The following is a 42,087-nucleotide window of genomic DNA, read 5'->3' as shown; positions in this document are numbered from 1 at the left end:
CGCCCCGAAAGCCCCCGGAGCGCCCAAGGCCCCGACCGCCTAAAGCGACCGCAGCAACAGCCCCCGCCTCGAAACGCAACGAACATCGAACAGCCCCGTGCGGGGCTGTTCGCGTTGATGGGCCGACCGGGCGGACGAGAAGCCAGCCAAGCCGCCCCGCGATGTCAGCCGAGCGGAAGAGCCAGCCAAGCGCCCCGCGCGGGCTTCCGAGCGAGAACCGCCCGAACGCCCAGCGCGTAGATCAATCGCACAGGGCGTACAGCCCCGAATCGGTATGGGCGCGATAGAACCCGTCCAAGATGTCCATAAGGCCCTGGAAGCACGCGGATTCCATATCGGATTCCATGCCGACGAACCCGATCTCCACCTCGTAGGAGCGCTCCATGTCGCGCAGGACGAACCCCGTCTCCTCCGCCATGGTAAGCGAGGCGATGGCAGGTAAAAACGACACGGCCGAATCGCACTCGACCATGCTTTTGCGCAACGAGAAATCGGCGCTCGACAGCTCGATGGCGTTGCGGCCGAACCGCTTGGACAGGATGCTGTACAGGTAGGTGTTCGTGGAGGCAATAGGCTTCGAGACGATATCCTCGTCGGAGAGCGTCTCCTTCGCAGCGAGCGGCGATTGCGCGTTCACCATCACCTTGTCGTAGGTTTTCAGATAGGGGCGGTACTGGTAGCCCTTCTCTTCCAAGTCGTCGATGCCGCCGATGTTGGAGCTGCGATCCTGATTGAAGAAGCACACGAGCCCGATGATGGGGCAAGCGCCCGATGGGTCACCCGCGTTGCTCAGTAGCAGATCATGCCTGATCTGGGAGTTTTGCGATTCCCGAAAATGGATCTCGCGCGATTCGAAGATGTAGTCCTTCGCCTCCTGCGTGAGAAACGCCAGCATGGCGACGTTCTGGCATTCAAGCTGGATGGAGTGGCCGCCCGCCTGCTGCACCTGCGATTTCGCAGCGGCGAATTCGAGCATTCTGTCGTAGCCGCCGATGATCTCGGCCGCCTTGGGAGCCAGCTCCTCGCCGATGGGCGATAAGGCGAGTTTGTTGGAATAGCGGATGAGCAGCTGACAGCCCAACTCCTTTTCAAGCTCGTTCATCGCCCGGCTCATGCCTTGGGGCGAGATGAAATTCAGCTTCGCCGCCCGGGTGATGGATTTGGTTTTCGCCACGTCCAAGAAGTAGTGCAAGTATTCGATGTTCATAGCTGACCCCCACATCGATCTGGCCGAATCGCGACCATTATATGGCAAAGAGGCAGCCCGCGCGCCCACAATCGCAAACAACGGTCGGCATGAAGCATGCAAATCGGCACCTCAGCCGCGTTTTCCTACCGCTGAACAGCTTCGATGACCGCCTGGGGCAACGAAACGTTGAGCTGCGTCAACGAAATGCGAAGCCCCGCGCATGCCCCACAAAAACGGGAGGCAGCCCAACGGGACGCTTATTTTCACCACCGCCTCCGATCCATACACTCCCAATAGGGGATCGGATCAACGCTTTTGTGCGCGCGGGAGCCAAGATTCTACGATCGCTCGCCCAAGCAGGCAGGCGCAGGCAAGGCAAGACGAGGCCCCGCCCCTCGCTTGGGACATCAGCAGAAGACGAAGAAAGTAGGAGGAGCATGAAGACGTCTGACAAGACAATCTACAAGAACATGTCGCTATGTTCTTTCGGCAACGGCGCCAACCTCACCGCTGTCGACTCCAAGGACGGAAAGATCGTTCGTATGCGCCCCGTGCATTACGACGAGCACTACACCAAAGAGGATCTGAACTACTGGACCATCAACGCGAAGGGCCATACGTTCGAGCCGGGCATGAAGACGCTGAACTCCCCGTTCACCTTCATCTACAAGACCCGTACGTATTCCCCCAACCGCATCCCCTTCCCGCTCAAGCGCGTCGATTGGGATCCGAACGGCGAGCGCAACCCGCAAAACCGCGGCAAATCGAAATTCGAGCGCATCAGCTGGGATGAGGCGACCGACATCATCGCCTCCGAGATCGTGCGCATCGACGAGACCTACGGACGCAACTCCATCTTCTGCCAGGGCGACGGCCACGGCGAGACGGGCTCCATTCACGGGCCCCACGGTACCATGGCGAACCTCCTCGACATGACGGGCGGCTTGACCATGCAGGCCCGCCAACCCGACAGCTGGGAGGGCTGGTACTGGGGTGCCAAGCACGCCTGGGGAAACGAGCCCCTGGGCCAGAACACCCATCAGCACAACCTGTTCAAAGACATCTCCGAAAACTCCGACGCCGTCCTGTTCTGGGGATGCGACCCCGAGACTACGCCATGGGGCTGGTCGGGGCAGCAGGCGTCGCGCCTGTGCTTCTGGTTCACCGAGATCGGCGTGAAGCAGATCCACATCGCGCCCGACGTGAACTACGCCAACGCTGTCCACTCCGACATGTGGATCCCCGTGCTCCCGAACACCGACGCCGCGCTCCAGCTGGCCATCGCCTACGTCTGGATGACCGAGGGCACCTTCGATAAAGACTACGTCGAAACCCATACCGAAGGGTTCGACTGGTTCGAGTACTACGTGCTCGGCAACGAGGACGGCGTCCCGAAGACGCCCGAATGGGCCGAGGAGAAATGCCACGTGCCCGCCTACCGCATCAAGGCGCTCGCCCGCTACTGGGCCAAGCACAACGTGTCGATCGGGCACTGCAACGGCGGCTCCTACATCCGCTCCTGCTACTCCCACGAACCCGCGCGCCTCGAGGTGTACCTGCTCGCCATGCAGGCCGTCGGCAAACCGGGCCGCAACCAGGTGAAGTTCATCGAATGGGCGCTCATCGGCATGGACTCGTTCAATCCGCTGCCTCCCGGAAACTTCCTGCCCGAGGTTCGCGCATGCTATCACGGCTCCGTGCTCGGCGAGCTTCCCGCTTCGTTCATCCCGAAGACCCTCGTGCCCCAGTGCATCACCGTCGAACCGGGCGAGAAGGTCGAATGGTACGGCCACACCACGAGCCGCCACCACCGCACCGACCAGTTCAAGAAGTTCCAGTTCCCGCAGGACGGCGATCACGGCATCAAGATGATCTGGTCCGACTCCCCCTGCTGGTCCACCTGCTGGAACGGCGGCAACGAGTTCCAGGATGCGCTTTTGAACCCCAACCTCGAGTTCTTCTTGGTCGAGCACCCCTGGATGGAGAACGACACCCTGTTCGCCGATCTGATCCTTCCCATCTCGACGACGCTCGAGCTGGACGACTTCGGCGTCGACACGTATTCCGGCCAGTTCAACTCCATCATCTGGGAGCAGAAGGCGTGCGATCGCCAGCACGAATCGCTCTCCGACTACGAGGCCGTGCTCGAGGTGGCCAAGAAGCTCGAAAAGTACGGCGGCGTCTACGAGGACTGCGCGAGCCACCTTTCGGGCGACATGACCGTCGAGGAGTGGCAGGAAGTCGGCTATCAGGGATCGGGCCTGCCCGAAGAGGAGCAGGATCTCGAACTGATCAAAAAGCAGGGCTATCAGATGCTGCCCACCCGAGAGGGCTGGGAGCAGGAGCCCGCAGGCATGATCGAGTTCTACGAAGACCCCGAGAACAACCCCATGGAGACCCCCACGGGCAAGATCGAGTTCTACTCCACCGGCCTGGCCAACTTCTTCCCCGACGACATGGAGCGCCAACCCGTTGCCAAGTGGATCGAGGAGTCTGAGAGCCACCAGGAGCGCATCAGCTGCGAACGCGCGAAGGACTATCCCTTCCTGCTGGTTTCCAACCATCCGCGCTGGCGCATCCATGCCAACTTCGACGACTGCCCGTGGACGCGCGAGATCGAAACGTGCAAGGTGGTGGGCATTGACGGCTATGCCTACGAGCCCGTCTGGATCCATCCCACCGATGCCGCGAAGCTCGGCATCGAAAACGGCGATATCGTCGAGGTGTTCAACGAGCGCGGCACGGTGCTCGGCGGCGCCTACATCACCGAACGCGTCATTCCCGGCGCGGTTCTGCAGGATCACGGCGCCGAGACCGATCCGATTGTCACCGGCGTGGGAGGCATCGACCGCGGCGGCGCGAACAACCTCATCGCCCCGAGCAAGACCTCGTCCAAGAACGCGGCCGGCGAAGTGACGGGCGGCTTCTTGGTGGGCGTGCGCAAATGCGACATCCACGCTTTGATGGAGCAGTACCCCGAAGCCTTCGAAGCGGAGCACTACACCATCGAGACGGGCACCAATGTCTACGACTACCTGCAGGAGGCTTAAATAATGAAGACGATTCTGTTTGACGCCAGCCTGTGCAACGGCTGCTACGGTTGCCAGATGGCATGCAAAGACGAACACTGCGGCAACGATTGGAGCCCCATCGCCGCCGAACAGCCCACGACCGGCCAGTTCTGGTGCAAGGTCGAGCAGACCACACGCGGCAAGATCCCCGAAGTGAAGGTGCAGTACGCCCCCGTCATGTGCGGGCACTGCGAAAACGCCGCCTGCATGGAGGCTGCAACCGACGGTGCCGTATACCGCCGCGAAGACGGCCTCGTGATCATCGACCCGGTGAAGGCCAAGGGCCAAAAGGCCATTGCGGACGCCTGCCCCGCCGGCGTCGTCTACTACAACGAGGCTTTGGACCTCCCCCAGAAGTGCACGGGTTGCGCGCATCTGCTCGACGACGGCTGGACGGTTCCCCGCTGCGTCGACGTATGCGCCACGGGAGCGCTCAAAGTGGTGGATGAAGAGGACGTGCCCGAGAAAGCCGTTCCCATGCCCGCCGCCGCCGAGCTCCATCCCCACGTGTACTACGTGAACGTTCCCAAGCGCTGGGTGTACGGCGTGCTGGTGGACAGGACCATCAACGAGGTCGTCATCGGCGCGACGGTGAAGCTCGTCGACGCCGAGGGCGTCGAGGTCGCATCCGTCGTCACCGACGAGTTCGGAGAGTTCCGCTTCAAAGAGCTGGAAGAGAAGGCCTACACCGTCACCGCATCGATCGAAGGCTACGAGGACGTGGCCCTTGCCGCCGACACAACCGCAGAAGACGTGGTTCTGGGCGACATCTTCCTGAGCGCCGTCGCGTAAACCGTCCTTGAGGGGTCTTCCCCCGCAGCGCCGTCATCGACGCTGCGGGGGTTCTAACAACAAGTAACAGGAAGGGGTAACAATGGCTGAAACAGCCAAGAGCAACAAGGTAGTCTTCAAATGGATATGGATTGCCGTTGCCATCGTACTGATAATCATCGGTCAGATCGGTCCGCTGTGGTCGCCCGATCTGACCCGCGAAGGCCAAACCGCCATCATGGTTCTGCTCGCCGCGGTCGTCATGTGGGCAACCGAAGCGCTGCCCTTGCCCATCACCTCCCTCGTCATGGTGGCGATGTGCGGGTTTTTGGGGATCGCGGCCTACAACGACATCTGGGCCGCCACGTTCACCAGTTCGCTGTGGATGTTCGTCGGCATCTTCGGCTTCACGACGTTTCTCGGGGTGTCGACCTTCCCGCAACGTCTGATAGCCATGGTCGTGCGTATGGTTAAGGGCAATATCAACCTCGTCATTTTGGGCTTCATGGTCATATCCGCCATTATCTCCATGGTCATGTCGAACATCGCCTTGACGGCCATCATGATGGGTTTCGCCGCATCGCTTTTGCGTGCGGCCGGCGCTAAGCCCGGCGAATCGAACATGGGCCGCTGCCTCGCCCTCGCCATTCCCTTCGCGGTTATGTTCGGCGGCTGCCTGCTGCCCTCCGGCACCCCCATCAACGTCGTCGTGCTCGGCTTGGCCGAATCCGCCTGCGGCGTGACCATCACGTTTGCCGAATGGTTCGGCTACACCATCGTTCCCGTGGCATTGAGCCTCGTGGCCTGCTGGATCATCCTCATCAAGGTATACAAGCCCGAGCCCTTGAGCCAGGAGACCGTCGACACGTTTCTCGGCGAGGTTTCCGCCCTGCCGCCGATGGATTTCAAGGAGAAGTTCAACATCGGCGTATTGCTGGTCGCCCTCGTGTGCTGGATCGCAAGCTCCTGGATTCCCGTGCTCAACACCACCTTCGTGGCGCTCATCGCACTCGGCCTTCTGTTCCTGCCCGGCACGTCCATGATCACCACCAAGCAGTACCGTTCGGAGAGCCCCTGGGACATCCTGCTCATGATGGCCTCCATCAACGGCATCGTCGCCGCCATGTCCGCCGCCGGATCGGTGGCCTGGATCGTCAACATGCTGCTCGGCGTCACCTCCGGGATGAGCTTCGTCATGCTGTTCATGGTAATCAGCGTCGTGCTGGCCATCGTGCACAACTTCTTCCCCTCGGGCCCCGGCCTTGCAGCTCTCGTGACCGCCCCCGTACTGGGCCTGGTTGCCGCTGTGGGCGGCAACTTCACCGCGACCATCCTCATGCTGGCCCTGTGGTGCGCCCTGTGCTTCCTCGTGCCGCTCGACTCGGTACTGCTGGTATCCTATGCCGGCGGCTACTACAAGTTCAACGAGATGTGGAAGGGCGGCTTGCCCGTCACCATCGCGACGATGGTGTTCTTCAGCGCATTCCTCCTCGTTGTTCCGCCTATGGTGGGAGCGTTGTAAAGTTTCGTTCGCATGATTCTCGGGCCCCTGCTGTACGGGGCCCGAGCAAACGCCTCGTCCGAACTCGACCGGTTCCCTGCAAGCGAGTTTGCCGGATGCGGCTTTCGCAAGGGGACATCTACCATATGGGGGTAAACCGTGTCTGAAGCTATCCTGCGCACCACGCTTCGACCGCGCAATGCAGTGTGCATACTTCTCGCCGTCGCCATCATCGCGGCAACGGCGCTCGCTTCACCGACGGCGGGCCTCACCTACGAGGGCCGCATGGTGCTGGGAATTCTCGCATCGGGCATCCTGCTCTGGGTGACCGAATCGCTGCCCTTGCCGGCAACGGCGTTGCTCGTCCTCATCATGATGCCGATCATGGGCGTATGCTCCTTCGAGGATGCGTACGCGAACGCCATGGGGTCGACGGTGTTCTTTCTCATGGGCACCTTCGCATTCACGGTAGCGCTCGACGCTACCACCATTCCCACCCGCATCGCCGCGTTCGTTCTGCGTTGGTCGGGCACCAACACCAACAAGATGCTGCTCGGCTTCATGTGCGCAACGGCGTTTCTCTCGTTCTTCATGTCCGACGTCGCCGCATGCGGCGTGTTTATCTCCGTCGGCAAGCGCCTGCTCGAACTCAACGAAGCCGAAAAGCTCAAATCGCCCATGGGCAAGGCCATGATGATCGCCATTCCATGGGCATCGTATGCCGGTGGCTGCGCGGTGATGACCGGCAACGGATGCAACGTGATCACCGTGGGGCTCTTCTCGTCGCTCTTCGGCGTGAACATGAACTTCATCGAATGGTCGATGCTCGGCTTTCCGTTCTGCCTCATCATGCTGTTCGCCTCGTGGTTCATCATCACCCGGTTCTTCAAGCCCGAACCCATCTCGCAGGCCTCCATCGATGCCACCATGGCCGAAGTGTCGAACATGGGAAGGATATCGCGCCCCGAGGTGATGACCGTCGTCATCATCGCGCTCGCCATGGTGTTCTGGATCCTAAGCTCGTGGATCCCCGCGCTCAACACCGCCATGATCGCCATCTTCGCCGTGGTGCTACTCTCGGTTCCCGGATGCTCGACGCTTGAGTTCAAGGGACTCGTCTCGCGCATGAACTGGGGTGTTCTGATCATGATCATGTGCATCCTCTCGGTGGCGCACTTCGTGGTGGCCACCGGTGCCGGCGACTGGATGGTCACAGCCGTTGTGGGAGCGCTGCCCGAAAGCTGGAGGATACCCGTCGTCGTGCTCGTCGTGCTCTCCGCCATCGGCGCCATCGTGCACAACATAGTTCCCGTGGGCCCCGCCGTGGCGGGCATCCTCGCCTATCCGTTCGGCGTCATAGCGGGCGATTTCGGCATCAGCATGTACTGCATGCTCATGGTGGTGGCCCTGCACGCATCGCTTGCCTTCGTGCTTCCGCTCGACTGCGTGCCCATCCTCACCTACTCGACCGGCTACTACCGCATGTCCGATATGGCGAGAATTGGCTGGATCCCCACCGTGTTGCTGGTGGCTCTGACATCCACGCTCTTGCCCGCACTGTGCATGCTGTTCGGGTTCGTGTAGGAACCCGCTTCGTTTCGCGTTGCGCGCAGACGGTGCTGCAACCCTGCGCGCAACGCAGAAGAAGGCAGGTTCATTCGCCCGTATGCACCTCGCCGCCGAACGCCAGCCGCTCGAAATCGCCTATCGGGACAGGACGCGAGAACAGGTATCCCTGCATCATGTCGCACCCCGCCTCGGCCAGAAACGCGGCTTGCTCCTCGGTTTCGACGCCTTCCGCAACCGTCTTCATGTCGAGGCGCCGCGCGAGATCGATGACCACATCCACCACATCCGAGCACCGCGATCCCGCCGAATCGAACGCTTCGAAGAACACGCGGTCGAGCTTGAGCACATCGACGGCAAGATCCTTGAGAACGTTGAGCGACGAGTACCCGCTGCCGAAATCGTCCATCGAGCAGCTGTATCCCGCTCCGTGGAGACGGTCGATAACGCTGGCGAGCAGCTTCGGGTTCTCGAAGACGAGCGTCTCGGTGAGCTCGAGCTCGATGAACGATGCGGGCACGCCGTAAGACTCCCGGATCGCCTCGAAGCGCTCCAGGAACAAGGGGTCGATCAGGTGGGCCCGCGAGAAATTCACCGAAACGGGCACGGGGGCCACGCCCGCATGCAGCCAATCGCGCAGCAACGCGCAGACTTGCTCGAACACGTACAGGTCGAGCTCGATGACGAAACCGTTCTTCTCGAACAGCGGGATGAACTCGTCCGGCGGCACGACGCCCCTTCCCGGGTCGGCCCATCGGACGAGCGCCTCGGCACCCGCGACGGCTTTGCTGCGAAGATCGACCTTGGGCTGGAGGTATACGACGAACTCGCCCGTCTCGAGCGCTACCGTCATACGGTTTTCCATGTCCTTCTCGGCAGCCAGGCGAACGTTGTCGTCGTTGCGGTAGAACCGGCACGTGCACACCCGCCCGCTCGCTGCGCCGCCTTCGGTCAAGGCGCCCGTCTTCTTGCGCGCCATATTGGCGCGGTCCTGGATCTGCACCATGGGCAGCGAGGGGTTGTCGATGACGTAGATGCCGGCGGTCATCGTAACAAGGTAGGGGCGGGCCATCTCGTTGTCGGCGAGCGTCTGGGCGATGCGGGCGTTCGCGTCTTGCACCATCGCCTCGAGTCGATTTTCGATCGACGTCTTCCCGTTGGTTTTGAGCAGAAGCGAGAACAGGTCCGCCGACATGCGAGCGACGTACTCGCCGTGTTCGAGATGCGATTCGAAGTTTCCGTATAAGAACTTGAGCGTAAGATCACCGTACCGGGTACCGAACAAATCGTTGATCACCTTGAACTTCTGAAGGTCGATCGACACGAACGCATACGTGTTCGGAGGATTCGATCCGATCGTCTCGGCTATGTCGTGCTCGAAGCTCGTGCGGTTACGACCGCCCGTCACCGGATCGACGTACGCAACCATCCGCAGCTTCTCGTTCGCCTCTTCGACGAGCCTTCGCTGCTGGGTGATCTCGGTCGTGTCGAGGTACAGGGCCAAATACACCGGATCGCCCTCGACCCAGTCGATGCAGTCGGCATACAGCCTGAACGACGCATCCTCACCGCGCCTGCTGCGTCCGGCAACCTCGAACGAAACGGACTCGCCCCTGCGCATGGCCGGATAGTTCTCCTTGATCACCTCGTGGTTCATCGCCGCGTTCTCCCTGAACAGCGCTTGCGAGGCCGCCTCGTCGACAGGGCCGAAGAAATCGACGAAGCGATCGTTGCCATACAGGAGCTTCAAGCCGTTCTTTCGCATGCGGATGCGCGCGACAAAGCCGGGAATCGCGTCGAAGGCGATGGAGCGCTCCCGCTCAAGCTGCACAACATCGTCCACGCACGTGAACGTAGCGTAAATCACCGGGAAACCCCCGGCCGTCTCGCTCGTGAATCTGCCCACAACGCGGATCCACATGCGCGAGCCGCCTTTGATCGGCATGGGCATAAGGCATTCGTAGCCGGGCTCGCCCGCCTCGTAAGCGCTCACGACGACCTGGCTGAGCATCCCGTACTCCTCGGGATAGTCCGCGAAGTAATCGCCGCAGTTGCCGTTGAATAGCTTGTCGTACTCCTCGCGGGTATAGCCCGTCATCTCGTAGTAGAAATCGTTCGCCCAGAGCACCTCGAACTTTTCGGTGAACAGATGCTTGCTCACGCTTACGTGCATGGCGCTCATGAGCATGTTGTATTCGTCGAGCAAAACGCTGTCTTCGGAATCAACGCCCAACCCGTCGTAGCGCGCCGACGTCGATTCGGATTTGGCGAGACGGCGGGACTCGCGCACCTCCCCGATGTGGAAGAAGCGCTTCTGCTCGTACATCGCCGCATCGGCCGCCGCGAGCATCGAGGCGACATCCTTCGGATCGTTCGACCACTTAGCTCCCAGCGACACGTAGAGGAGCTCGTCGTCGTCCTGCTCGAACGATTGCTCGAGCCGCAAGCGCATCGCCTCGAACTCGGCGCTCCCGACACCGTTTGCCAACGCAACGAACTCGTCGCCGCCGAGGCGGTACACCTCGGCTCCATCGAGCACCTCGACCATCTTCCGGGCGCATGTGCGCAGCACGGTATCCCCCTTAAGATGGCCGAAACTGTCGTTGATTGTCTTGAGCCCGTTTACGTCGACGTACAAGACACCGAGCGGACCTCCCGCTTCCTCGAGACGACTGCAGTCCTCTGCGAATCGGTTGCGGTTGTACAACCCGGTCAGCCCGTCGTGAAAGCTGAGGTACCTCAGCTCTTCTTCGTCGCCGATGCGACGCACCGTCATGAGGTAGAAGTACGCGAGCGTGCGCAGCAGCGGACCGAGATGGCGTATGCGGTCGACAGGGGGATTGTCGATGCCGATGCAGCCGATTATCTGCCCGTTCTGTTCGAGCGGCGCCACGGCAAGGCTGTTGATGTTCTGCTGGACTAGCAATCCGTATTCTTCGGAGGAGCTTTCGCGGATCGTCTCCAAATCTTCGAGAATCACGCATTCGCCCTGCTCGAAGAGATCGAGCCACCGCGCAACGGTCTGCAAGTCGATCCCCTGCAACAAGTCGATAGCCGGCTCGATGCCTTCCGCACACCATTCGTAGGTGTTGTTCGCGAGTCCTTCGCTGAACTCGATGATGTACGTGCGGTCGGATTCGAGGCATTCGCCGATGATTCGCAGCATGTTCTTCGAAGCCGTATCGAGGTCGGCTTCGCGGTACAGATCGTCGACGCAACGCAGCACCATGCCCTCGGCGTCCAGAGCATAGCGCAAACCGAGATCGTCCTCTTCGCTTGCGGTCATATCAGCCGCGACTTCGATGCGCGCCGCCCGTCCCTCCCAATCGATGAGGCGGTCTTTGAGCAGGTAGCGCTTGCCCGTGAGCGCGTTCGAATGCTCCCACGTATATGTGGCATCCGATTTGAGCTTGCTGTTCGTACAGAACGGACAGGGATCATCGAATCCCTGAAGCGCCTGGTAGCACTTGTGATCGGCAACGTCGTCCAACCCGAACAGCTGCTTGCCGGACTCGTTGAGGTAGAGCAGCTCGTACGTTTCGATATCCACCACGTACACGATCTCGAGGATATCGTCCATGATTCCCAGCACTAAGCAGGCCTCCGTTCTCGCCCGTTGGAAGCATCGATGCCAGCGGACTCGGTTTTTCTATATAGTACCCCTTCGGTCATATAAAAATTATGGGAATGCGAGGATGATACTTGTATTTCATGGATGCGGTGTGTCAACGAAGCCGGCCGCAGCCGCACTGAAGCGGCGCTCGCCATCGCGAACGCCTTGATGGGCGTTTCAGGGAGTCGAGCCGCACGGCAAGCCCACGGCCCAAGACGGGCAGGCAGGTCGCATTGACCCGGTTCGCTACATCCCGAACTCTTCCGCGTACGCTACCGTGCCCGCAACGGGAGCGGCATCTTCCTGCAGCTTGATCGCCATGTAGTTTTCAGGGGGCACTCCCTCGGGAACTTCGATCCCGAACCCGTCGGCAGACGCATACCCGACACGGGGATAGTACGTTTCGCTTCCCAAAACCACCGAGTACGAGTAGCCAAGCTCCCGTGCGATCCGATGCCCTTTCTCCATCAGCGCCGTGCCGACGCCCGTTTTCTGATACGCGGGCAGAACGGAGAGCGGGGCCAATGCAAGCACGGTATCGTCGCCCACCGTCGCCTCGGTGAGCAGAATGTGCCCGACGATTTTCCCATCCGCCTCGGCCACAAGCGAGAGCTCGGGTACGAACGCAGCGCTTTTTCGCAGGGCGGCAACCAGGTCGTGCTCGTTGCCATCGCTGTGCTCGGCCGACGCGAACGCCTCCTTGACCAAGCCGTATACCTCGTCGTAATCCCCGCTCGCTTCCTGTCTGACGATCATCTCTTTCCTTTCGCATAAGCGAGGTTCAAGCCCCCGCCGCCGTTGCTTTCGAGCTTGCCCGCATACTTCGGCCGGAGCGCACCGCGCTCCCATCCAACATGTACGTTTTACGCTTCGCCCATCTTGCTGTCGAGAAAGCCGAACACCGTATCGAAATAGAGGTCCGGATCGGTCTGGGCGGAAAGCGCATGGCCCGCCCCCGCAACGATGAGCAGTCGTTTCTCGGGCGCGGCGCACGCTTCGAACAACTCGCGCGCCATCGAGGCGGGAATGAACCCGTCGCTCAGGCCGTGGATGAACAGCGTGGGCGTCGAGCTCTTCTTCACCTGATCGAGCGCCGAAGCGCGCTTGATGTCGTATCCGCCCCGCGCCTTGAGCATGATGCGCGCGTCGTCGACGACCGGGTGGCGCGGCAGGCCGTAGAGCTTCTTCACCTGCCCGGCGAGCATCGAGGACAGATCGGTGAACGCGCAATCTGACACGACGGCCTTCACCTGGAACGGTAGCGTCTCGCCCGATGCCATGCATACGGCGGCTGCGCCCATCGATATCCCGTGCAGCGCGATCGACACCTCTTCGCCGAACCGCCCGATCAGATGATCGGCCCAATGCACAAGATCGATGCGGTCGGGCCATCCCATGCCGATGAGGTCGCCCCCGCTTTCACCGTGGGCGCGCAGGTCGGGGGCCAGCACGTTGTAGCCCCGATCGGCGTAGTAAGCTGCAAGGTATTCCATGTCAGCGTGCGTGTTCGTGTAGCCATGAACGAGCATCGCCCACCTCAGCGTCGGTTTTTTGGCGGGATACACGAACCCCGCCAAGTCGTAGGACTCGCCCGCCGCCTTGATGCGCACACGCTCTACCTTGACCGACGAGAGCCACGCGTCGCGCTTCGCCAGCATCGCTTCCCGGTTCGCCTCGACAAGGCTTGCCACCGAGGCGTCAACCGATCCGTTCGCAAGGTCTCCCCCGATGCGATCGGGCTTTCGCATCCGCCCGGTCTTGCCGTCCTTGCCGGGCACCAACGCGAAATCGACGCACTTGTTTCCGATGAGCACGACCGAAAGGCCGTACAAGGCTGCAAGCGCCGCACCCGCACCCGCGATAACCGCTCGAGTTTTCGTCCCCATACCAATTCCTATCTGCGAATGAGATCTCTCGCCATACGGTAGACCTGAACCACCAGCGTCGGCGCGAACGCCAATGCGACGATCAAACCGACTTGCCCTATCGTAACATCGGCAAGCTGGATGAGGGGGTGAAGAAACGGAATGAACAGCACGGCGGCGAGAAGCGCCGCGCCGCCGACGAACGCGAACAGCGTATAGGGGTTGCTGGAAACGCCCAGACGCGCGATCGAGGCGTCGCCGCGGCAGTTGAATCCATGGAACAACCGTGCGAGCGAAAGCGTTGCGAACGCCATCGTCATGCCGAGCGGCGCGCCGGCTTCGGCGAGCCCGATGAAGAACGCGGTCATCGTCGGTATCGCGATCAGAACGCCTTCGACGCCTATGCGGATAAGCAGGCTGCGGTCGAGAATCGAGCCTTTCGGATCGCGCGGCTTGTGGTCGAGCACGTCTTCGGCGACGGGTTCCATGCCGATCGAGATGGCGGGAAGGCTGTCGGTCAAGAGGTTGATGAACAGGAGATGCACCGGCGCGAACGGCGCGGCGAGCCCTGCGATCGAGGCGAACAGCACGCAGATGATACCCGCCATGTTGCCCGAAAGCAGGAAGTGCACCGTGTTCTTGATGTTCGCATAGACCCCGCGGCCGTTCTCGACCGCCTTCACGATGGTGGCGAAGTTGTCGTCCGAGAGGATCATCGCCGCAGCGTCCTTGCTCACTTCGGTGCCCGTGATGCCCATGGCAATGCCGATGTCGGCCCGTTTGAGCGCCGGGGCATCGTTCACGCCGTCGCCCGTCATCGCCACGATGGCGCCGCGGCGCTGCCACGCCGACACGATACGTATCTTGTGCTCGGGGGAAACGCGCGCGTACACCGAGATGCGCGGCAACTCACCATCGAGTTCGGCATCGGAAAGCCGGTCGAGCTCGGCGCCGTCGAGCACCTCGTCGCCGGGCTCCATGATGCCGATCTCGCGTGCGATCGCCNGCCTCGGGGCGCGGCGGGTCCATCATGGCGGCGAGGCCGACGAACGTGAAATCCGATTCGTCGGCCAGCGCGAGATCGCGCACCTCGCCGATCTCGCGCATCGCGAATGCGAGCACCCGCAATCCTTGCTCCGACAAGCGGCTGTTCGCCTCCGCAATCTCCGCTTTGCGTTCTTCGGTGAGCACCGCGGGGCCATCCGCCGTGAGCACGAACGTCGACCGCGCAAGCAGCACATCGGGAGCTCCCTTGGTCAGAAGCATGATGCCGCGCGGCAGTTCGTGCAGCGTGCTCATGAGCTTGCGGTCCGAATCGAACGCGAGCTCGCGCAGGCGCGGATGGCTCGCGCGGTAGGAACCCTCGTCGATGCCCAGGCTGTCGCCGATATGCACGAGCGCCACCTCGGTCGGATCGCCGATCTGCGACCCCGTTTCCTCGTCGGTGGTCGCATCGCTCGCGAGCAGTCCGATCTCGACGAGCTGGCGTTGCAGCTCGTCGTCCATACTTATGTCGTCGAAATCCACGAGGGCGTCGCCGACGTAGATCTTCTGCACGCTCATGCGGTTCTGCGTGAGCGTACCGGTCTTATCCGAGCAGATCACCGAGACGCTGCCGAGCGATTCGACCGCCTTGAGCTCCTTGATGATCGCGTGCTGCTTGGCCATCTTCTGCGTACCGATGGCGAGCACGATGGTCACGATAGATCCGAGCGCCTCGGGGATGGCGGCCACAGCGAGCGCCACGGCGAACATGAGCGAGTCGAGGATCCCCATACCGCTGCGCAGCACCGAAAGGGCGAAGACGAGCACGCTGATGGCGATAACCCCGATGGCCAGCTTTGCGGAGAACGCGTCGAGACTCACCTGCAAGGGCGTTTTGCGCTGCTTCGTCTCGTTCATCAGCGAGGCTATCCTGCCGAGCTCGGTCGCCATACCGGTTGCCGTCACGACCACGCGAGCGCGCCCGTAGATCACGAGTGACCCCGAGAACACCATGTTGGTCCGATCCCCCACGACCGCATCGTCGCGCTCGATGGGGGCGACCGTCTTCTCGACGCCTTCGCTTTCTCCGGTAAGGGCGCTTTCGTTCACCTTGAGCGAGTAGTTTTCAAACATGCGGCCGTCCGCCGCCACGAGATCGCCCGCCTCGAGTTCGAGGATATCGCCCGGCACCACGTCTGCAGCGGGAATCTCGACTCGCTCCCCCGCACGCACCACGCGGGCGAGCGGTGCGCTCATCGCCTTCAGGCTGGCGAGCGACTGCTCGGCTTTGACCGTCTGCACGGTGCCGAGCACGGCATTGAGGGCGATGACGACGAAGATGACGACGGCGCTTTCGATATGCCCCGACAAAAGGGATATGCCGGCAGCGGCGATGAGGATGATGACGAGCAAGTCTTTGAACTGGTCGAAGAAAACGGCGAGTGTGCTTTTCTTCTTGCTCTCGTCGAGTTCGTTGGCACCGTATGCGCGCAGGCGAGCCTGCGCTTCTTCGGGCGAGAGGCCCTCGATACCGGATTGCTGTTCACCCAAAACCTCGTCTGCGCTCAGACGGTACGGCTGCTGCGACATGCCCGCTCCTTACGATCTTCATGATCGAAGAGCGTACCCCACCGCTATCGGCGCAAACGAAACGGTAAACGGACCGTTTTCGGGATGTCCCGCAGCCGATACCTTGGCAGCGGTACAATGAACGCATACGACGGCAATCCCCCGCGAGGTAACCATGGAAGACGCGTCACCGAACACACAGAGCCACGACTTCGATTACGACGGATTTATCACCGAGGTCATTCCCCGCGTGTATCGCGTGAGGGTACCGTTGCCCGACAACCCCCTGCGCGAGCTGAACTCGTATTTTATCCTCAGCGACGAAAAGACGACCATCGTCGACGTCGGGTTCGACCATCCCGCATGCGAAGCGGCGCTCGATGCCGCTCTGACCGAGCTCGGCCGAACCTGGGATTCGGTTGAGATCCTGCTCACACATTCCCATCCCGACCATACGGGCAACCTCGATCGCATCTATTCCCACGGCATGCGCGTATACGCGAACCTCCACTCCTTCCAGGAGGTTGAGAACCTTCAGATGATGGAGGCGAAGGTGTTCGAGCCGCTCGTCCGACAGGCGGCTCGACCGCAGGACGAGGGCCTCTCGTTCGAGAAGGGCGCAGTGCGCCTGAAACTCCATGCCGAACTGCTCCCGTTAAAACATCGGCCTCTCGTCATATACATCGAAGAGGGCGATACGTTCGAGGCGGGCGGCTACGAATTCGAGATCATCGAAACCCCTGGTCACGACAATTGGCACATCTGCCTATACGAACCCCAAACGAAGACCATGCTCATCGGCGATCACGTGCTCGAGCGCATCACGCCGGGCATCTCGTCGTGGTTCGCAACCCACAATGCGCTCGAGGAGTTCATGGAGAGCCTCGGCAAGATGCAGCGCTACGACGTCGAACTCGTGCTCCCCGCCCATGGCGACCCGTTCACCGACCTTGCCGGACGCGTGCTGTACCTGAAGGAGCACCACGAGAAACGCCTGGAGGAAATCTACGAACTCGTGGCGCAAGGCCATCACGACATCATCTCAATCTCGCAGAACGCGCAATGGAAGTATCCGAACTGGAGCCATTGGCCGCTTGACCAGAAGTACTTCTCGATGGCGGAGACGATGGCTCATCTGGTCTACCTCGTATGCGATGGAAAGATCAAACAGACCATCTGCGGAGACGAATACCGATTCGAGCTTCCGTCGTAAGAGGCTCCCTACCGTATGCAGGGAAGCTGAACGCGGCCGCCCGCGATGCGGGCCGAACCGCACAAGCTGGTTCATTTGAAAGGAGCGGCCGTGTTCGCCGATACCATCATCGAAACGGAAGCGCTGTTCACGGGAGTAGGTGCTGATGCGGTACCGGGCGCCGTCGCCGTTGCGGGCGACCGCATCGTTTTTGCGGGTTCCAAGGCGGATGCCGAAGGATGGCGCGGCCCCGAAACCATCGTGAAGGATTACGGCGACGCGCTCGTCATTCCCGGCTTTCACGATTCGCACCTGCACTTCTTCCATTCCGCGCTCTACAGCTCGCCCCTTGCGATGAACTACCTCGGCTCGAGCGAAGCCGACTACGTCGCCCGCCTCGCACCGCTCGCCGCATCGCGCCCCGAAGGCTCTTGGGTGCTCGCTCAGGGCTGGCGCGAGTACCGGTGGAACCCGGCAGCCATGCCGAGCAGACGTTCGCTCGACGAAGCCTACCCCGACCGGCCCGTTGCCCTCTATTCGGGCGACGCCCACACGCTGTGGGTCAACTCGGCTGCGCTCGACGCGCTCGGCATCGACGAAACGACCGAACCACCCGCGGGAGGCGCCTACGACCGCGACGAACGCGGCGAGCTTACGGGCATCATCCGCGAATCAGCCGCCATGGAGCTCATGGGGCGCATCGTCTCCTCGTTCACCGACGACGAGATGCAGGATGCCTACTGCGGCTTCATGGACAGGCTGCTCGAAAACGGCATCACCTCGGTATGCGACATGTCGCTCATGGCGAGTCCAGGTCTCGACTTCGTGCGCGACGACATCTACGAATCGCTCGAGCGCCAAGGCAGGCTCGCCGTGCGCGTGCACATGTTTCCTACGCTCACCGAGGACATGTCCCGCCTCGAAACCATGCAACAGCGGTTCACCGGCCCCCGCCTGCAGGCTCCCGGCTTCAAGCAGTTCTTCGACGGCGTTTCGAGCCAGCACACCGCCTACCTCGAAAAACCCTACGCGAACGCCCGGTTCGAGGGCGATCGCGGACGGCCCACCGTCGAACCTTCCACGATGCGCCGACTCGTACTCGCAGCGGCCGAAGCGGGCCATGCCGTGCGCGTCCACACGATCGGCGACGAGGCCATCCACTGCGCGCTCGACATCTTCGATGAGGCGCGGCAGCGCTACGGGCCGCTCGAACACGGCCAGAACTGCCTGGAGCATCTCGAGAACTTCCAGCCAGACGATATCGCGCGTTTGGCCGAACTCGACGTGCTGGCCGCCGTTCAGCCGCCGCACATCACGCTCGACCCGGGCGGCCCGGAGCGCGATTTGGGACTCGAACGTATACGTTGGATGTGGCCGTTCGCCACGTTTTTGGAGCAGGGCGTCAAGATGGGATTCGGTACCGACTCCCCCGTCGTCGACGTGAATTCGATGGACGTGCTCTATACCGCCGTCACGCGCCAGGATCCGCGAACCCACGAGCCGCTCGGCGGCTGGCTGCCCGCCGAGCGCATCACGATGGCCGAAGCGATCCGCGCCTACACGCTCGGAAGCGCGCAAGCTGCCGGACGCGCACATGAGCTCGGGACGATCGAAGCCGGCAAGTTCGCCGATATCGCCGTGCTCGACCGCAACCTTCTCACCGTTCCCGAAGACGAGATCCAAGGTGCCCGCGTGCTCGCCACCTACGTGGGCGGCGCGTGCCGCTTTGAAGTTTGAGCCGCATCGACGATCCTCAACGGAAAGCCGATGTCCGCCAAGGGCCGCTGTGCGACAAAATTCGATGCATTTCCGCTCGATCAATCGATGTTTCCGCAGGTCGCCGAACTCGGTTCTGCCAAACGACGTCTCAAAACGTCGCACAGCGGCCCTTGGCGGACACCAGGAGTTCTCGCGCGCCCATGCGCACGGCGCTAAGAGCAGCTTCGAGAATAGCCGACGGCACTGCGCCCGTGCCGCAAGCACCTCGAAGGTAGCCCCCGGGCCCCCGCCCCGACCCGCGAGCACGTAATCCGCCCGAAGTTGGCAGAAAAACGCCCGTATTCGTCGTCGCAGCGCACCCGGTACGACGAGATCAAAGGCACCGACCTTGAGCTCTCGAATCACCCCAGTTCAGCGATTCGACTCCGAAGCCGATTGCAATGCGATGGCCGGGCAACGACGAATATCTTCGTTTTTCTGTCACGATTCGGCNCAGCCAGCACGCCCGGCGCCGCCGCGTCGTCCCATGCGATCGGCACCGGCGCAGCGAACCGGACACGCGTACCCGAAAAGGCGATCAGTAATCCCACATGTGGTTGAGCGGACCGTTGCCGCGGCCGAGGGAAAGGCCGTACTGCAACGCTCCCGTCACGTAGTTCTTCGCCTTCGAAACGGAGGCCTGCATGTCGAAATCCTGCGCAAGCCCGCAGGCGATGGCCGAAGAGAGCGTGCACCCGGTTCCGTGGGTGTTCTCGGTTTCGATGCGCTTGTGGCGCAGCCATACCACGCGGCCGTGCTCGGTCACGAGTACGTCGTCGGCGCGCTCGGTTCCGTGGCCGCCCTTGACGAGCACCGCTCCGGACGTTTTCCCGGCAAGCTGTTTTGCGGCAACCTCCATATCGTCTTCCGTCGAGATAGCACGTCCGCAAAGCACCTCGGCTTCGGGAATGTTCGGCGTAACGATGTCTGCCAGGGGAAGGAGTTTGTCCATGAGCGCCGCTACGGCCCCGTCGTCGATCAGCCGAGCGCCCGAAGTGGCGACCATGACCGGATCGAGCACGATGTTCTCCGCGGCGTTCGCCACGAGCCTGTCGGCGATTGCCTCGATGATAGCTGCGGAAGAAACCATTCCGATCTTCACCGCCCGAGGGCGGATATCGTCGAACACGACATCGATCTGCTGGGCGACGAAGGCCGGATCGATCTCGACTACACCGTATACGCCCGTGGTGTTCTGGGCCGTGAGCGCCGTGATGACCGTCTCGGCGTAGAGCTTATGGGCTGCGATGGTTTTGATATCGGCCTGAATGCCGGCGCCGCCGCTCGAATCGGAGCCTGCGATGCTCAAGACTGCTTCCATGATCGGTCCTTCCGATTGTCGTATCCTGCCTTCGAAAAAGCGCTCGGGCGCCCGCGCGTACGCAGCGCGCCCGAGCAAATCGTAGCGCTTAACCGAGCACCTCGTCAACGAGAATGCGAAGGCGTTTCGTTGACGCTTCGATGTCAGGCGCCGCAAAAATCGCCGACACCACCGCAGCGCCGTCAACGCCGCAACCGCCCAGCGCGGGTACCGTCGACTCGTTGAGGCCGCCGATGGCCACAACCGGGATGCCGACTGCCGCGCATATGCGTCTGAGTTCGTCGAAGCCCACGTCGACCGCCTCGGGCTTGGTCGGCGTGCCGAACATCGCCCCCACCCCGAGGTAGTCGGCTCCGGCCGCTTCGGCCTCGAGCGCCTCTTCGAGCGTCTGCACCGATACCCCCACGATCTTGCCGGAGCCGAGCGCGGCGCGGGCGGACGCGCACGCCATGTCGTCCTGACCCACGTGAACGCCGTCGGCATCGGCGGCGATCGCCGCTTCGACATCGTCGTTTACCACAAACGGAACGCCCGCCTTACGGCACAACGGCACAAGCGCTTCGGCCGTGGCAACCAGCTCTTCGGTCGAAGCGCGTTTGTCGCGCAGCTGCACGAACGTCGCACCGCCTGCAATCGCCTGCTCGACGCACTCGGCAAGCGTCCGCCCGTCGAGCCAGGCGTCGTCGGTGACGGCGTAGAGGCGCATGCCCTCGCGTATTCTGTCGCGCGGATACATGGGTTACCGATCGATCCGCTCGATCTTCGCGCCCGCTTCGAGCGCCTCGCCGTCCATGCGGTACAACGCGTCGAGCAGATACGTGCGAAACGACCCGTTGCCATCGCGCGAACCCATGCGCTTCTCGGCGGTCTCGCCCGCAAGCCCCATGCTCGCAACCGCTGCAACCGTCGCATCGAGCATCGAATCCTGGTTGACTGCGGCGTACGCGGCGCAGACGCACGAGAGCATGCAGCCCGCACCGGTGATCTTGCCCATGACGGGCGACCCGTTCGATACGGCGTAGGCTTCGTCGCCGTGCGCGACGATATCGATCGCACCGGTAATGGCAACGACCGAACCGGTCTGCTGCGCGAAATCCCGGGCGAAGGCAGCCGACTCGGCAAGGTTCTCGGACGTAACCGCATCGTCAGGGCACACGTCGACCCCGCGCGTGGTCGCCGCACCGCCGGCGAGCGCCTTCACTTCCGACATGTTGCCGCGGATGACCGCAATGGGGAGCTTGTCGAGGAGTTCGGCGGCAGTGCGCGTCCGCAGCCCCGACGCCCCTGCCCCCACGGGATCCAGTACGATGGGATGGCCGAGCTCTGCCGCACGGGCTCCCGCCAGAAACATCGCCTCGATACTCGACTTGTTCAGCGTGCCGATATTGAGGGTGAGCGCTCCGCAGATGCTCGTGATATCGACCACATCTTCGGGCTCATCGCTCATGATAGGGCTTCCCCCGCAGGCCAGAAGCGCATTGGCGCAATCATTGACCGTCACGTAATTCGTAATGTTGTGCACGAGGGGCACGCTCGCGCGCACCGTCTCGACCGCGTTCTTCAAAGCAAACTGCTCCATGTCTCATATCCTTTCCTGCGCCCGCGCTGTCGCGAAGGCGCCCCGCGTACTCTTTTCCTTCAAAATCGGCCGTTTTCGCCCGAGGCCCCGACCTCGGCTACTTTGCATCGAGATCGATGGTCAGGCCGTCCATGATCGTGTTCACCGTACGCATGGCGCACATTTTCCCGCACATCGTGCAGGTGCCCTCCGTCGAAGGAGGCGCGCTTTCGAAATACTCCCGTGCGCGCACGGGATCGATCGCGCAGTCGAACATCTCTTCCCAGTCGATGCGGCGACGCGCATCGCTCATGCGGTTGTCGATATCGCGCGCACCGGGGATGCCCTTGGCGATGTCGGCGGCGTGCGCTGCGATCTTCGTAGCCACGAGTCCCTCGCGCACGTCGGCCACGTCGGGCAGGCGCAGATGCTCTGCCGGTGTGACGTAGCACAGGAAATCGGCGCCCGCCGAAGCGGCAACCGCTCCGCCGATCGCCGCGGTAATGTGGTCGTATCCGGGCGCGATGTCGCAGACGAGCGGCCCGAGCACGTAGAACGGCGCATCGTGGCACAGGCGTTTCTCGAGCTTCATGTTGGCCGCTATCTCGTCGAGCGCCATATGCCCCGGCCCCTCGACCATCACCTGCACGCCCGCGTTCCATGCGCGCTCGGTCAGCTTTCCGATCTCGATGAGCTCGGCGATCTGGGCCGCATCGGTTGCGTCGTAGGTGCAACCAGGCCTCATGGCGTCGCCGAGACTGATCGTCACGTCGTATTCGCGGCAGATGGCGAGCACCTCGTCGTAGTACTCGAAGAACGGGTTCTCGTTGCCGGTCGCCTCCATCCATGCGAAGATGAGCGACCCGCCGCGGCTTACGATGTTGGTGAGGCGTCCCGTCTCCTTGAACGAGTCGATGACGCGGCGGTTCATGCCCGCGTGGATGGTCGCGAAATCAACACCGTCCTGGGCATGCACGCGCACGACTTCGAGGAAATCGTCGACCGTGATGTCGACGAGCGCCTTTTCGAGGTATCCGATCGCGTCGTACATGGGCACCGTGCCAACCATCGCGCTCGACATCCCGATGAGGCGCGTGCGAAACTCGCGCGTCTTACCGTGGTTCGATAGATCCATGATGCCCTCGGCGCCCAGCTCGAGCGCCACGGCAACCTTGGCGAACTCCTCTTCCTCGTTGTGAAGATCGCCCGATATGCCGAGGTTGACGTTCACCTTCGTTCTGAGGCCTGCGCCCACGCCCTCGGGCGAGAGCGCATGGTGGTTGACGTTCGCAGGAATGGCGATGCGCCCCGCAGCCACGCCCGCGCGTATCTCCTCGACGGGCCTGCCCTCCTTTTCGGCAACGATCTTCATCTCGGGTGTGACGGTTCCGTCGCGTGCAGCAGTAATCTGCGTCATAGAGCTCCCTTCGCTGGCATTATCCATATCAGGTTCTAGGGTCGAAGCGGGATCGCGCTTCCTCTCAGCCTGCCGCAGCGCGCATGCGCCTCCTGCAAGCTCCCCTGGTATGTAGGCGGCTAAAACCGCCGGCGGCGCATACGCGCCAGCCAATGAGCCAGTATATCCCTCCTCGCCGCGTTCGCGCGCCAGGACGGCGAACGTGCGCGATTTCCTCGGAAACGGGCAGCGAGCCCATTGCCGAACATTGCCGCATCAGTCCATCGAAAGCGCCTCGTATAGCGTTCGGGGCATGACGCTGACGAGCTTTGCGGCTGCTTCTCCCGGCGGAGGCGCCGCACCGAGCCGATACCACTCGGTTAGGATTTCGGTCTCGGTCTTCACCCATGTGTCCACGCAGAACATAAGATCATCGTCGATCTCGATGCCGCGATAATCGCGCAGCGTTTCCATCAACGCGCATTTGCGGTAATGGGGCATGATGCTCCGTTCGATCGGCGAGTTAAGCGTGTACTGGGTTGCCACCTCGAAAAAGCCCTTTTCAAGCGAAAGCAACCTTATATGATGGAAGTAGCCCGTCTCCCAATCGATCGTTCTGCCGACCTCGATAAGGTAGAACTTGTGGATGTGCGTCGGCCACCACCAATGCAGGCTGTACTTGCTATCGAAGTTTCGATAGAAGGTCTGGCGCGATATACCCGTCTTTTCACATAAATCGGCGACGGTCACCTGATCGAGCGAGCGGTCGACCGCGTGCATGATGCGAAGCTTGATTTGAACGTCTTCGCTGTCGAACAAGCCTCTCGGTTCCCAAGCATCGTGATTCATCTCTCCCCCATCCGCATCCCCATACGGAACCCTTATGCGAAGTATACTACCTTACGCGTCTGCCCGTACAAAAAACGGACGAGCACGCTGCGGTCGAGGCCTTTCGAGCGAAGCCGACCGCGAAAAGTCGCTCCGCTTCCTTTCGACAAGCGGAGCGACTGGCGTTTACCGAATTACGCGTCTACCGGCTTCAGTCCTGCCGCCTCAGCAGCAGCCCTTAAATCTTTCCAAATCGAAAGATGATCGATTTCGAGAGCTTTGCAAACCGTGTCGCAGGTTCCGCATTCGGTACAGTTCCATAAACCGTTCTGCACTGCCTCAACAACCCGATCCCCCTGATCGTATGGATCGTAGAACCGATTGGCAATGGCTATCATGCCTGTTGGACCGATATACGATTTTGTACCGCTTGCTTGAACAACCGGGCAAGCCGCCATGCAAACGCCGCACCGAGCGCAGTATTCAAGCGGCTCGAGCTTCTTGTACACCTCGGGGTCAACTGGAGCCTTCACCTCATCAAGCGACATATCGAACGCGCGCTGACGAGCGAGGATCTTGCTCACCTTATCGGTGATCCTCGTCTTATCGACGATCAGATCGCGTACTACCGGAAATCCGGGAAGCGGGGTTACATCGTTTTTCCCGTTCTCCCCGACGAGCGTTACGCAAGCGAGGCAAGGCGTTCCGTTCAAAGCCATTGCGCATCGCCCGCAAACGCGGCCTCGACAACTGTAATCGAACGCGATCGGCTCGATAGTGTCGTTTATCAGCACCAAAGCCTCCAACAACGTCATATGCTCCCAGTAATCGATTTCGTATTCGGCGAATGCCGGCTCGGCATCGACCGATGGATTGTACTTTTGAACCTTAATCTTCATGATTCCTCCTCTGCTTTAACGACATGCGGAGCGATTAGTCGAGATCGACGACTGGAACGGTTTCTAGTTCCATATGGCCGTCGACGTTTTTGGCAATTACGTTGCAGGTCCACGCTTCGGGGTTTTCCTGCGGGAAATCCGGCCTATAGCTATGCCCGCGGCTTTCCTCCCTCATGAGAGCCGCACGAGCGCTTGCCTCCGCAATATCGAGCAGGTTGTACGCCTCGATAGCAGCTTTCCAGTCGCTGTTGTATACAAGGGATTGATCGGCTAGCGTCATCTTCGGCATTTCTTCCGATCGAATGCGAGCAAGCTCAGCAACCGCTTTCTCCATGGCATCGGTTTCGCGGGTCGGCTGGCATGCCGCATAAGCTGCTTTCTGTATCATATGCGTGAGTTCTTGCGGCCTTTTCCCCTCACCCTGTCGGACGCGTATTTCATGAAGCCGATTAACTTCTTGCGCAATGGCGTCGAAGTGAAATTCGGACAATCGACCCTTCCCCTCGCCTTCGGCATACTCTATCGCCTTCATCATGGCATACGACCCATCCCTGTAAGCCACGTTGACCGACGATCCCCCTTGAGCACCGTATACACCGCCGCCGCGCGAGCAGAACAAGCCCGGCATTCCTTCGACCATGAGGTTCTCGTCTACTCGCGGGTTGCTGCCGTGCTCGTAGGCCTCAAGGGCGCATTCGAGCTTGGTCGATGCGACGTCGATTCCGAACACCTCCTTCCACAAGCCAACGTTGCGACGGTATACCTCTCCCATCGCATTGAACGCCTCCGGATTCGAAAAGTCGACATACACGCCGCCGTTAGGCGACCCGCCGCCATCGTGAATGGCTTTCGCTATCGTACGCGTGAAGGTTATGCGATCAAGTGTCGAATAATCCATGCCACGGAAGAAGTAATTGTCATTCGCATCGCAGATGTATTCGCAGCAAAGATTGTCGGCGCCGATGCCGCCGACAAATGTTGCGGCTAGACCCGTCGGATACATGCTGATCAGGTCAAATTGGAAGAATTCGGAATCCTGAAGCGAAGCCCCGCGGCGGAAAGCCGCCGCATCGACATCCCCGGTGTTATCGGGGGAATTGATCGAAGTGGGGGCAACGGTGTTCCAGCCATATATCCACGAACTCGCGCCGGTGCACGATACCGTCGCCTTTGCCCGGAACACACGCACTACCCCGGTCGGAATATGAAGGCCGACCGCACCGACGCAGGCGCCATCCTCAACGATAACGTCGGTGATCATCGTGTGGTCAAATATGCGCGCACCCGAACGCTCTACTGAATCAGTGAAATACCGTGGAAATCCGTTAAACGTTCCGAACAATGGGTAATCGGGCATATCGAGACCTGGCGTAAAGTTGCCCTCTTCGTCTCGCACAAACAAATTGTTTCCTTCTTGGGCATAACGCAGAAGCAGATTTCGCTCATCGACCGTAAACGCTTCGTGGGTCGCTTTTGCAATCTTCTTATTGGTCAATTCGTTCAAAACAAAATCTTCCGATTGATTCCACGGTGTATCGGTTTGGATAAAATTGATCCAGTTGCACCAGTTGTATCCGCAAGCACCTCCAAAATGAAACGGCCCTTTTTCGACGACAGTCACGTCTTTTCCCTGTTTATAAGCTTGCAGTGCCGCATGAGAACCTGCCAGCCCACCGCCGATAATCAGTATTTCGGTATCGTAAAGCTCGAACAAAGCCTGCTCGAAATCGCCCGGCGAAGCCGCATCTTCCCGGGAAGGCCCATCGTCTTTCGAAGAGCACCCAACCATACCCCCGAGCGCCCCCGACAGCATGATTGTCCCGAAGGCCACAGCGCTACCCCCGAGAAACGTTCTACGAGACATCTGCGGTGCTTCAACCCTAGTGCAATCGTCTTTGTTCATCATTCCCTCCTCGCTCCTTGTCACCTCGCTCATCGGTGCCGTACCGATGACTCCATTGTTTCAAGCCCTAGAATGCGCATCAAAGTACGGATGCATGATTTCGTCCTCAGGGATGCGACAGTTTCCCGATTTGTCCGCCAAGCGGGTACAATGGATGCGTATCGTCGTCGAAGAGGAATGTCCATGCCGTCCATCGTTGCCCCAGGCACACCGTTTTCCCGTAAAGCAATCCTGATCTCAGGCGCTGTGCTCCTGTTCGCCTCGTTTGCCGCAATACTGTTCGGCATGCAATCCACGACGGTAGGCGAAGAGGGGTTGCGCAACCACGGCATCCTCGGAGCAGGCTTCATAGGCTTCGGCGTGACCATGCTGCTGTTCGGCAGCGTTTTCGCAATGGATGCCTGGACGAGCCGTCCGCGGGGAAGCGAGGCGGTCCGCGATTGCGCGATCGCCATTCTCTCCGAAACGGGCAAGCTGGGCGCGACCGTCATCATCTACGGTGGCTGCGCACTTGTCGCCCTCGGTGCGCTTTCGAGCCTCGACCGAGCGGATTCGACGTTCGACGTGGTGTTTCGACTGGCAGTCATGGCTCTTTGCATCGCTGCGATCGTCCTATGGCGCAGACGGAACAAAAAGCATCCGCGAACGTATCAGACCATCGGACCGTTCTGGCTCATCCTCTTCATGCTCGCCATGGCCGCGCTCGGTGCGTTAGGGGGCTCCATGACGTTTTCGGAATACGCAGCCGATCGCGCGAGCGGCCCGCAGACTTCGCTGTGCTGGTTGAGCGGTGTCGAGGAGAATCGTCCGAGCGGCCGCTATCGCGCCCTTTCCCCAACCACCCTCGAGATCGAGTTCACCGCTCTCGAGGACGGAACCTCCCGCAGGGTTTCGATTTCCGAACACGACCGAACAGCGCTCGAGGAGATCGTCGACTCCGGCGGCACCTGTTACCTGACCTACTATCCCGCAAGCAGAATCTTCGTCTCGGCCGAACCCGCATAGGATCGCAGACGCGCCGAAACGAAACCGGGGCAATCTCACCCCGCCCAACCCGGGCCTTCGCCGAGCGGACGCAGCTTCGGCGGTATCCGATGCGAAGCGAAGATCGGTACGCGTCCGCTCGAGACTTCGGAGAGACGAGCCGCCATCGGGCGCTCTACTCGCCCAAAGTCATCGCAGACCACGCATGCAGCGGGAAAAAAACGAGCAGCGTGCCTTCCTCGACGGAAACGGTCACGGGCTCGCCGATGAACTCGTTCGAAACGCCGAGGGGCTCGTCGTTTGAAAGCGTCGCTTTATCGAGCGGGTATTCAAGACCTGCCTCATCTACGCCGCGCGCCGCATCGGTGAGGGCGAACGTCGAAAGCGTACCCGATTCGACCGCATCGAAGCGCAGCGTCCCGCACCTGCTGCCTTCAAGCGCGCACACGGCGAACGTATCGCCTATCGCGAAGACGCGCAGGCCGCGACGGGCGAACCGCGCCAAGAGCTGGAGCATGCCGTAGGTGTGGTCGAGCCTGCCCGACATGCAACCGTACACCACGAGCGTGTCGAAGCCCTCTTCGGCGGCCCTGTCCATCGCGAGCTCGATATCGCTTGCATCCTTGTGCGACGGATGCGTTTCTACGTTGGGATGGGCGGGCACGTAGCCGAGCGAATCGAAATCGCCCACCACGAGATCGGCCGCGACGCCGATCTTCTCGAGATGCGCGTATCCCGCATCCACCGCGATCACGAAGTCAAACCGCTGAGAGGCGAAGTGCTCCGCATTGAACTCAACAGCCCCGACCAGGGCGCACGTTGCCATATCAGCGCGCCTCCTTCGCAAGCGCTGCAAGCGCATCGCCCGAAAGGCGATGGTGCAGGCACCCGTCCATGCGCACGGCTCCGAGCCCCTCGTAGAAACCGAGGCTCGGCTCGTTCGACGCCGAGCAGATCCAATCGATGCGCTTGAGGCCCTGCGTTTCGCACAGGCTTGCCAGCGATGCCATGAGCGCTCGGCCGATCCCCGCCCCGCGGGCGCGCCGATCGACGAACAGGTCTTCGAGATACAGGCAAGGCGCTCCCGTCCACGTTGATCTGATCTGGAAATACGTTGCGCAGCCGACGATGCGGCCCCGTCCGTCTTCGGCCACGAGCGCTCCGATCGAACGCTCCTCGAAGAGAAGCTCCGCAAGTGCTTCGGGAGTTACCGTCACTTCCCCCGCGTAGCCGCCTTCGATCGTCGCCTCATACGCCGCGAGTCCCGCCATCAGATCGATCAGGAAGCCGACGTCGGCCTCGGTCGCCGGACGTACGGTTGCGGCCTCGTCCCGCAGCACGGCTACACCGCCTCTGCCGCAAGCGCTTCGAGCGCATCGCCCGAAAGGCGATGGTGCACCCATTCGTCCATCCGCGCCGCACCGATGCGCTGGTAGAACCCGAGGCTCGGCTCGTTCCAATCGAGGCACGACCAATCGAGGCGAACCCAACCGCGCTTCTTGCAGATGCCGGCAAGATGGGCCATGAGGGCCCTGCCTGCGCCGTTGCCGCGGTACGGCTCGTCGATGTAGAGGTCCTCGAGGTACATGCCGCCCGTTCCCGTCCACGTCGAGAAGTTCTGGAAGAACACCGCGATCCCGACGATGCCCGCATCGGGCGCCTCCATGACGACGGTTTCGGCCGCGCGCCTCTCGAACATCCACTCGTCGAGCAGCTCGGGCGTAGCGCGCACTTCGTCTTCGGCATGCTCATAGGCCGCAAGCCTGCGGATCATCTCGAGAATGCCCGGTATATCGCCTTTGGTTGCGAAACGAAAATGCGCAGTGGTGCCGTTCATGTGTTCCTGCCTTATCTTGGGTGATGATTTGGTAGAATACCATACCTGAGTGGGCCAGACGATCGCGCACTGTGTGTGAGGAAAGTCCGGGCTCCAAAGGGCAAGATGCCAGCTAACGGCTGGGCGGGGCGACCCGACGGATCAGTGCCACAGAAAAGAAGACTCCCTCGCGGAAACACGCTTCGGTGCGCGGAAACGGGGGAAAAGCTGAAACGGTGCGGTAAGAGCGCACCAGCGCGTCGGCAACGGCGCGGCTTGGTAAACCCCATCTGGAGCAAGCGCAAATAGGAACGCGATACGGCTGCCCTTCCGTGCGTTCGGGTTGCGTGCTAGAGGCGCATGGCGACATGCGTTCGAGATAAATGATCGTCCCAACGACAGAACCCGGCTTACCGGCCCACTCGCTTTTCTTTCTTCGCATCGCCTGGCATGCGGGACCCCTCGCCGCTCAGCGGTCTTTCCTGATATTCTGTGTCACAGTTGCGCCCGCGTACCCGTCTAATCACATGCAACGGACAGAAGGCGGCGCTGCCGCCAGCAGAAAGGCGGATGTATGAAACCAAACGAACAGGCAAACGAACACGATTTCGAACTCATCGACAAGGCGGTCGCAGGCGATGGCCAGGCACTCGAAGAGCTGCTCGACAGCGCGAGCGATCTCGCGTTCAATCTTGCCCTGCGTTTCCTCGGTACGATCCACGACGCGGAAGACGCCACCCAGGAGATCGCCGTCAAGATAATGACGCACCTCTCCTCTTTCAGAAAAGAGAGCGCGTTTTCAACCTGGGTCTACCGCATTGCCGTGAATCATCTGAAAGACTGCCGCTCCCATATGTTCGCCGATGCGCCGTTCAGCTTCGAGATGTACGGTGCCGACATCTGCGACAAGCGGGCGCTCGACGTGCCCGATCATTCCGAGGGCGTCGATCAAAGCCTGCTCGAACGCGAGCTCAAGCTCTCCTGCACCAACGTCATGCTGCAATGCCTCGACGCCGACAGCCGATGCGCCTACGTGCTCGGAACCATGTTCAAGATCGACAGCACCACCGCTTCGGACATTCTCGGCATCACCGCCGAGGCATATCGACAGCGTCTCTCCCGCGCTCGCAAAACGGTCTCGGAGTTCCTCTCGACCTACTGCCAGCACGGAGGCTCCGATGTTTGCTCGTGCGGGCGACGCGTCAACTTCGCCATCGCAACGCAAAGGCTTAAGCCCCGCAGCCTCGAATACTCGGCGCTCGATCGATCCGATGCGGAAAACAACGCGTTCGTCGATGCCATGGATCAGCTCGACGGCTACTCGTGTTTGTTCGACTCGCTTCCGTCGTATCGATCGACGCCGCGAACCAGAGAACTCCTCGCTGCCTGTATGAGCACGCAGAGTTTCGACATCGTGCTCGATCCGAGCAAGGGGGCCGGATATGGCAACTAGCGCTCTGCTCGGTTTCCTTGCCGACGTCCGCGAGCACAACAGCCTCGCATGGATGCACGCAAACGAGGATCGAAAGAAAGCCGCCCAGCAAGAGTTTCTCGCACTCGTGCAAACCTGCATCGACGATCTTGCCGGCCAGGGCGAGCAGGTCGGGCACCTCGACCCCAAAAGCCTCGTGTTTCGCATCAACCGCGATACGCGGTTCAGCAACGACAAATCGCCTTACAACCCCGTGTTCAGAGCGCATATCTCGCCTGCGGGACGCGCGCCCGTACCCGTCGGCTACTTCGTGAGCATCGCTCCGGGGAACTCGTTTGCAGGCGGCGGCCTCTTTGCACCGCGGCTCAAAGAGGCGGTGAAGCTGGTCCGCGACGCCATCGCGGCAGATCCTGAAACATTCCTCTCTCTTGTGGAAGACGAAGCGTTCAGAGCCCGGTTCGCGTTCATCGGCATGCCGCTCAAGCGCATGCCGCAAGGCTACGATGCGGAAAACCCCGCTGCCGAATACCTTAGGTGCACCTGCTGGTCGATCGAAGAGGCCATCGCCGATGCCGTCGTGGAAGACGAAAAAGCCCTGCGAGAGAGGCTGCTCGATAGCTTTCTTTCCATGCGCGCGTTCAACGCGTNGGCGCCACCCTCCGGTGGCCCTACCCCCCGCCACCCGCCTGCCGCGACGCCGTTCGGGCGCTGCGCCTACGCCGGGAACAGGCTGTACGAACGGCCGAAACTCGATCCCACCGCATGGATGCTCACCCCGAAGGCATGCTCGATCGCGCCCGATTCGAGCACCTCGTCGACGGTACCCGCATGCGAGCAGATGCCGCGCTCCATCACCATGAGGTTGTCGGAATACCGCAGCGCCAGATCGAGGTCGTGGATCACCATGATGATGGTCTTTCCCATCTCGGCATTGAGTCGGCGCACCAGCTGCATGGTCTCGTGGCAGGCTCGGATATCGAGGTAGGTCGTCGGCTCGTCGAGCACGATGATGCCCGTGTCCTGAGCGAGCGTCATCGCGATGAACGCCCTCTGGCGCTCGCCGCCCGAAAGGTGGCGNACCCGAGTAGCCCCGCAAAGCTCACAGCCGCGCCCGAAAGCACGGCGGCGAGCCCGAGCAGGGAGAGGCGCACCCGCGCAACCCGCATGCCGAGCGAGTGGGCCGTCTGGTCGCCGAGGGCCATGATGTTGAGCTTGCCCGCTGCGCCGAACGCCGCAATCAAGCCGAGTACGATGTAGGCGGCGGGCCACAGGATGTCCTTCATGAGCACGCCCGCCAGACCGCCCACGAGAAACGTCGACGACCCGATGTAGGCATCGGGGTTCACGATGAGGATCGTGTTCATGCCGGCGCCGAACACCGAGGTGATGGCGATGCCTGCGAGCACCACCGTGAGCCTCGACGTACTCGCGCCCAGCGATATGCCGAATATGATGAGCGCCGTTGCAAGCGCCCCGAGAAACGCGGCCAAAGGCGGCAGCCAGAGCATTCCGGGGAAAAGCGATGCGGCCAAGAGAACGAACAGCCCCGCGCCCGAGTTGATGCCGATGATGTTGGGGCTGGCAAGCGGGTTGTCGAGCACCGCCTGGATGATGACGCCCGCAACCGCGAGCGCAGCACCCGAGAGCAGCGCGGCGAGCACGCGGGGAAGCCGTACGTTCATGAGGATGCTTTTCGCCGCATCGCTCACCTCGCCCCCGGTTGCCCAGGCGATAAGATCTCCGAGGCTCACCGACGACGATCCCACGAGGAACGCCGCCGCCGTCACCGCAACGAGCACTGCGGCGACGGCGAGGGCGATACACGCACCGGTATGCTTGCGAGGGGGCACGTTCATGGGAGAAACGTTACGCATACAGGTGGTCGAAGAGCGTCTGGTAGCTATCCGCCCAGCGCTCGTTGGGTTTGTAGAGGAAGAGTTCCTTTTCGAGTGTGATGTAGTGCCCGTCTTGCACGGCGGAGAGCGTCGACCAGGCGGGGTTGGCCTCGGTCGCCTCGGTGAGGTTTTTCATCGCGGCCGCATCGTCGTTGCCCATGGGCACCACGAAGATGTAATCGGGATTGAGCTCGATCACCGATTCGAGGCTGAAGTCTTTGAGGAGGCTCTGGTTCTCGTCGGCGAGGTTCGCTGCGCCGAGCTCGGCGAGCATGGCGCCGGTCATGCTCGATGAATTCTGCACGCGGGTACCGCCCGAGAACGTGGTCATCAGAAGCACGCTCGGTTCCTCGCCCGCAGGCACCTTCGCCTTGATCCCCTCGATGGAATCGGCGACCGCTTGGCCGTTTTTGTCGTACAGATCGTCGCGCCCGGTGATGTCGCAGAAGGTGCGCAGCATTCGCAGATAGTCGTCGAACGTAGTCACCTCGAAGAACGCCACGGGAATGCCCGACGCTTCAAGGCTCGACTTGAGTTCCGCCTGGTTCGAATCGCCGCCGCGTCCGCCCGATCCGCTCGTCATGATGACGAAATCGGGTTCGAGCGAGATGATGGTCTCGAGGTTCGGTGCCGAGAAGTCGCCGACCTTCGCCACATCGGCCGATTCGATCGCATAGCTCTCGAACGCATCGTCGGAAGCGCCGATGAGCGTTCCGCCGGCAAGCTCCCACGTATTCGCAAAGCTGCCCATGCAGGCGATCACGCGTTCGGGGTTTTGCACCGTCACCTCGGCGCCGGTGTCGTCGGTAAACGTATAGGGCTCTGTCGCGTTCTGGCCTTGAGCGGCATCCGATTCCGCAGCCTGATTCTTATCCGCCGGCTCGCTCGACGCATCCTGCGACGAGCAGCCGAGCAGAGCCGTGGCCCCGAGGCAGAGCACGACCACCGCCGCCAGCCCCGCAAGAAACACCTTCACATCGTGTCGTACAGCTTCCATCTTCGCTTCCCTTCCGTTCATAGGTACCGTGCCAACCAACAGCGCGCTTCGCACGCCCGATCTCCGCCTAAACGGCCGCACCGTTCGTTTCCTCGAGCTTCTGGCCGTGGGCGCAGTACTCGTCCTGCGCCATGATGTCGCCGTCGTGGTAGTACGCGGCGCGCGCCCGGCATCCTCCGCACCCCTGCTTGTAGTCACAGGTGCCGCACGCACCGCTGTACTCCTCGGTGCGCAAGCGCTCGAACACGGGGCTCGTCTTCCATATCTCATCGAACGGCGTCTCGCGCACGTCGCCCGCCTCCTCGGTCATGTAGGCGCACGGGCGCACGATGCCCTCCGAACCGATCACGCAGTACGTGAGCCCCGCCAAGCACCCGCGCGAGAACCGCGTCCCAACGTCGAGCTGCTTGGCCACGCGGGTGAACTGCGGGGCGCAGGTGGGCTTCACGTCGATGGAGACCTCGGCAGATTTGAGCATGATGTCCTTGAGCAGCGCTTCGTTCTCGAGCACTTCGAGGCCCGTCTCCTGGATGTACACGCCGCGGCCCACGGGAATCAGGAAGAAGATGTAGTGGGCGATGGCGCCGATCTCCTGGGCGAAATCGGTGATGGCGCACACCTCGTCGCGGTTCCAGTCGACCACGGTGGTGTGCAGCTGGAACGGCAGGCTCGCCTGCTTGCACGCCTCGATGCCCTCCATGGTGAGGTCGTAGGCGTCGGCAAGGCCCCTGAACTTGTCGTGCTTGGCGGGATCGAGGCTGTCGACGCTGATGCCCATCGCCATGGCTCCGCATTCCTTAAGGCGCCGGGCGACCTCTTCGGTGATGAGCGTGCCGTTCGTGCCGAATACCGGGCGCAGGCCGGCACGCGCCGCATGGGCGACCAGATCGAAGATATCGGGGCGCAGAAGCGGCTCGCCGCCCGAGAAGATCATGATCTTGAACCCGGCACGGGCGATCTCGTCGATCATCTTCATGCCCTCTTCGGTGGTTAGCTCGCGCTCCTGCTGCTCTTCGGCATCCTGGTAGCAGTGCACGCACTTGAGATTGCATTGGTTCGTCGTCATCCATGACACGATCATCGTCGGTGCCTTCCTCTCGTCGCTATTCGTCTATTTAGTAATGTATTACTTTATTGGTCGGTATCCGTGCCGCGCCCTTGGATCGAGCAGCCTGCCTCTATTCTGCCCGCTGGTAAGCCGCCACTACCGCATCGAGGTGATCGCACACCGACTGGCGCAGCTCGTCGAACGAGCCGTCTTCCCCGTAATGCCCCGCAGCATGGCCGCGATGCGGCGATATGTTCTCCATGAGGATGAAGTTCTGGTTTGCCGAAAGCGTTTGCTGCGATTCGTCCAGTTCGAGGTATCGGCGCGCGAGATCGCGGTTGCCCGGACTATCGAGCGCCTCGTTTTCGGTCATCTGCCTGATGGTGTCGGCGATAAGCTCGTGCCATTTGGATACCGATTGGCCGCGCAGCGCGATGTCCTCGTCGGTAGCCTCGGTGAGGCCGCTCTCGCTGATGCAGGTGAGCCTCCAGAAGAACTGGCTATCGTCCTGGCTCCGCTCGATGGTCGCCGCCATGTTCTCCCATTCGACCTCGCCGGGGTTGTTCGAAGCTTCGAGCAACGCGCGCATCGTCGTCAGCCGCTTGAACAGCTCTTGGAAGTCCTTCTCGATGTCGTCCATCTTCTCGTCAGCCAGCGCATGAAACGCCGAGGCATCGCGGAAAAGTCCTGCACCGGATTTGATCTCCGAAAGCGAAAGCCCCAGATACTTCAGAGTCAGAATACGGTACAGATCTTGTACGTTCTCCTCGGTGTACAAACGCTGGTTTTGAGGCCCTTTCGCCGACGGCGAAAGGAGGCCCTGCTGATCGTAGTATTGGATCGTGCGCACGGTAACCCCCACGCGGCGCGCAAGATCCCCTACCGTCAGATATGCCGGATCGGTCATCAGTTCTCCTACATTCGGCGGACGCAAGCGTCTCGCCTTGGCAATCTCGTCTTCGCGAACGGGTACAAGCCCCGAACAGCACAAAACGATACGTGATGACGCTACGTCATCGTCAACAGCTTTTTTCGGCTTTCAGAATTATCGTACAAAACCATGGTGGAAACCACGCACGCACATAGGGAAAACCCCGCCCATGCCGCTTTTGAAGCATACCGCATGCAGGCAGGCAAAAAGCAAGCGCATTCCGCGAAGCGCATGCAGCTCAGCCGCAAAACCTGCGAGCGCGAACCGAAGAAGTTCCCTGTCCGCCAACCGCCTCCGTGCGACAATTAATGACGGTTTCCATCCTTCTATTTTTTCATGACCAGGCATGATGCAAGAGAGGAGCGCACCGATCGGCTGAAAAACGTCGCACGGAGGCGGTTGGCGGACATGAGGATCACGCGGACGCGCACAAGCTGCCGGGTGCAAAACCGTGCGGAATCCCAACCGCAAATGCAAGGGCCACGCGGGACGCGAGCCGCAAATGCAAAGCGCGAACGCGAGCGCCGCACGCAACCGCAAGCCGCCGAATGAGGGAACCGCCCAATCGCCCGTACCGCCTGCCGAATAAAAAAAACGCGGGCCGAAGCCCGCGTCGCATGATTGCTTTAGTCGATTTCCTCGAACTCGAAGCCGTCGTCGGCATCGCCGAAGCCGGAGAGGTCCTTCTCGACCCGGGAGGGTTTGGGCGTGGTGGGCACGACAACCGACGAGGTGCTCGCAGACGGCGTCGTGTAAGACGCAGCCGTCGTAGCGGCGGCGGTTTCCTTGCGGATGGGCACCTGAGCCTTCGAGGCGGTACGGGCTGCCGGCTTGGCATGCGCGCTCGCAACGGATGCGGGAGCGGGTCCGCCGATCTCGACGAGCTTCTTGCTCGCGGACTCGATGAAGTCCTTCAGGAGATCCTGGTACTCGCCGCGGACGTCTTCGCGGTCCTCTTCGAGATCCTTGATGGCATCCATGATCTTCTGCTTCTCGTTGTTCGCCTTGTCGAGAATGCGCTGGGCTTCGTCTTCGGCGTCCGCACGGGTCTGAGCGGCCTCGGCGTTGGCGGTAGCGATGATCTCGTCGCCGGAACGCTGGGCGATGATGAGCGCCTGGGCGATAGCGTTGCCGTCGGCCTTCTTCTCTTCGAGTTGGCGCTCGAGCTCCGCAATGCGGGCATCCTTCTCGGCAAGCTCCTCGTTCGAAGCACTGGGGATATTGCGGGCCGGACGGTCGAAGCCGCCGAACTTGTTGTCGTCGAGTTCGCTTTGCAGCTGATCGATGATCGCGTTCATATCGTCGAGTTCGTTCGCGACATGCTCGAGGAATACGTCGACCTCATCCACATCGTAACCCTTACGGTCTATGGAGAAGCTCTGATTCTGAATATCAGCCGAAGTCATAGCCATTGCGATTTCCCTTCACTTTGTCCTTGCGAACACATGGTAATGCCTTAAAAGAGCATTAAGATCAAACGTAATCCAAATTGTAATACAAGCAGGGCAACTATGGGGCTAACGTCCACCATTCCTCCAAGGGGAGGTATAAATTTCCTGAAAAGATTCAGGTACGGATCGCAGATTTTCGCGAGCACGTTGTCGATGTCGGCCAGAATGCCCCGCTTCGTCGGTATCCACGACATGAGCACGTACACGAAGATGATCATGGTGTACACGTCGACGAGCGACGAAAGCAGGTACTTGAAGCTTAGCATGCACCTAACTCCTTAGATCGTTGTACGGCGGCGCGCACGCCCGCCTCGTATGCCCGGGAAAGCCCGGCTTCGTCCATCGCAGCAAGGGCGGCGAGCGTCGATCCGCCGGGGCTGCATACCGCGATGCGCGTCTGCTCGGGCGTTTGGCCCGTTTCGCGCATGAGCTCGGCGGTGCCGAACACGGTCTGCAGAGCAAGCTGCTCGGCCAAGCCGGCATCGAGTCCCTCGCCTGCACCGGCGGCGGTAAGCGCCTCGATCATGGCCGCCACATAAGCGGGCCCCGATCCCGAAAGAGCACCGGTCGCATCCATATCGTCCTCGTCGACCACGAAGGCGGCCCCGAGGCAGGAGAACAGCGCCTGCACAAGCTCGATATCGCCTTCGGTCGCACTCGCAGAACCGCACACGGTCGTTGCCCCCGCGCCGACGAGCAGCGGCGTGTTCGGCATCGTGCGCACCAAACGAGCCCGCGAGGGAAGCGCCGTTTGCAGCCGCTCGGTCGTCATGCCGGCGGCGATGGAGACGAACAGGCACTCCGCAAATTGCGGCTCGGAGGATATCGCCTCGAGCACGCCCATCATCACCTGGGGCTTGACCGCCAGGACCACGATATCGGCCGCATCGATGTCGACGGCCTGCTCGACGCAGGCGACTCCGTAGGCTTGCTCGAGGTGCTCGCGTCGCGGCAACCCGGGGTTGGCCACGACGAAGTTCTCGGCCGTAAGGGACGCTGCGGGTTCCTTGCCAGAGGCGATCCAGCCGCCCATGACGGCCTCGCCCATCTTGCCGCCTCCGATGAGCGCTATGCGCACGTCCTTCGAAAGCTGCACCATTACAGCACGCCTTGGTTCCGCAAAGCCGTCAGCTCGTCGGCGGATAGCGCGTTACCGCGCAGGATCACGAAGACCTTGTCGGCGATGCACTCGACGCTCGCATCGAGGGCGCTCGAGACGCCGAACGAGAAATCGAGGATGCGCTTGGCGAGATGATCGGGCGTATTGCGCAGCGACAGCACCACCACGTCGCCCGCCTTGACGATTTTCGCCACGCGCTCGACCTCACCGTAGCTCGAAGGCTTGAGCACGCTGAGCGAACGGGTCGGGTTGTGCGAGGAGGCGCCCGATCCCGCGTACGCCTCGTAGGGGTCGTAGCTCGACGACGGCGATGCCTGCGTCGAGGAGGAAGCGTCCGCCGCGGCAGCCGTCGAGGTGAACAGCGAGTTCAGCCCCTCGGAACGCTGGGTTCCCGAGGGAAGGTCGCTCGTCTCGGTGCTGCGCAGGTAATCGGCTGCACGCTCGACTTGGCGCGACGAGCCGTAGCTCGAACGATAGCCCGAACCCGCGCTGTACGAGGAGGAACCCGCCGAATAGGATGTCGAAGCGGTCGTCGCAGAGGTTGCGTGCCGAGGCGGCAGCGGATCCCGCTTCAAGCTCTCGGGCACCTGGGTGTTGGCCCGCACATCGTCGATCGACACCAAGCGGGGCGACGATGCGCTGTGGGCGCCCGTGCGCGCAGAGCGCGACGAACCGCGCTCCTCGTAGCCGTAGTCGTCGGAGTATCCCTCTCCGTACTCGCCGTAGTCCTCTTCGTATCCTTCGCCGTACTCGTCGCCGTAGTCGTCGTAGTATTCGTCATCGTAGGCGCCGTTGTTGCTGTCGCCAAGACCGAGCTTGCTCTTGATTCCGCTGAGCATTCCCCCGTCAGACTTCCCTATCCTTGGCAGTTCCATCGTATCACCTGCTTCGTTTCGGCCGGATGCTGCGTGTCCGGCGCCTTGCTTCTATTGCGAAATGCCCGCTCATTCGAAGGCATCATCGAAAACTGCTCTCCCGATTCGGACTATGGTAGCGCCCGCGGCTATACCCTCGCGCCAATCTTCGCTCATTCCCATAGAAAGATCATGCATGAAACGAGGATCGTCGCACGCGGGATGGGCGGTTTTGAGTCTGTCGCGAAGCTCGCGCAAGCCCTCGAAGCTCGCCCGGGCAACGCTTTGATCCCCCTGAGGGGCCATGGTCATGAGTCCGCAGACCCGAAGGTTCGCAAGCCCGAGGCAGTGCTCGAGCATTCCTTCGACCTCGTCGGGCGCGAGCCCGCTCTTGCTCGCCTCCCCCGACACGTTCACCTCGAGGAGCACGTCTTGCACCTTGCCTGCCTCGCGAGCGGCGGCGTCTATCTTATCGGCATGGCGCGCCTGATAAAGCGAGTGCACGAGATCGGCGTGTGCAACGATATCGCCAATGCGGCGCGATTGGATGTTACCGATGAAATGCCAGGTGGCATCATTGAACCGCGGTGCTTTTTCCAGCAGGCCCTCAGGCCTGTTCTCGCCGAAGTTGCGCGCACCGGCAGAAAACGCCTGCGCTACCTCGTCGGGGCCGACCGTCTTCGAGACGGCTACGAAGGTGACCTCGCGCGGATCGCGACCCGCGCTCAGGCAGGCCTTTTCGATCCGGTCCGCCAACGAACCGTATCGTGTCTGTATGCTCATAGCTCTCATCCCTTTCGAACCGCAAACGCGCCGTGGCGCCCTGCGGTGCCATTCTGGGCGCGATGCGAGAAGAACCGATCGTTATCGCAAACCGTGCATACGCCCGCATCGCACACGCGCTCGACGCCCTCACGGGCCAAACCCGTGCGAAGCGCAGCGCCGAGATCGACGTGCGTACGGTCGGGCGCACAGGCGCTTCCGAACCGATCGACGAACTGCGCGCGCACGTCTTCGCCGGTTTCGAAGCACTCGCTGTGGATATGGGGGCCGAGGTAGACGTTCGTACGGGATGCCGTCGCACCCAGGCCGTCCTCCTTGTCGAGGCGGGACAGCAACCGCACCGCATCTTCGGCTATCCCGTTCACCACGCCCCGCCAACCCGCATGTACGACTACGAAACGCCCGCTCGGCGATACCAGGATAACGGGAACGCAATCGGCGTAGCATAGAAGGGCGGCCACGTCCGATGCCTCGACGGCAAGGCCGTCCGCTCCCGCCGAGGACTCCTCGCGGGCGTGCGCAACCGCTTCAGCGGAGCTTTCCCCGATACGCACGATGCGGCTTCCGTGGACCTGACGGGGCACCACGAGGTTTTCGGGAGCGATGCCGAACGCCTCGGCCACGATCGCGCGGTTGCGCGCAACGCGCACGGGATCGTCGCCTACATGGTCGCCGAGGTTGAGCGAAGCGAAGGGCCCCTCGCTTGCGCCCCCCGCGCGTTCGGTGAATGCGATGCGCACGCCGGTGCACTCGAACAGCGCTTCGTCGGTGATAACCTCAAGAGACGCAAAACGACCCTTGGTCAGATGCGGCAATGGCAACTCAAGGGTCGTTTCCATGATACGTGAAACAGCTTATGCGGCTTAGCGCTGGCGCTTCAGGAAGTCCGGGATATAGTCCTCGTCGGCGAAGCGGCCGTTCGGCGTGTTCGAGAAATTGACGGACGCAGGCTGCTGCACCGGCTCGGGAGCGGATTGCGTCGTCGAAGCGAACAGATCCTTACGCGAAAAATCCATCGAAGATTGCGATGCGCCCTGCTTGAAGCCCGTTGCAATGACGGTGATGCGCACTTCGTCGCCGAGCGACTCGTCGATGATCTGGCCGTAGATGATGTTCGCGCTCTCGTCGGCGCAGGATTCGACCGTGCGGGCCGCTTCGTCGACCTCAGTGAGGGTGAGGTCGGGGCCGCCGGCGATGGAGAACAGGACGCGCGAGGCGCCCGAGATCGAGGATTCGAGCAGCTTGGAGTTCGTAGCCTGCTGCGCGGCGTCGAGCGCGCGGCTCTCGCCCGAAGAGCGGCCGATGCCCATGAGCGCGGTGCCCGCATCTTTCATAACCGTGCGGATGTCCGCGAAGTCGAGGTTGATGAGACCGGGAATGGTGATGAGGTCGGTGACGCCCTGGATGCCCTGGCGCAGCGTGTCGTCGGCGATGCGGAACGCGTCGAGCATGGTGGTCTTCTTCTCGACGATCTCGAGCAGGCGGTCGTTCGGGATGACGATGAGCGTGTCGACTTTCTGAGATAGAAGATCGATGCCCTGCTCCGCCTGGTTGCGGCGCAGACGTCCTTCGAACGAAAAGGGCTTCGTAACGATGCCCACGGTGAGCGCGCCGATTTCCTCACGCGCGATCTCAGCTACGATGGGAGCGGCACCGGTACCGGTTCCGCCGCCTTCGCCGGCGGTGACGAACACCATGTCGGCTTCGGCGAGCGCTTCGCGGATCTCCGCACGGCTCTCTTCTGCTGCCTGGCAACCGACTTCGGGGTTCGCGCCCGCACCCAGGCCACGGG

The 42,087-nt window shown here is 61.6% G+C and carries 36 protein-coding genes, 1 other RNA gene, 1 pseudogene and 1 riboswitch; of the genes and pseudogenes, 10 read left to right on the top strand and 28 right to left on the bottom strand.

Going from position 1 to position 42,087, the window contains the following annotated elements; translation table 11 throughout:
- Positions 1-241: 241 nt before the first annotated feature.
- Positions 242-1,207 carry a LysR family transcriptional regulator gene (locus tag C1722_RS02290; protein WP_180994997.1) on the bottom strand — a complete coding sequence of 322 codons (966 nt, stop codon included), beginning with the start codon at positions 1,205-1,207 and terminating at the stop codon, positions 242-244.
- A gap of 419 nt (positions 1,208-1,626) precedes the next feature.
- Here C1722_RS02290 and C1722_RS02285 point away from each other — a divergent pair, with 419 nt between their 5' ends.
- From C1722_RS02285 to C1722_RS02270, 4 genes are all read left to right on the top strand, one after another.
- Entirely contained in the window at positions 1,627-4,239 is a 2,613-nt protein-coding gene (locus tag C1722_RS02285; protein ID WP_102377819.1) for a molybdopterin dinucleotide binding domain-containing protein, read from the top strand.
- 3 nt (positions 4,240-4,242) lie between these two features.
- On the top strand, positions 4,243-5,052 hold the full coding sequence (locus tag C1722_RS02280) for a 4Fe-4S dicluster domain-containing protein (protein WP_102377818.1): 810 nt from the start codon (positions 4,243-4,245) through the stop codon (positions 5,050-5,052).
- A gap of 82 nt (positions 5,053-5,134) precedes the next feature.
- Complete coding sequence (locus C1722_RS02275; RefSeq protein WP_102377817.1) at positions 5,135-6,553, top strand: SLC13 family permease; 1,419 nt, start codon at positions 5,135-5,137, stop codon at positions 6,551-6,553.
- Between the two features lie 138 nt (positions 6,554-6,691).
- Positions 6,692-8,116 (top strand): SLC13 family permease, encoded by a 1,425-nt coding sequence (locus C1722_RS02270; RefSeq protein WP_102377816.1) that lies wholly within the window; start codon positions 6,692-6,694, stop codon positions 8,114-8,116.
- Positions 8,117-8,186: 70 nt separating this feature from the next.
- On the opposite strand, the gene C1722_RS02265 is transcribed toward C1722_RS02270, so the two are convergent.
- The 5 genes from C1722_RS02265 to C1722_RS02250 all read right to left on the bottom strand — a co-directional run bounded on the left by C1722_RS02265 (position 8,187) and on the right by C1722_RS02250 (position 16,150).
- Complete coding sequence (locus C1722_RS02265) at positions 8,187-11,690, bottom strand: bifunctional diguanylate cyclase/phosphodiesterase (protein ID WP_146040581.1); 3,504 nt, start codon at positions 11,688-11,690, stop codon at positions 8,187-8,189.
- A 267-nt stretch (positions 11,691-11,957) separates the two neighbouring features.
- On the bottom strand, positions 11,958-12,467 hold the full coding sequence (locus C1722_RS02260) for a GNAT family N-acetyltransferase (RefSeq protein WP_102377814.1): 510 nt from the start codon (positions 12,465-12,467) through the stop codon (positions 11,958-11,960).
- 107 nt (positions 12,468-12,574) lie between these two features.
- Positions 12,575-13,597 carry an alpha/beta hydrolase gene (locus C1722_RS02255; RefSeq protein WP_102377813.1) on the bottom strand — a complete coding sequence of 341 codons (1,023 nt, stop codon included), beginning with the start codon at positions 13,595-13,597 and terminating at the stop codon, positions 12,575-12,577.
- Positions 13,598-13,605: 8 nt separating this feature from the next.
- The gene (locus C1722_RS16820) at positions 13,606-14,556 is read right to left on the bottom strand and encodes an HAD-IC family P-type ATPase (protein ID WP_180994996.1); all 951 of its coding nucleotides are present in this window, start codon (positions 14,554-14,556) and stop codon (positions 13,606-13,608) included.
- Positions 14,486-16,150, bottom strand: coding sequence for a cation-translocating P-type ATPase (locus tag C1722_RS02250; protein ID WP_180994995.1), 1,665 nt, complete (start codon positions 16,148-16,150; stop codon positions 14,486-14,488). The genes C1722_RS16820 and C1722_RS02250 overlap by 71 nt, the downstream gene beginning before the upstream one ends.
- Positions 16,151-16,304: 154 nt before the next feature.
- Between C1722_RS02250 and C1722_RS02245 the strand changes: the two genes are divergently transcribed.
- Positions 16,305-17,342 carry an MBL fold metallo-hydrolase gene (locus C1722_RS02245; RefSeq protein ID WP_102377812.1) on the top strand — a complete coding sequence of 346 codons (1,038 nt, stop codon included), beginning with the start codon at positions 16,305-16,307 and terminating at the stop codon, positions 17,340-17,342.
- Positions 17,343-17,432: 90 nt separating this feature from the next.
- Positions 17,433-19,058: an amidohydrolase gene (locus tag C1722_RS02240; RefSeq protein WP_102377811.1), complete on the top strand. Its 1,626-nt coding sequence runs from the start codon at positions 17,433-17,435 to the stop codon at positions 19,056-19,058.
- A 559-nt stretch (positions 19,059-19,617) separates the two neighbouring features.
- On the opposite strand, the gene thiD is transcribed toward C1722_RS02240, so the two are convergent.
- The 7 genes from thiD to C1722_RS02205 all read right to left on the bottom strand — a co-directional run bounded on the left by thiD (position 19,618) and on the right by C1722_RS02205 (position 26,987).
- Complete coding sequence (gene thiD, locus C1722_RS02235; protein WP_102377810.1) at positions 19,618-20,400, bottom strand: bifunctional hydroxymethylpyrimidine kinase/phosphomethylpyrimidine kinase; 783 nt, start codon at positions 20,398-20,400, stop codon at positions 19,618-19,620.
- 88 nt (positions 20,401-20,488) lie between these two features.
- Positions 20,489-21,136 carry a thiamine phosphate synthase gene (gene thiE, locus C1722_RS02230; protein ID WP_102377809.1) on the bottom strand — a complete coding sequence of 216 codons (648 nt, stop codon included), beginning with the start codon at positions 21,134-21,136 and terminating at the stop codon, positions 20,489-20,491.
- Between the two features lie 3 nt (positions 21,137-21,139).
- Positions 21,140-21,979 (bottom strand): hydroxyethylthiazole kinase, encoded by an 840-nt coding sequence (gene thiM, locus C1722_RS02225; protein ID WP_102377808.1) that lies wholly within the window; start codon positions 21,977-21,979, stop codon positions 21,140-21,142.
- 97 nt (positions 21,980-22,076) lie between these two features.
- On the bottom strand, positions 22,077-23,375 hold the full coding sequence (gene thiC, locus C1722_RS02220) for a phosphomethylpyrimidine synthase ThiC (RefSeq protein WP_102377807.1): 1,299 nt from the start codon (positions 23,373-23,375) through the stop codon (positions 22,077-22,079).
- Positions 23,364-23,491, bottom strand: a riboswitch (TPP riboswitch). Its footprint overlaps the gene before it by 12 nt.
- A gap of 139 nt (positions 23,492-23,630) precedes the next feature.
- Positions 23,631-24,203, bottom strand: coding sequence for a TetR/AcrR family transcriptional regulator (locus C1722_RS02215; protein WP_102377806.1), 573 nt, complete (start codon positions 24,201-24,203; stop codon positions 23,631-23,633).
- A gap of 173 nt (positions 24,204-24,376) precedes the next feature.
- Positions 24,377-25,081, bottom strand: coding sequence for a succinate dehydrogenase/fumarate reductase iron-sulfur subunit (locus tag C1722_RS02210; protein WP_102377805.1), 705 nt, complete (start codon positions 25,079-25,081; stop codon positions 24,377-24,379).
- A gap of 34 nt (positions 25,082-25,115) precedes the next feature.
- The gene (locus C1722_RS02205; protein WP_102377804.1) at positions 25,116-26,987 is read right to left on the bottom strand and encodes an FAD-dependent oxidoreductase; all 1,872 of its coding nucleotides are present in this window, start codon (positions 26,985-26,987) and stop codon (positions 25,116-25,118) included.
- 180 nt (positions 26,988-27,167) lie between these two features.
- Here C1722_RS02205 and C1722_RS02200 point away from each other — a divergent pair, with 180 nt between their 5' ends.
- A complete protein-coding gene (locus tag C1722_RS02200; protein WP_102377803.1) occupies positions 27,168-27,989 on the top strand; it encodes a hypothetical protein in 822 nt (273 codons plus the stop codon).
- Between the two features lie 154 nt (positions 27,990-28,143).
- On the opposite strand, the gene C1722_RS02195 is transcribed toward C1722_RS02200, so the two are convergent.
- From C1722_RS02195 to C1722_RS02185, 3 genes are read right to left on the bottom strand one after another with little or no spacing between them, the layout of a single operon-like run.
- Positions 28,144-28,794: a thiamine diphosphokinase gene (locus tag C1722_RS02195; protein ID WP_102377802.1), complete on the bottom strand. Its 651-nt coding sequence runs from the start codon at positions 28,792-28,794 to the stop codon at positions 28,144-28,146.
- 1 nt (position 28,795) lies between these two features.
- Positions 28,796-29,308 (bottom strand): GNAT family N-acetyltransferase, encoded by a 513-nt coding sequence (locus C1722_RS02190; protein WP_180994993.1) that lies wholly within the window; start codon positions 29,306-29,308, stop codon positions 28,796-28,798.
- 2 nt (positions 29,309-29,310) lie between these two features.
- A complete protein-coding gene (locus C1722_RS02185; RefSeq protein ID WP_102377800.1) occupies positions 29,311-29,805 on the bottom strand; it encodes a GNAT family N-acetyltransferase in 495 nt (164 codons plus the stop codon).
- 46 nt (positions 29,806-29,851) lie between these two features.
- On the opposite strand from C1722_RS02185, the gene rnpB reads away from it, so the two are divergent.
- From rnpB to C1722_RS02170, 3 genes and pseudogenes are all read left to right on the top strand, one after another.
- Positions 29,852-30,213, top strand: an RNA gene (rnpB, locus tag C1722_RS02180) — RNase P RNA component class A.
- A 145-nt stretch (positions 30,214-30,358) separates the two neighbouring features.
- The gene (locus C1722_RS02175; RefSeq protein WP_102377799.1) at positions 30,359-31,237 is read left to right on the top strand and encodes an RNA polymerase sigma factor; all 879 of its coding nucleotides are present in this window, start codon (positions 30,359-30,361) and stop codon (positions 31,235-31,237) included.
- A pseudogene (locus tag C1722_RS02170) lies at positions 31,227-31,847 on the top strand (DUF2461 domain-containing protein); the annotation flags it as partial. The gene C1722_RS02175 and the pseudogene C1722_RS02170, both read left to right, overlap by 11 nt.
- An 83-nt stretch (positions 31,848-31,930) precedes the next feature.
- Here C1722_RS02170 and C1722_RS02165 read toward each other — a convergent pair.
- The 12 genes from C1722_RS02165 to ftsZ all read right to left on the bottom strand — a co-directional run.
- Positions 31,931-32,257: an ATP-binding cassette domain-containing protein gene (locus C1722_RS02165; RefSeq protein WP_244902548.1), complete on the bottom strand. Its 327-nt coding sequence runs from the start codon at positions 32,255-32,257 to the stop codon at positions 31,931-31,933.
- Positions 32,248-33,072, bottom strand: a complete 825-nt coding sequence (locus C1722_RS02160) for a FecCD family ABC transporter permease (protein ID WP_244902411.1) — start codon at positions 33,070-33,072, stop codon at positions 32,248-32,250. Before C1722_RS02160 ends, C1722_RS02165 begins: the two co-directional genes overlap by 10 nt.
- Positions 33,073-33,082: 10 nt before the next feature.
- A complete protein-coding gene (locus C1722_RS02155) occupies positions 33,083-34,108 on the bottom strand; it encodes an ABC transporter substrate-binding protein (RefSeq protein ID WP_102377797.1) in 1,026 nt (341 codons plus the stop codon).
- Between the two features lie 67 nt (positions 34,109-34,175).
- Entirely contained in the window at positions 34,176-35,189 is a 1,014-nt protein-coding gene (gene nirJ2 / locus C1722_RS02150) for a putative heme d1 biosynthesis radical SAM protein NirJ2 (RefSeq protein WP_102377796.1), read from the bottom strand.
- A 97-nt stretch (positions 35,190-35,286) separates the two neighbouring features.
- The gene (locus C1722_RS02145) at positions 35,287-36,063 is read right to left on the bottom strand and encodes a MerR family transcriptional regulator (protein WP_102377795.1); all 777 of its coding nucleotides are present in this window, start codon (positions 36,061-36,063) and stop codon (positions 35,287-35,289) included.
- Positions 36,064-36,713: 650 nt separating this feature from the next.
- Positions 36,714-37,499, bottom strand: a complete 786-nt coding sequence (locus tag C1722_RS02140) for a DivIVA domain-containing protein (RefSeq protein ID WP_102377794.1) — start codon at positions 37,497-37,499, stop codon at positions 36,714-36,716.
- Positions 37,500-37,543: 44 nt separating this feature from the next.
- Positions 37,544-37,804: a YggT family protein gene (locus C1722_RS02135; RefSeq protein WP_102377793.1), complete on the bottom strand. Its 261-nt coding sequence runs from the start codon at positions 37,802-37,804 to the stop codon at positions 37,544-37,546.
- Positions 37,798-38,637 (bottom strand): pyrroline-5-carboxylate reductase, encoded by an 840-nt coding sequence (gene proC / locus C1722_RS02130; protein WP_102377792.1) that lies wholly within the window; start codon positions 38,635-38,637, stop codon positions 37,798-37,800. Before proC ends, C1722_RS02135 begins: the two co-directional genes overlap by 7 nt.
- Complete coding sequence (locus C1722_RS02125; protein ID WP_102377791.1) at positions 38,637-39,533, bottom strand: cell division protein SepF; 897 nt, start codon at positions 39,531-39,533, stop codon at positions 38,637-38,639. Before C1722_RS02125 ends, proC begins: the two co-directional genes overlap by 1 nt.
- 69 nt (positions 39,534-39,602) lie before the next feature.
- Positions 39,603-40,295 carry a YggS family pyridoxal phosphate-dependent enzyme gene (locus tag C1722_RS02120; RefSeq protein WP_102377790.1) on the bottom strand — a complete coding sequence of 231 codons (693 nt, stop codon included), beginning with the start codon at positions 40,293-40,295 and terminating at the stop codon, positions 39,603-39,605.
- Positions 40,296-40,300: 5 nt separating this feature from the next.
- Positions 40,301-41,134: a purine nucleoside phosphorylase YfiH/LACC1 family protein gene (locus C1722_RS02115; RefSeq protein ID WP_102377789.1), complete on the bottom strand. Its 834-nt coding sequence runs from the start codon at positions 41,132-41,134 to the stop codon at positions 40,301-40,303.
- A gap of 24 nt (positions 41,135-41,158) precedes the next feature.
- Positions 41,159-42,087 (bottom strand): cell division protein FtsZ (gene ftsZ, locus C1722_RS02110; protein ID WP_102377788.1); only part of this gene is annotated, 929 nt, incomplete at its 5' end.

This window comes from Raoultibacter timonensis, assembly GCF_900240215.1.
Taxonomy (GTDB): domain Bacteria; phylum Actinomycetota; class Coriobacteriia; order Coriobacteriales; family Eggerthellaceae; genus Raoultibacter; species Raoultibacter timonensis.
This window is presented reverse-complemented; position numbering and strand designations above follow the sequence as displayed.

What these genes read in the sequence shown, in the direction of transcription:
- C1722_RS02280 (WP_102377818.1), top strand. Translation starts at nt 4,243, where the DNA reads ATGAAGACGATTCTGTTTGACGCCAGCCTGTGCAACGGCTGCTACGGT.
- C1722_RS02195 (WP_102377802.1), bottom strand. Translation starts at nt 28,794, where the DNA reads ATGGCAACGTGCGCCCTGGTCGGGGCTGTTGAGTTCAATGCGGAGCAC.
- C1722_RS02205 (WP_102377804.1), bottom strand. Translation starts at nt 26,987, where the DNA reads ATGATGAACAAAGACGATTGCACTAGGGTTGAAGCACCGCAGATGTCT.
- C1722_RS02255 (WP_102377813.1), bottom strand. Translation starts at nt 13,597, where the DNA reads ATGGGGACGAAAACTCGAGCGGTTATCGCGGGTGCGGGTGCGGCGCTT.
- C1722_RS02285 (WP_102377819.1), top strand. Translation starts at nt 1,627, where the DNA reads ATGAAGACGTCTGACAAGACAATCTACAAGAACATGTCGCTATGTTCT.
- thiM (WP_102377808.1), bottom strand. Translation starts at nt 21,979, where the DNA reads ATGGAGCAGTTTGCTTTGAAGAACGCGGTCGAGACGGTGCGCGCGAGC.
- C1722_RS02185 (WP_102377800.1), bottom strand. Translation starts at nt 29,805, where the DNA reads ATGAACGGCACCACTGCGCATTTTCGTTTCGCAACCAAAGGCGATATA.
- C1722_RS02115 (WP_102377789.1), bottom strand. Translation starts at nt 41,134, where the DNA reads ATGGAAACGACCCTTGAGTTGCCATTGCCGCATCTGACCAAGGGTCGT.
- C1722_RS02135 (WP_102377793.1), bottom strand. Translation starts at nt 37,804, where the DNA reads ATGCTAAGCTTCAAGTACCTGCTTTCGTCGCTCGTCGACGTGTACACC.
- C1722_RS02125 (WP_102377791.1), bottom strand. Translation starts at nt 39,533, where the DNA reads ATGGAACTGCCAAGGATAGGGAAGTCTGACGGGGGAATGCTCAGCGGA.
- C1722_RS02175 (WP_102377799.1), top strand. Translation starts at nt 30,359, where the DNA reads ATGAAACCAAACGAACAGGCAAACGAACACGATTTCGAACTCATCGAC.
- thiD (WP_102377810.1), bottom strand. Translation starts at nt 20,400, where the DNA reads ATGGAAGCAGTCTTGAGCATCGCAGGCTCCGATTCGAGCGGCGGCGCC.
- C1722_RS02290 (WP_180994997.1), bottom strand. Translation starts at nt 1,207, where the DNA reads ATGAACATCGAATACTTGCACTACTTCTTGGACGTGGCGAAAACCAAA.
- C1722_RS16820 (WP_180994996.1), bottom strand. Translation starts at nt 14,556, where the DNA reads ATGGAGCCCGGCGACGAGGTGCTCGACGGCGCCGAGCTCGACCGGCTT.
- C1722_RS02275 (WP_102377817.1), top strand. Translation starts at nt 5,135, where the DNA reads ATGGCTGAAACAGCCAAGAGCAACAAGGTAGTCTTCAAATGGATATGG.
- nirJ2 (WP_102377796.1), bottom strand. Translation starts at nt 35,189, where the DNA reads ATGATCGTGTCATGGATGACGACGAACCAATGCAATCTCAAGTGCGTG.
- C1722_RS02200 (WP_102377803.1), top strand. Translation starts at nt 27,168, where the DNA reads ATGCCGTCCATCGTTGCCCCAGGCACACCGTTTTCCCGTAAAGCAATC.
- C1722_RS02155 (WP_102377797.1), bottom strand. Translation starts at nt 34,108, where the DNA reads ATGGAAGCTGTACGACACGATGTGAAGGTGTTTCTTGCGGGGCTGGCG.
- C1722_RS02210 (WP_102377805.1), bottom strand. Translation starts at nt 25,081, where the DNA reads ATGAAGATTAAGGTTCAAAAGTACAATCCATCGGTCGATGCCGAGCCG.
- C1722_RS02245 (WP_102377812.1), top strand. Translation starts at nt 16,305, where the DNA reads ATGGAAGACGCGTCACCGAACACACAGAGCCACGACTTCGATTACGAC.
- C1722_RS02260 (WP_102377814.1), bottom strand. Translation starts at nt 12,467, where the DNA reads ATGATCGTCAGACAGGAAGCGAGCGGGGATTACGACGAGGTATACGGC.
- thiE (WP_102377809.1), bottom strand. Translation starts at nt 21,136, where the DNA reads ATGTATCCGCGCGACAGAATACGCGAGGGCATGCGCCTCTACGCCGTC.
- C1722_RS02120 (WP_102377790.1), bottom strand. Translation starts at nt 40,295, where the DNA reads ATGAGCATACAGACACGATACGGTTCGTTGGCGGACCGGATCGAAAAG.
- C1722_RS02145 (WP_102377795.1), bottom strand. Translation starts at nt 36,063, where the DNA reads ATGACCGATCCGGCATATCTGACGGTAGGGGATCTTGCGCGCCGCGTG.
- proC (WP_102377792.1), bottom strand. Translation starts at nt 38,637, where the DNA reads ATGGTGCAGCTTTCGAAGGACGTGCGCATAGCGCTCATCGGAGGCGGC.
- C1722_RS02215 (WP_102377806.1), bottom strand. Translation starts at nt 24,203, where the DNA reads ATGAATCACGATGCTTGGGAACCGAGAGGCTTGTTCGACAGCGAAGAC.
- C1722_RS02140 (WP_102377794.1), bottom strand. Translation starts at nt 37,499, where the DNA reads ATGGCTATGACTTCGGCTGATATTCAGAATCAGAGCTTCTCCATAGAC.
- thiC (WP_102377807.1), bottom strand. Translation starts at nt 23,375, where the DNA reads ATGACGCAGATTACTGCTGCACGCGACGGAACCGTCACACCCGAGATG.